The sequence below is a fragment of the Alphaproteobacteria bacterium genome (assembly GCA_041396705.1).
Taxonomy (GTDB): Bacteria; Pseudomonadota; Alphaproteobacteria; order CALKHQ01; family CALKHQ01; genus CALKHQ01.
This window is the reverse complement of the sequence record JAWKYB010000005.1, coordinates 281,410-338,112: the sequence shown is the minus strand read 5'-3', so window position 1 is coordinate 338,112 and position 56,703 is coordinate 281,410. Positions and strand designations below refer to the sequence as shown.

General features: G+C 71.3%; 50 protein-coding genes and 1 tRNA gene (2 of these 51 cut by a window edge). 20 read left to right on the top strand and 31 right to left on the bottom strand.

Annotation, left to right across the window (positions count from 1 at the left end; genetic code table 11):
• The 4 genes in view from R3F55_09475 to R3F55_09460 are tightly spaced (at most 38 nt apart) and all read left to right on the top strand, a layout consistent with a single transcriptional unit that may run on beyond the window.
• Positions 1-35 carry the final stretch of an ABC transporter permease gene (locus R3F55_09475; GenBank protein ID MEZ5667644.1) on the top strand. The gene continues 976 nt to the left of window position 1, outside the view, so only the last 35 of its 1,011 coding nucleotides appear in the window; its start codon lies off the left edge, out of view; its stop codon occupies positions 33-35.
• Position 36: 1 nt separating this feature from the next.
• Entirely contained in the window at positions 37-1,068 is a 1,032-nt protein-coding gene (locus tag R3F55_09470) for an ABC transporter ATP-binding protein (protein MEZ5667643.1), read from the top strand.
• A gap of 3 nt (positions 1,069-1,071) precedes the next feature.
• Complete coding sequence (locus tag R3F55_09465; GenBank protein ID MEZ5667642.1) at positions 1,072-2,130, top strand: ABC transporter ATP-binding protein; 1,059 nt, start codon at positions 1,072-1,074, stop codon at positions 2,128-2,130.
• Positions 2,131-2,168: 38 nt separating this feature from the next.
• Positions 2,169-2,918 (top strand): SDR family oxidoreductase, encoded by a 750-nt coding sequence (locus R3F55_09460; protein MEZ5667641.1) that lies wholly within the window; start codon positions 2,169-2,171, stop codon positions 2,916-2,918.
• A gap of 81 nt (positions 2,919-2,999) precedes the next feature.
• Here the strand turns inward: R3F55_09460 and R3F55_09455 are convergent, their stop codons facing one another.
• A complete protein-coding gene (locus R3F55_09455; GenBank protein MEZ5667640.1) occupies positions 3,000-3,992 on the bottom strand; it encodes a succinylglutamate desuccinylase/aspartoacylase family protein in 993 nt (330 codons plus the stop codon).
• Between the two features lie 164 nt (positions 3,993-4,156).
• Between R3F55_09455 and R3F55_09450 the strand changes: the two genes are divergently transcribed.
• Together R3F55_09450 and R3F55_09445 are read left to right on the top strand one after the other, a co-directional pair.
• Positions 4,157-5,803 (top strand): GMC family oxidoreductase N-terminal domain-containing protein, encoded by a 1,647-nt coding sequence (locus R3F55_09450; GenBank protein MEZ5667639.1) that lies wholly within the window; start codon positions 4,157-4,159, stop codon positions 5,801-5,803.
• 6 nt (positions 5,804-5,809) lie between these two features.
• The gene (locus tag R3F55_09445; GenBank protein ID MEZ5667638.1) at positions 5,810-7,252 is read left to right on the top strand and encodes a M81 family metallopeptidase; all 1,443 of its coding nucleotides are present in this window, start codon (positions 5,810-5,812) and stop codon (positions 7,250-7,252) included.
• Between the two features lie 117 nt (positions 7,253-7,369).
• Here R3F55_09445 and R3F55_09440 read toward each other — a convergent pair whose 3' ends face one another.
• The 4 genes from R3F55_09440 to R3F55_09425 are packed head-to-tail and all read right to left on the bottom strand — an operon-like array spanning position 7,370 to position 11,202.
• A complete protein-coding gene (locus R3F55_09440; GenBank protein ID MEZ5667637.1) occupies positions 7,370-7,615 on the bottom strand; it encodes a MoaD/ThiS family protein in 246 nt (81 codons plus the stop codon).
• Between the two features lie 4 nt (positions 7,616-7,619).
• On the bottom strand, positions 7,620-9,866 hold the full coding sequence (locus R3F55_09435; protein MEZ5667636.1) for a xanthine dehydrogenase family protein molybdopterin-binding subunit: 2,247 nt from the start codon (positions 9,864-9,866) through the stop codon (positions 7,620-7,622).
• Positions 9,863-10,342: a (2Fe-2S)-binding protein gene (locus R3F55_09430; GenBank protein ID MEZ5667635.1), complete on the bottom strand. Its 480-nt coding sequence runs from the start codon at positions 10,340-10,342 to the stop codon at positions 9,863-9,865. The genes R3F55_09435 and R3F55_09430 overlap by 4 nt, the downstream gene beginning before the upstream one ends.
• On the bottom strand, positions 10,342-11,202 hold the full coding sequence (locus tag R3F55_09425; protein MEZ5667634.1) for a xanthine dehydrogenase family protein subunit M: 861 nt from the start codon (positions 11,200-11,202) through the stop codon (positions 10,342-10,344). Before R3F55_09425 ends, R3F55_09430 begins: the two co-directional genes overlap by 1 nt.
• A gap of 795 nt (positions 11,203-11,997) precedes the next feature.
• On the opposite strand from R3F55_09425, the gene R3F55_09420 reads away from it, so the two are divergent.
• The 3 genes from R3F55_09420 to R3F55_09410 all read left to right on the top strand — a co-directional run bounded on the left by R3F55_09420 (position 11,998) and on the right by R3F55_09410 (position 15,245).
• Positions 11,998-12,528, top strand: a complete 531-nt coding sequence (locus R3F55_09420) for a hypothetical protein (protein ID MEZ5667633.1) — start codon at positions 11,998-12,000, stop codon at positions 12,526-12,528.
• 298 nt (positions 12,529-12,826) lie between these two features.
• The gene (gene aroE, locus R3F55_09415; protein ID MEZ5667632.1) at positions 12,827-13,681 is read left to right on the top strand and encodes a shikimate dehydrogenase; all 855 of its coding nucleotides are present in this window, start codon (positions 12,827-12,829) and stop codon (positions 13,679-13,681) included.
• Positions 13,682-13,850: 169 nt separating this feature from the next.
• Positions 13,851-15,245: a M24 family metallopeptidase gene (locus R3F55_09410; protein MEZ5667631.1), complete on the top strand. Its 1,395-nt coding sequence runs from the start codon at positions 13,851-13,853 to the stop codon at positions 15,243-15,245.
• Positions 15,246-15,404: 159 nt separating this feature from the next.
• Here the strand turns inward: R3F55_09410 and R3F55_09405 are convergent, their stop codons facing one another.
• The 11 genes from R3F55_09405 to R3F55_09355 all read right to left on the bottom strand — a co-directional run bounded on the left by R3F55_09405 (position 15,405) and on the right by R3F55_09355 (position 28,413).
• Positions 15,405-15,830 carry a terminase small subunit gene (locus R3F55_09405; GenBank protein ID MEZ5667630.1) on the bottom strand — a complete coding sequence of 142 codons (426 nt, stop codon included), beginning with the start codon at positions 15,828-15,830 and terminating at the stop codon, positions 15,405-15,407.
• A gap of 788 nt (positions 15,831-16,618) precedes the next feature.
• Complete coding sequence (locus tag R3F55_09400; GenBank protein MEZ5667629.1) at positions 16,619-17,374, bottom strand: thioredoxin family protein; 756 nt, start codon at positions 17,372-17,374, stop codon at positions 16,619-16,621.
• Between the two features lie 257 nt (positions 17,375-17,631).
• On the bottom strand, positions 17,632-18,339 hold the full coding sequence (locus tag R3F55_09395; protein ID MEZ5667628.1) for a hypothetical protein: 708 nt from the start codon (positions 18,337-18,339) through the stop codon (positions 17,632-17,634).
• 112 nt (positions 18,340-18,451) lie between these two features.
• Positions 18,452-21,979, bottom strand: a complete 3,528-nt coding sequence (locus R3F55_09390) for an ATP-binding protein (protein MEZ5667627.1) — start codon at positions 21,977-21,979, stop codon at positions 18,452-18,454.
• A gap of 120 nt (positions 21,980-22,099) precedes the next feature.
• Complete coding sequence (locus R3F55_09385) at positions 22,100-22,396, bottom strand: HdeA/HdeB family chaperone (protein ID MEZ5667626.1); 297 nt, start codon at positions 22,394-22,396, stop codon at positions 22,100-22,102.
• A 95-nt stretch (positions 22,397-22,491) separates the two neighbouring features.
• A complete protein-coding gene (locus R3F55_09380; GenBank protein MEZ5667625.1) occupies positions 22,492-23,244 on the bottom strand; it encodes a class I SAM-dependent methyltransferase in 753 nt (250 codons plus the stop codon).
• Positions 23,241-23,774, bottom strand: a complete 534-nt coding sequence (locus tag R3F55_09375; GenBank protein ID MEZ5667624.1) for a hypothetical protein — start codon at positions 23,772-23,774, stop codon at positions 23,241-23,243. Before R3F55_09375 ends, R3F55_09380 begins: the two co-directional genes overlap by 4 nt.
• Before the next feature lies 1 nt (position 23,775).
• Positions 23,776-25,368 carry a hypothetical protein gene (locus tag R3F55_09370; protein MEZ5667623.1) on the bottom strand — a complete coding sequence of 531 codons (1,593 nt, stop codon included), beginning with the start codon at positions 25,366-25,368 and terminating at the stop codon, positions 23,776-23,778.
• A gap of 491 nt (positions 25,369-25,859) precedes the next feature.
• A tRNA-Ala gene (locus R3F55_09365) sits at positions 25,860-25,935 on the bottom strand.
• A 142-nt stretch (positions 25,936-26,077) separates the two neighbouring features.
• Positions 26,078-26,653: a hypothetical protein gene (locus R3F55_09360; GenBank protein ID MEZ5667622.1), complete on the bottom strand. Its 576-nt coding sequence runs from the start codon at positions 26,651-26,653 to the stop codon at positions 26,078-26,080.
• A gap of 68 nt (positions 26,654-26,721) precedes the next feature.
• Positions 26,722-28,413, bottom strand: coding sequence for an adenylate/guanylate cyclase domain-containing protein (locus R3F55_09355; GenBank protein MEZ5667621.1), 1,692 nt, complete (start codon positions 28,411-28,413; stop codon positions 26,722-26,724).
• Between the two features lie 223 nt (positions 28,414-28,636).
• On the opposite strand from R3F55_09355, the gene R3F55_09350 reads away from it, so the two are divergent.
• Complete coding sequence (locus tag R3F55_09350) at positions 28,637-29,179, top strand: tetratricopeptide repeat protein (GenBank protein ID MEZ5667620.1); 543 nt, start codon at positions 28,637-28,639, stop codon at positions 29,177-29,179.
• A 30-nt stretch (positions 29,180-29,209) separates the two neighbouring features.
• Here the strand turns inward: R3F55_09350 and R3F55_09345 are convergent, their stop codons facing one another.
• The 4 genes from R3F55_09345 to R3F55_09330 all read right to left on the bottom strand — a co-directional run bounded on the left by R3F55_09345 (position 29,210) and on the right by R3F55_09330 (position 34,654).
• The gene (locus R3F55_09345) at positions 29,210-30,118 is read right to left on the bottom strand and encodes an NAD(P)-dependent oxidoreductase (GenBank protein MEZ5667619.1); all 909 of its coding nucleotides are present in this window, start codon (positions 30,116-30,118) and stop codon (positions 29,210-29,212) included.
• 92 nt (positions 30,119-30,210) lie between these two features.
• The gene (gene asnB / locus R3F55_09340; GenBank protein ID MEZ5667618.1) at positions 30,211-32,106 is read right to left on the bottom strand and encodes an asparagine synthase (glutamine-hydrolyzing); all 1,896 of its coding nucleotides are present in this window, start codon (positions 32,104-32,106) and stop codon (positions 30,211-30,213) included.
• Positions 32,094-33,218: a glycosyltransferase gene (locus R3F55_09335; protein MEZ5667617.1), complete on the bottom strand. Its 1,125-nt coding sequence runs from the start codon at positions 33,216-33,218 to the stop codon at positions 32,094-32,096. Before R3F55_09335 ends, asnB begins: the two co-directional genes overlap by 13 nt.
• A 95-nt stretch (positions 33,219-33,313) precedes the next feature.
• Positions 33,314-34,654 carry an FAD-dependent oxidoreductase gene (locus tag R3F55_09330; protein MEZ5667616.1) on the bottom strand — a complete coding sequence of 447 codons (1,341 nt, stop codon included), beginning with the start codon at positions 34,652-34,654 and terminating at the stop codon, positions 33,314-33,316.
• A 141-nt stretch (positions 34,655-34,795) separates the two neighbouring features.
• Between R3F55_09330 and R3F55_09325 the strand changes: the two genes are divergently transcribed.
• Positions 34,796-35,233: a TIGR01244 family sulfur transferase gene (locus tag R3F55_09325; GenBank protein MEZ5667615.1), complete on the top strand. Its 438-nt coding sequence runs from the start codon at positions 34,796-34,798 to the stop codon at positions 35,231-35,233.
• 7 nt (positions 35,234-35,240) lie between these two features.
• Here R3F55_09325 and R3F55_09320 read toward each other — a convergent pair whose 3' ends face one another.
• From R3F55_09320 to R3F55_09310, 3 genes are read right to left on the bottom strand one after another with little or no spacing between them, the layout of a single operon-like run.
• Positions 35,241-36,044: a hypothetical protein gene (locus R3F55_09320; GenBank protein ID MEZ5667614.1), complete on the bottom strand. Its 804-nt coding sequence runs from the start codon at positions 36,042-36,044 to the stop codon at positions 35,241-35,243.
• 7 nt (positions 36,045-36,051) lie between these two features.
• The gene (argF, locus tag R3F55_09315) at positions 36,052-36,963 is read right to left on the bottom strand and encodes an ornithine carbamoyltransferase (GenBank protein ID MEZ5667613.1); all 912 of its coding nucleotides are present in this window, start codon (positions 36,961-36,963) and stop codon (positions 36,052-36,054) included.
• Between the two features lie 14 nt (positions 36,964-36,977).
• On the bottom strand, positions 36,978-37,607 hold the full coding sequence (locus tag R3F55_09310) for a septation protein A (protein MEZ5667612.1): 630 nt from the start codon (positions 37,605-37,607) through the stop codon (positions 36,978-36,980).
• 169 nt (positions 37,608-37,776) lie between these two features.
• On the opposite strand from R3F55_09310, the gene R3F55_09305 reads away from it, so the two are divergent.
• Entirely contained in the window at positions 37,777-38,418 is a 642-nt protein-coding gene (locus R3F55_09305) for a hypothetical protein (protein MEZ5667611.1), read from the top strand.
• Between the two features lie 22 nt (positions 38,419-38,440).
• Here the strand turns inward: R3F55_09305 and R3F55_09300 are convergent, their stop codons facing one another.
• Positions 38,441-39,490 carry an NAD(P)/FAD-dependent oxidoreductase gene (locus tag R3F55_09300; GenBank protein MEZ5667610.1) on the bottom strand — a complete coding sequence of 350 codons (1,050 nt, stop codon included), beginning with the start codon at positions 39,488-39,490 and terminating at the stop codon, positions 38,441-38,443.
• A gap of 111 nt (positions 39,491-39,601) precedes the next feature.
• Between R3F55_09300 and tsaE the strand changes: the two genes are divergently transcribed.
• The 6 genes from tsaE to trxA all read left to right on the top strand — a co-directional run bounded on the left by tsaE (position 39,602) and on the right by trxA (position 48,826).
• Positions 39,602-40,081 (top strand): tRNA (adenosine(37)-N6)-threonylcarbamoyltransferase complex ATPase subunit type 1 TsaE, encoded by a 480-nt coding sequence (gene tsaE, locus R3F55_09295; protein ID MEZ5667609.1) that lies wholly within the window; start codon positions 39,602-39,604, stop codon positions 40,079-40,081.
• Positions 40,074-41,057 carry a phosphotransferase gene (locus R3F55_09290; GenBank protein MEZ5667608.1) on the top strand — a complete coding sequence of 328 codons (984 nt, stop codon included), beginning with the start codon at positions 40,074-40,076 and terminating at the stop codon, positions 41,055-41,057. The genes tsaE and R3F55_09290 overlap by 8 nt, the downstream gene beginning before the upstream one ends.
• Before the next feature lie 37 nt (positions 41,058-41,094).
• Positions 41,095-41,859 carry a nucleotidyltransferase family protein gene (locus R3F55_09285; protein ID MEZ5667607.1) on the top strand — a complete coding sequence of 255 codons (765 nt, stop codon included), beginning with the start codon at positions 41,095-41,097 and terminating at the stop codon, positions 41,857-41,859.
• A 38-nt stretch (positions 41,860-41,897) separates the two neighbouring features.
• Positions 41,898-44,909 carry a double-strand break repair protein AddB gene (addB, locus tag R3F55_09280; GenBank protein ID MEZ5667606.1) on the top strand — a complete coding sequence of 1,004 codons (3,012 nt, stop codon included), beginning with the start codon at positions 41,898-41,900 and terminating at the stop codon, positions 44,907-44,909.
• Positions 44,906-48,424, top strand: coding sequence for a double-strand break repair helicase AddA (gene addA, locus R3F55_09275; GenBank protein MEZ5667605.1), 3,519 nt, complete (start codon positions 44,906-44,908; stop codon positions 48,422-48,424). The genes addB and addA overlap by 4 nt, the downstream gene beginning before the upstream one ends.
• A gap of 81 nt (positions 48,425-48,505) precedes the next feature.
• Positions 48,506-48,826 (top strand): thioredoxin, encoded by a 321-nt coding sequence (trxA, locus tag R3F55_09270; protein MEZ5667604.1) that lies wholly within the window; start codon positions 48,506-48,508, stop codon positions 48,824-48,826.
• An 81-nt stretch (positions 48,827-48,907) separates the two neighbouring features.
• Here the strand turns inward: trxA and R3F55_09265 are convergent, their stop codons facing one another.
• The 7 genes from R3F55_09265 to R3F55_09235 are packed head-to-tail and all read right to left on the bottom strand — an operon-like array spanning position 48,908 to position 55,135.
• Positions 48,908-50,023, bottom strand: a complete 1,116-nt coding sequence (locus tag R3F55_09265; GenBank protein ID MEZ5667603.1) for a 2OG-Fe(II) oxygenase — start codon at positions 50,021-50,023, stop codon at positions 48,908-48,910.
• A gap of 34 nt (positions 50,024-50,057) precedes the next feature.
• The gene (locus tag R3F55_09260; protein MEZ5667602.1) at positions 50,058-50,255 is read right to left on the bottom strand and encodes a DUF4169 family protein; all 198 of its coding nucleotides are present in this window, start codon (positions 50,253-50,255) and stop codon (positions 50,058-50,060) included.
• 23 nt (positions 50,256-50,278) lie between these two features.
• Positions 50,279-51,598: a folylpolyglutamate synthase/dihydrofolate synthase family protein gene (locus R3F55_09255; GenBank protein MEZ5667601.1), complete on the bottom strand. Its 1,320-nt coding sequence runs from the start codon at positions 51,596-51,598 to the stop codon at positions 50,279-50,281.
• A gap of 37 nt (positions 51,599-51,635) precedes the next feature.
• Entirely contained in the window at positions 51,636-52,595 is a 960-nt protein-coding gene (accD, locus tag R3F55_09250; protein MEZ5667600.1) for an acetyl-CoA carboxylase, carboxyltransferase subunit beta, read from the bottom strand.
• On the bottom strand, positions 52,592-53,413 hold the full coding sequence (gene trpA, locus R3F55_09245; protein MEZ5667599.1) for a tryptophan synthase subunit alpha: 822 nt from the start codon (positions 53,411-53,413) through the stop codon (positions 52,592-52,594). Before trpA ends, accD begins: the two co-directional genes overlap by 4 nt.
• Positions 53,410-54,633, bottom strand: a complete 1,224-nt coding sequence (trpB, locus tag R3F55_09240; protein MEZ5667598.1) for a tryptophan synthase subunit beta — start codon at positions 54,631-54,633, stop codon at positions 53,410-53,412. Before trpB ends, trpA begins: the two co-directional genes overlap by 4 nt.
• A gap of 22 nt (positions 54,634-54,655) precedes the next feature.
• Positions 54,656-55,135, bottom strand: coding sequence for a peptidylprolyl isomerase (locus tag R3F55_09235; protein MEZ5667597.1), 480 nt, complete (start codon positions 55,133-55,135; stop codon positions 54,656-54,658).
• A gap of 283 nt (positions 55,136-55,418) precedes the next feature.
• On the opposite strand from R3F55_09235, the gene R3F55_09230 reads away from it, so the two are divergent.
• Positions 55,419-56,312: a dihydrodipicolinate synthase family protein gene (locus R3F55_09230; GenBank protein ID MEZ5667596.1), complete on the top strand. Its 894-nt coding sequence runs from the start codon at positions 55,419-55,421 to the stop codon at positions 56,310-56,312.
• Positions 56,313-56,324: 12 nt separating this feature from the next.
• Positions 56,325-56,703, top strand: the 5' portion of a protein-coding gene (locus R3F55_09225; GenBank protein MEZ5667595.1) for a GntR family transcriptional regulator. The gene runs 266 nt beyond the window's last position; 379 of the gene's 645 nt are visible here — the first part of the coding sequence; the start codon lies at positions 56,325-56,327; the stop codon falls past the right edge of the window.

The following is a 56,703-nucleotide window of genomic DNA, read 5'->3' as shown; positions in this document are numbered from 1 at the left end:
TGGTCTATTTTGCCATCGATCCGCGGACACGCTGACATGGTGCTGTCCGCCGGTACAGACGTGGAAGCGCGCGGGCCGGAGCGTGCGCCGGCGGGTGCGCCGATTCTGGCGATCGACGGGCTCTCGGTCTCGTTCCCGCGGTTCGGCCAACAGCGGCGCACGGTGCTGCGCGATATCGCGCTGCGGGTCGACCGCGGCGAGGTGGTCGCGCTGGTCGGCGAGTCCGGGTCGGGCAAGACGATGCTCGCCCGCGCTGCGATGCGCCTGGTGCCCGCGCCGGGCCGGATCGACCGGGGCGCGATCGCCTTCGACGGCCAGGACCTGACGAAGCTCGGCGAGGAGGCGTTGCGGCGGCTGCGCGGCCGCGACATGGCCATGGTGGTCTCGAACCCGCGCGGCGAGCTCGACCCGCTGCGCACGGTCGGCCGCCAGATCGGCGACGTGCTGAAACATCATCTCGGACTCGGCGAGCGCGAAACCCGGGCGCGCACGCTGGAACTGCTGCGCGACGTGCAGATTCCGGATCCGGAGCGGCGCTATCGCGCCTTTCCGCACGAGCTGTCGGGCGGGATGGCCCAGCGCGTCGTGATGGCGATCGCGCTGGCGTGCTCGCCCAAATTCATCATCTCCGACGACGCCACCTCCGGGCTCGACGTCACCGTCCAGGCCCAGGTGCTCGAATTGCTGCGGCGGCTGATCAGCGAGCGCGGCTCGTCGATGCTGTTCATCACCCGCGACATCGGCATCGCCGCCCATTTCGCCGACCGGATCGCCGTCATCTATGCCGGCCAGATCGTCGAGGTGGCGGGCCGGACCGCGTTCTTCGACGATCCCGCGCACCCCTATACCGTGCTGCTGCTAGCCGCGTTCTCGCACAACGCCAAGCTGCGGCGCTACTGGCTGCGCGAGGACGTGGCGGAGGCCGGCGTCGCCGGCCCGCCCGAGGCCGGCTGCGTGTTCCGCGACCGCTGCGTCAGGGCCCAGCCGCGCTGCGCCACCGAGCCGCCGGAACTGCGGCAACTCGGGCCCGGCCATCTGGTGCGCTGCCATTTCCCGATCGAGCGCTAGCCGATGCCGATACTGACCGTCGACAACCTGGTCCAGCACTTCCGGATCTCCGGCACCAAGGCGGTCGTGCAGGCCGTCAACGACGTGTCGTTCCAGCTCGAGAAGGGCGAGACCCTGGCCCTGGTCGGCGAATCCGGCTCCGGCAAGACGACGATCGGGCGCTGCGTGCTGGGGCTGATCAAGCCGACCGCCGGCTCGATCCGATTTCGCGATCTGGCGATGGGCGGCCAACGCACCGTGCGCTCGCCGGAGGTCCGCGGCAAGCTGCAGCTGGTGTTCCAGGAGCCGGCGGAATCCCTCGATCCGCGCCACCAGATCCACCAGCTGATCGGCGAGCCGCTGCGCGCCGCCGGGGTGAACCGCGCCGACCGGGAGCGTCGCACCCGCCAGGCGGCGGCGCGCGTGGGCATTGCCGAGACGCTGTTGACCGCCTATCCGGCCGAGATCTCCATGGGCGTTCAGCAGCGGGTCGGGATCGCGCGGGCGATCATCTCCGATCCGGAGATCATCATCCTCGACGAGCCGACCTCGGCGCTCGACCCGACCGCCCGGGCGGAGGTGATCGACCTGCTGATCGACGTGCAGCGGGAACTGGGCACGGCCTATCTGTTCATCTCGCACGATCTCTCGGCGGTGCGCCACGTCAGCCACCGCGTCGCCGTGCTCTATCTCGGCATGATCGTGGAGCAGGGCCCCGCCGCCAAGCTGTTCGCCACGCCGAGCCACCCCTATTCGGTCGGCCTGCTGTCCGCGGTGCTGCTGCCCAATCCCAGATTGCGGCGCGAGACCGACATCCGGCTTTCGGGCGAGATTCCGAGCCCGATCGACCTGCCGAAGGGCTGTTTCCTCGCCGGCCGGTGCCCGATGGTGGTCGATGGCTGCCGCGCGGCCCGTCCCCCCGCGGAGACCGTCGAGCCCGGCCACCTCGTGCACTGCATCCGGCACGAGGAGGTGGCGCGGCAGGAACGCGCGGTCGACTATTTCGAGGCTTTCCAGGTGGAGGCCGAGCGTGTCCTGAGCGCCGGCGTGCCGGCGGCTGCGATCGCAACGGACGGGCGCTGAGTGGACGGGCGCACGCACACGAGAAGGAGGAAATGACCATGGGCAAGCTGACGGGCAAGACGGCCGTCATCACCGGCGGCGGCAGCGGGATCGGCCGCGAGATCGCGCTGCTGTTCGCGCGCGAGGGCGCGTCGATCGGCCTGGTCGACGTCGCAGGCGACAAGGCGGCGGGGGTTGCCGGCGCGGCTGCGCTGCAGCCCGGCGCGAAGGCGGCATCCGCGGTCGCCGACGTCAGCGACGAGGGCGCGGTCAAGGCAGCCTTCGCGGCGGGCGCCGCGGAGATCGGCGAGACGGACATTCTGGTCAACTGCGCCGGAATCGATGCCACCTGCCTGCTGCACGAGATGTCGGTCGAGGCCTGGGACCGGATGATCGCCGTGCACATGCGCGGCACCTTCCTGTGCACCCGCGAGGTCCTGCCGGCCATGAAGCGGAAGCGGTGGGGGCGCATCATCAACTTCTCGTCCCAGCTCGCGCACAAGGGTGCACCGACCATGGTCCACTATTGCGCGGCCAAGGCCGGCATCATGGGGTTCACGCGGGCGCTGGCCTACGAGGTCGGCGCCGAGGGAATCACCGTCAATTGCATCAATCCGGGCCCGATCGACACCCCGCTGCTGCGCGCGATTCCGCAGGACTGGCTCGACGCCAAGCTCGGTGAGCTGCCGATCAAGCGCTTCGGCAAGCCGGAGGAGGTGGCGCCGGCCGCACTGCTGCTGGCGTGCGACGACGGCGCCTATTTCCTCGGCGCCTCGATGAACATGAATGGCGGCGACTACATGATCTGAAGACGGGGGGTGGACCCACCCGTCCGGCAGGGGAATCCGTGGATGCGAAGCGGCGATCTTGCAGGCGTGCCGCGGCCGGCGTCAGCCGATCGGGCTGGCGACCACCGCGACGCAGTTGCCGGCCTCCACCCGGCCGATGGCCCGGTGGCAGATCAGCAGGCCGGACTGGCCATAGACCAGCGGCTCCGGCGCCCGGCCCGGGTCGGTGAGGAAGTGGACCGCGCCAGCCGGCTGTCCGGCGCTGACGGATGTGCCCAGCCGGTCGGCGGGTACGAACACGCCGTCGTCCGCCGCATAGACGTGCGAGGCGTGGCCGCTGATCTCGTAGAGCGGGCCGTCATAGGCCGGCGAGGCCGCCGGTCCGTCGGCGACGGCGAAGTGGACGAGCAGGTTGCGCACCGCCCTGCGGCAGATCGCCAGCGCCTCCGGGTCGACGACGCCGCCGCCGCCCATCTCGCTGCCCAGCGCGATCATGCCGCGGGCGGCGGCGGTGGCGGTGGAGGTGCGCGCCTCGCCCAGGGTGTCGGCCACCACCGCGAGCGGGGCGCCGTAGGCGCGCACCGCCGCCTCGCCGCGCCGCCGCAATTCGGGATCCGGGGACCGCTCGAGGAAGGCGGACGGGATGAAGTCGAGCGAGCTGCCGCCGGAGTGCAGGTCGATGAAGACATCGGCCATCGGCATCAGCACATTGGCGACGTAGTGGCTGATCTGTCGGGTGGTGGAGCCTGATGGATCGCCCGGAAAGGTCCGGTTGATGTTGAGACCGTCCACCGGCGACGTGCGGCGGCCGGCCTTGACCGCCGGCGTGTTCATCGCCGGCAGGATGATCAGCCGCCCCTGTATCGCCGCCGGGTCGAGGTCGCGGATCAGCTCGCCCAGGACGACCGGTCCTTCATATTCGTCGCCATGGTTGCCGCCGGTGAGCAGCAGGGTCGGGCCGGATCCGTTCTTGATCACCGCGGCCGGGATCGCGACGCTGCCCCAGGCGTCATGGTGGGGCGAATGCGGCAGCCGCAGCACGCCGACCTGGCGCCCGTTGCGGTCGAAGTCGAGATCGGTTGCGATCGATGTCATGGCGGCTCAGGCTCCGCGCGGTTCGGTTGCGTCGCCTATGCGCGACGGCGGCCGGGGACGGCTGCGGCTCCGGTCGGCGGCCTGCTGCCGGCACGCTAGCCAGAGTCGGGCGGGGTGCAACGCGCCGCGTGCCCGCAGGTGGCCGGCGCCGGCGAGCGGCGGCGATGACGCGCGCCGACTTCGACTACATCGTCGTCGGCGGCGGCAGCGCCGGTTGCGTGACCGCGGGCAAGCTGGTGGGCGAGCACGGCGCGCGGGTGCTGCTGCTCGAGGCCGGCTGGCCCGACAGCCATCCGCTGCTGCGCATGCCGGCGGGCTTCGTCCGTTTCATCCGCGGCAGCCGCTACGTCACCGAGCACGTTTCCAGCCCGCAGGACCAGCTCGACGGCCGGCGGCAGATCATCATCCAGGCCAACGTGCTCGGCGGCGGCAGCAGCGTGAACGCCATGGTCTACATGCGCGGGCGGCCCGGCGACTACGACGGCTGGGACGCAGCCGTCGGCGGCGCCGGCTGGGGCTATGCCGACATGCTGCCGCACTTCATCGCCCAGGAAGGCAACCAGCGTCTCAACGACGCGTTCCACGGCATCGACGGGCCGCTGAAGGTCTCCGACCCGGCCCATGCCTGCGCGATGAGCTACATCTACCTGCGCACGATGCAGGGCCTGGGCATCCCCTTCGCCGACGACTTCAACGGCCGCGACCAGGCCGGTGTCGGCTTCATGCAATACACCATCGCCGACCGGCGCCGGTGCAGCGCCGCAACGGCATTCCTCGGGCCGGTGCGCGGCGACCCGCGGCTGACGCTGCGGACCGGGGCGCGGGTCGTGCGCCTGCGGTTTTCCGGCGACCGGGTGACCGGGGTCGATTTCGTGCGGCGGGGCAGCGGCGCGGTCGAGAGCGCGCACGCCGCGGCCGAGGTCATTCTGACGGCCGGCGCCCTGGTCACGCCGCAGCTCTTGATGCTGTCCGGCATCGGCCCGGCCGACCACCTGCGCAGCCACGGCATCGCCGTGCGTGCCGACCTGCCGGGCGTCGGTGCCAACCTGCACGACCATCACGAGGCGCCGGTGGTCGCGCTGACCAACGGGCGCTACGGCTATTTCGGCGAGGACCGCGGCTGGCGGATGCTGCGCAACGGCCTGCAGTATCTGCTGTTCAGAACCGGCCCGGTCGCCACCAACGGCGCAGAGACCTGCGCCTTCGTCAACCCCGACGACCCGTCGGCGCCGGCGACGATCAAGCTCTACTGCGTGCCCTCGGTCTATCTGGATCGCGACATCGCCGGCGTGAAGCCGGCCGACGGCGTCACGCTGACCGCCTGCCTGCTGCAGCCGCGCGGCCGCGGCCGGGTCACGCTCGCCTCCGCCGATCCGCGCGACCGGCCGGCGATCGATCCCGGTTTCCTGCGCGATCCGGCCGACCTGGCGCTGCAGGTCGCCGGCGTGCGCTTCGCGCGCCAGGTGCTGGCGGCGCGGCCGATGCGCGACGCAATCGCGCGCGAGATCGTGCCCGGACCGGGGGTGGACGGCGACGCGGCGCTCGCCGCCCATTGCCGCCGCACCGTCAAGACCAACTGGCATCCCTGCGGCACCTGCCGGATGGGCCGGCCGGACGATCCCGGTGCCGTGGTCGGCGCCGACCTCAGGGTGCGCGGCCTCGAAGGGCTGCGCGTGTTCGACGCGTCGGTGATGCCGTCGGTGCCGCATGCGAATACCAACGCGCCGACCATGGCGCTCGCCGACCGCGGGGTCGCGATCATGACCGGCACGGTTGCCCTGCGTGCGGCCGATCCGGTGCGGAACAACTGAACGACGATGCGCATCGCGGTCGCCTCGTTCATGCAGGAAAGCAATAGCTTCTCGCCGTTGCCCACCGGTCGCACCGCGTTCGAGCGCGGCTACATCCACCGGGGCGATGCGATCGTTCGGGTGCTGGCCGCGACCCGGGTCGAGTGCGCCGGCTTCCTGGCCGAGCTGGGCCGCGCCGGCGCGCAGGCGGTTCCCTTGGTCGCCGCCTACACCATGGCCGGCGGGCCGGTCGAGCGGCCGGTGTTCGAGGCGATCCTCGGCGAGATCCTCGTCGGGCTGGCGGCGGCGGCGCCGCTCGACGGCCTGCTGCTCGCGCTGCACGGCGCGATGCTGACCGAGGACGGCGACGATGCCGACGGCGAGATCCTGGCGCGCGTGCGCGCTGCACTGCCGGCAGGGACGCCGATCGGCGTCAGCCTCGACCTGCACGGGTTGATCACGCCGCGGATGCTGCAGCCGCACACGCACCTGATCGGCTACAAGACCTATCCGCATCTCGACATGGCCGAGACCGGGGCGAAGTGCGCGCGCATCCTGCTCGACACGCTGCGCGGCCGTGTGGCGCCGCGCATGGCCCTGGCCCGGCGGCCGATGATCGTGAACCCGATCGCCGCCACCACCGACGCCCCGGCGCTGCGGCAGGTCCGTGGCCTGGCCGACGCCCAGCCCGGCATGCTCGACGTCTCGATCTTCACGGTGCAGCCGTGGCTCGACGTGCCGGATCTAGGCTGCAGCGTGCTGGCCTGCGCCGACGGCGACGCGGCGCAGGCCCGGGCGGTCGCGGAGCGCGTCGCCGATGCCCTGTGGGACGCGCGCGGCGCCTTCGAACCCGCACTGACACCGTTGGACCAGGCGATCGCGGTCGGCCTTGCCGGGCCCGGGCTGACCGTGGTCAGCGATGCCGGCGACGCACCGTCCGGCGGCGCGGCCGCCGACAGCGCCGCGGTGGTGCGCGCCCTGATCGAAGCCGGCGCCGACCGCGCCGAGGCGACCACGCTGCTCACGCTCTGCGACCCGGTCGTCGCCGCGACATGCCATCGCCACGGCGTCGGCGCGCGGCTGACGGCACCGCTCGGCCACCATTTCTCGCGCAAACTCGGCACACCGGTCGCGGCGACATTCGACGTCGTCAGCCTGGCCTCGGGGCGGCACCGTACCGGCAACGGCATCATGGTGGATCCCGGCCCTTGCGCGGTCATCGCGATCGGATCGATCCGGGTGGCGGTGCGTTCCGAGCCGCTGTTCGAGTGGGACCCGTCGGTGTTCACCAGCCAGGGCCTCGATCCGGCGGCGGCCCGGCTGGTGTTCGTCAAGTCGCCGTCGCACTTCCGCGCCGCCTATGCGCCGATCGCCGCCCGCATCCTGGTGGCCGACACCCCCGGCGCCACGGTACCGAACATGCGGCGGATTCCGTTCACCAGGGTCGCAGGCCCCACGGATTCGCCATAGGGCCCGCCGGCGCCCGGCGAATGCATCGACGTCTTCGCCGGCTCGTCGCAGCGGCGCGGCATGGTGTTGGCGCGCCGTCGACCTGACAAGTCCGGCCGGTGCCTGCGCCGCAGCGAGTCACCCGCCCGACAGCGGCACCAGCAGGTGCACCTCGCTGCCGGGAGGCAGGGCCAGATAGGTCGGGCGATGGTGCAACTGGCCGTTGACCGCCACCGAGACGCCCTTGTCCAGCGTCGGCTTCAGGGCCGGATAGGCCGCGCCGAGGCGCTCGACCAGTTCGCGCACCGACGCGGCCTCCATCTCGATCGGGCCGGGGTTGCCCGCAGCCTTCTCCAGCGGCCCGCTGAGGACGACCCGGATCATCGGGTCATTCCGCCGCCGCTTGCCGCTCCAGCGCCTTCAGCACCCGCGGCGGCGAGGCCGGCAGCTCGGTGAGCCGCACGCCCGCGGCGGCGGATACCGCGTTCGCCACCGCGGCCAGCGGCGGCACGATCGAGGTCTCGCCGACACCGCGCACGCCGTAGGGATGGCCCGGATTCGGCACCTCGACGATGACGGTGTCGATCATCGGCAGATCCGAGGCGACCGGGATGCGGTAGTCGAGGAAGCCCGGATTCTGCAGCCGGCCGTCCGCGCCGTAGATATACTCCTCGTTCAGCGCCCAGCCGATGCCCTGCACCGCGCCGCCCTGGTACTGGCCCTCGACATAGCTCGGATGGATCGCCTTGCCGGCGTCCTGCACCACCGTGTAGCGCACGATGCGGGTGTAGCCGGTCTCCCTGTCGACCTCGGCGTCGACGATGTGGGTGGCGAAGCTGACGCCGGCGCCGGCGGCGGTGACCTCGTGATGGCCGGCGATCGGTCCGCCGGTCTCCGCCGCCTTCTTGGCGATCTCGGCCAGCGACAGCGGCTCGAACTCGCCGGCGTTGGAGCCGGCGGGCACGGCGTGGCCGTCCTCCCAGCGCACCGCGTCGGCCGGGATGCCCCACATCAGCGCGGCGCGGGCGCACAGCTTGGCAACGGCATCGCGCGCGGCGGCGATCGTCGCCATACCGGTCGAGAAGGTCACCCGGCTGCCCTCGGAGATGTCGTTGTAGCCGAGCGAGCTGGTGTCGGCGATGATGGTGCGGATCTTGTCGTAGGGAATCCCCAGCTCCTCCGCCGCCATCAGGCCCATCGACGCGCGCGAGCCGCCGATGTCCGGCGTGCCCACCGACAGCACGACGCTGCCGTCGGCGTTGACGTTGAGCGACACGCAGGTCTGGCCGCCGAAATTGAACCAGAAGCCCGAGGCCACGCCACGGCCCTGGTTCGGCCCGAGCGGTGCCGAATAGTGCGGATGGGCCTTGGCCTTGCGCAGCGTCTCGGCCATGCCGATCGGGCCGTAGACCGGCCCGTAGGACGACTTGGTGCCCTCGTGCGCGGCGTTCATCAGCCTGAGGTCGATCGGGTCGATGCCGAGCTTCTCGGCGATCTCCTCCAGCACGCTTTCGACCGCGAAGGCGGCCATCGGCGCGCCGGGCGCGCGGTAGGCGGCCTGGCGCGGCCGGTTGCACAGCACGTCATAGGCGATCGCCTTGACATGCGCGATGTCGTAGCAGGCGAAAGCGCACATCGCGCCCATGTCGACCAGCGAGCCGGGGAAGGCGCCGCCCTGATAGCGCAGCGTGGCCAGCGCGCCGCTGATGCGGCCGTCCTTCTTCACGCCGATCTTGACGTCGATGCTGGTCGACGAGGTCGGGCCGGAGGCGCGGAACACCTCGTCGCGCGACATCACCAGCTTCACCGGCCGGTTGGCCTTGCGCGACAGCGCCAGCGCCACCGGCTCGATGAACACGGTGGTCTTGCCGCCGAAGCCGCCGCCGATCTCCGACGCGGTGACCCGCAGCTTGGAGGTGTCCATGCCCAGCATGGCGGCGCAGGTGTCGCGCACCCAGAAGTGGCCCTGGGTGCAGCACCACAGCTCGCCCTGGCCGTCCGGCCCCATCGAGGCCAGGCAGGCATGCGGTTCGATATAGCCCTGGTGGGTCGCTGCGGTCCTGAAGCTGCGCTCGACGATCAGGTCGGCATCGGCGAACCCGGTCTCGGGGTCGCCATGGCCGAATTCGTGGCGGTGGGCGATGTTGGAGTCCTTCGCCGGCGGCGGGTCGATGCCCTCGGTGATCAGGCCGGGCCGGATGACCGGCGCGTCGGGCTTCATCGCCTCGTCGACATCGGTGACGTGCGGCAGCACCTCGTAGTCGACGTCGATCAGGGTCAGCGCCTTGCGCGCGATCGCGGCTGTCGTCGCGGCGACGGCGGCGACGGCGTGGCCGTCGTACAGCGCCTTGTCACGCGCCATGGCGTGGACCAGGCAGTCGTCCAGGTTCGGCCCGACCTTGGCGAAGTCGGCGTGGGTGACCACGGCCTTGACGCCCGGCAGGGCCAGCGCCTTGCCGGCATCGATCTTCCTGATGCGGGCATGGGCGTGCGGGCTGCGCAGGATGCGCCCGACCAGCATGCCGGGCGCGGTCTGGTCGGCGCCGAACTTGGCGCGGCCGGTGACCTTGTCGACACCGTCGGGCCGCAGCGGGCGACTGCCGACGACCTTGAACGTCTGCTTCATCTCGTTCATCGCTCAGCCCTCATCACCGCGGCCGCGTCCAGGACGGCGCGCACGATCTTGTCATAGCCGGTGCACCGGCAGAGGTTGCCGGCCAGCCCGTAGCGAACCTCGCTCTCCGACGGATCCGGATTGCGGGCGAGCAGCGCCTTGGCTGCCACCAGGAAGCCCGGCGTGCATACGCCGCATTGCAGCGCTGCGTGCTCCAGGAACTTCTCCTGCAGCGGATGCAGCCGGTCGCCGCGCGCCATGCCTTCGACGGTCTCGACCGTGCGGCCTTCGGCCTCCGCGCCGAGCACCAGGCAGGCACAGACCAGCTGGCCGTCCAGGATCACGCTGCAGGCGCCGCAATCGCCGCTGCCGCAGCCCTCCTTTGCGCCGGTCAGCGCCAGCCGGTCGCGCAGCACGTCCAGCAGCGTCTCCTCCGGCGCGCAGAGATAGGACGTCTCGTCGCCGTTGATCGTCGTATTGACCGCGATGCCTGCCATCATGCCCTCCGCGCGCGATCTTGCGCCGTCCGTGCCGCGCGCCTGGCCAGCACGCCCGCGACTTTGGTTCTGAACTCGATCGTGCCCCGCTTGTCGTCGATCGGCCGGCAGGCGGCCGAACAGGCGGCCGCAAGCCGGTCCAGTGCCGCATCGTCCAGCGAGGTGCCGACCAGCGCCGCACCGGCGTCCTCGACCAGCAGCACGCGTGCGGCCACGGCGCCGAGCGCGACCCGTGCCGCGGTGCAGGTTCCGCTGCCGTCCAGCGTCAGGTTGACCGCGACGCCCACCACGGCGATGTCCATCTCCGACCGGGGGATGAAACGCAGATAGGCGTCCGCGGACCCGGGTGGGCGTGGCGGCAGCAGGATCGCCTCGACGATCTCGCCGGGCTGCAGGGCGGTCTTGCCTGGGCCGCTCGGCACCTCGGCGACCGGCAACTCGCGCCGCCCGCCCGGACCGACGATGACGACCCTGGCATCGGCCGCCACCATTGCCGGCACGCTGTCGGCGGCGGGCGAGGCGTTGCACAGGTTGCCGCCCAGCGAGGCGCGGCCCTGGATCTGGTCGGAACCGATCAGCCCGGCCGCCTCGGTGACGCCCGGCCAGGCGGCGCACAGCGCGCCATGCTCGGTCAGCCGCGCGCCCGGAACCGCCGCGCCGATGCGAAAGCCGTCGGCGGTCTGCTGGATATCGAGCATGCCGGGCACGCGCTTGATATCGACGACCAGGCCGGGGTCGACGCGCTCGGCGCGCAGCTGCACCAGCAGGTCGGTGCCGCCTGCCAGCACGCGGCCATTGCCTGCGGCGCCGGCCAGCAGCGCCACCGCCTCGTCCATCGTTGCGGGTGCTTCGTAGCGCATGGTGTGCGTTCCCTCTCGTGCCCGGTGTCGAGGCGCCCAACGTGGGGTTCGGGTCGCCTGCCCGTGTGTTCGCCGGGGAACCATAGCCGCAGGGCGCGCTGCCGCCAATTGCCGCGACCGGTCGTGACGCCGCACCGGCGGCCAACGCCGCCGCGACGGCCCGGCCTTACGCCGGCAGCGCGCTCCGCGCCTGTACTCGGATTTCGCTTGGTGGAGCAGGGAAACGATGGCGAACCCGTCTCTGCTCGCATGCCCTGTTTGCCAGGGAAGACACAGGGGGCATCGCGCATTTCGAGGACCCATCGGCGATGATGTGCCTACATTCCGTTGCCTCTTTGCGGTCACAAGCTACCGAGTGCGTGATCTCGAACAGGGAATTTGGAAGTACAAGACAGGGAAATATCCGCGGAGAGCAGGGATCGCCAAATCGCGAATCCACCCCGGTTCCAGCATATCAAATCGTGGGCGCGCGATCGCCACTATTTGCTCTTCGCTCTCATTGGCTTGCCAGCCATTCGATGAAGCCCACAGAAGGTTCAGCAACCAACGGTGACAAACGATGGCAAGTGCAACGACCGACAGCACAACGTCGATCGTGGGATCTGTGTCCTCGAAGCTGGGGTCGCGCAGCCGTTCATCGGCTAGACCGCATGATCGGCAGCTTGCTGCGCTGGAGCCAGCCCGGACTTGGCGCGAGCGGCAGTCACCTGCACTCGATACGTGATCACGCCCGCCAATCGACTGATCGCAGGAGCGCGCCGACAGGCGGTGGTGTAGTCGACCTGCTGGACCGAGGTGCCCGTCACCGTAGTCGTCCTGCCCGATGTCGTGCGCGGCGAGTACGCCGAGAACGCCCTCCGAAAATCTTGCCTGCCCTCCGAGATCGATGCGTTCCGCTGTCCGATGGCGCCGGCCGTCAAGGGCGAGGCGAAGAAGCGGCAGGGCGAGCGCACCGTTCTGTCCGGAACATTTGTGAGAGTTTCGCGCAAGTCGCCCGACCGCTCTGCCGACAAGATCGGCGCGATTGCCGGTGTTTCCGGCCGCACGGTGGAGAAGATTGCCGCCGTGATGAACGCCGCCGATGCGGAGCCGGAGCGATTCGGCTCGCTGGTCGAGGAGATGGGCCGCATCGGAAAAGTCGACCGTGCATACCGCAAGGTTCGGCAGGCGCAAACAGAGCAGGCCGCGGTCGCCTCGTCACCCGAAAAGATGGCACTGCGCCGATCGTCGACCCACAGCGAATCGCTCATGGGATATCGCGCTGCCGCCTCGGCGATGAGCGTCCTGGCGCGGCGATTTCGACAGACACAGACGATGCCCCAGTGACGCCTGAGCGACATAGCCGGCGCCCCGATGGCGCCCAAGTCCTGAACATGGCGGATGGGAGACAAGGACCGGAGGGCACTGGCAGCAAAGCGGCTTCGGTGCAGCGGTACTGTTCCTGCACGGCGAGGTCGCGGGAGCGGCCCCACATAGCTTCGCCCTCAAAGGCAGAGCGATGCCCAGCTCCCACCGGTATGAACTCGGGGTCATGCGGGCCCATAGGGTAACCCGACGGACCGCGGAACTTGCTGGAATTGCTACGCCAACCTACCGTGCCGCCATCGCTCAATGGAGCAGCATGATGGCCCCGAACTTCCTCAGCCGGCTGACCGGCTCGTTCGCGATGCCGGCGGCGGAAAACCCGACAGTGGCAATGGTCGAGGCGGCCTATCGGCACCACGGCCTCGACTGGCGCTACATCAATTGCGAAGTCCGGCCGGAAGACCTGGGCGACGCGGTGCGCGGCGCCAGGGCAATGGGGTGGGCTGGCTTCAACTGCTCGCTCCCGCACAAGGTCGCCGTCATCGACCATCTCGACGGGCTCGGCGAATCGGCTGAGATCATGGGCGCGGTCAACACCGTGGTCCGCCGCGGCGACCGCATGATCGGCGAGAACACCGACGGCAAGGGCTTCGTCCAGGCCATGCGCGAGGTCGTCGATCCCGCCGGCAAATCGGTGGTGCTGTTCGGCGCCGGCGGGGCGGCACGCGCGGTCGGCGTCGAGCTCGCGCTCGCGGGTGTGGCGCGCGTCCAGGTGGTCAACCGCAGCGCCGAGCGCGGCGGAAGCCTAGTGGAGCTGTTGAACACACGGACGCCGACCGAGGCGGCGCTTACGGTGTGGCGGGAGCCGTTTCGCGTCTCCGAAGGTACCGATATCGTCGTCAACGCTACTTCGATCGGGCTCTATCCCGACGTTGATGCACGTCTCGACCTCGACATCGGCTCACTGACATCCGGGATGGTGGTGGCGGACGGCATCCCCAACCCGCCGCGCACACATCTGATCCGCGACGCGCAGGCGCGCGGCTGCACGGTCCTCGACGGCCTCGGCATGCTGGTCAACCAGGGCGTGATCGCGATCAAGTACTGGACCGGGCTTGACGTCGACCCCGCCGTCATGCGCCGCACGGTCGAGGAGCTGCTCTACGCGAACTGATGCCGGCCTGCGCCGTAGGCACCCGGGGCAATCGCGCCGGTCGTCGGCCTGTCGCGGCGACCGGCAGCGCGATCCGGATCGACCAGCCTCGACCAGCCTGCCCGTTTCCGAGCTGCTGGCTGCGCTGCTATCATGTCCGCCAACGACCTAAATGCACGGGGAGGAAATCATGGCGCGCGACTTCAAGCTCGGTCCTGCGCAACCACCCGCGCTGACACCGCCAGAGGCGGCGCCACCGATCCGGCGCGAAACCTATGCCGCGCGGGTGGCGGCGACAAGGTCGCGGATGGCCGCCGCGGGCCTTGAAGCACTGGTGGTCTATGGCGACCGCGAGCACGCCGGCAACATCGCCTGGCTGACCGGCTACGACCCGCGATTCGAGGAGGCGCTGGCGGTCCTGCTGCCGACCGGCGACCCTGTGCTGATGGTCGGCAACGAGGGCGTGGCCTATGCCGCGATCAGCCCGCTCGCGCTCGATGTGAAGCTGTGCCAGAGCTTCAGCCTGATCGACCAGGACCGCAGCCTGGGCATATCGCTGGCCGACGTGCTGGCGGCGGCCGGGTTGAAGCCCGGCATGACGGTGGGCCTGGCCGGCTGGAAGACGTTCGCCGCCGGCGAAGCGCCCGATCCGGCGCGGGCCAGCGAGCTGCCGGCGTTCATCGTCGAGGCGGTGCGCGACATCGTCGGCGGTGCTGACCGCACGATCAATGCGACCGCGCTGTTCATGGCCGCCGATGGCGGGCTGCGCACCCGCTGCGAGCCCGACCAGATCGCCGCCTTCGAGTTCGCCGCATGCCGCGCTTCGCAGGGCGTACTGCGTGCCGTGCGGTCGGTGCAGCCGGGCAAGTCCGAGCACGCGCTGGCGGCCGAGCTGGGCTGGGTCGGCCAGCCGCTGAACTACCATCCGGTGGTGATCTCTGGGCCGCGCACGGCTTTGGGCCTTGCCAGCCCGAGCGGACGGCGCCTGGAGCGCGGCGACCCGGTGTTCATGACCATGGGCGGCTGGGGTGCCAACAGCGTGCGTGCCGGCTATGTGGCGTCCGGGCCGGCCGATCTGCCCGCCCATGACCGCGACTGGCTGGAAGCGGTGCTGATGCCGTACTACGGCGCCGTGGTGACCTGGTACGAGGGCCTGCGCATCGGCGCGGCCGGCGGCGATATCGTCGCCGCGGTCGAGCCGGAGCTGACCGGAGGGATCGAGCGGGCGGCGCTGAACCCCGGCCACCTGATCCATATCGACGAGTGGGTCTCGTCGCCGTTCGTCCGCGGCGGCAGGATCACGCTGAAGTCCGGCATGGCGCTGCAGATGGACATCATTCCGGTCACCCGCGACGGCCATTTCGGCGCCAATGCCGAGGACGGCGTGGTGCTGGCCGATGCGGCGCTGCGCGCCGCGCTGGCCCGCGACTGTCCGGACGTCTGGCAGCGGATGCAGGCGCGCCGTGCCTTCGCCGTCGAGACCCTGGGCATCGCGCTGGCCGAGGAGGTGCTGCCGCTCAGCGACATCCTCGGCTGGGTGCCGCCCTGGCTGATGGATCCGGAGCAGGTGCTGCTGCCGGCGTAAGACAACGGTCCGGGCCAGCACTGGCGCTGTGGCATGCGAGATGGTGGCCACGAAGGGAATGCCGATCGGCAGCATTCGGACCGGCCACGGGCATCGAACAGGTGTCAGCGTTGAGTCGACGGCGTCGCGACCGACACCGTGACGCACTGTGCGTGATGGCTACCGACCGATGGCGCGAATGCGGGCGCGCTGCTCCGGCGTCAGCCGCCGCATGCGATCGACGTAGAACTGCATGCGGTCGAGGAACTGGTCGCTGACGTCCAGATCGACTTCTGTGGCCACCGCACCGTCGGCGCCACTCTCGGGCGTAGTGCCCGACAGGCCGCACAGTTTCGCCATCGCCATTGTCGCGCCCACGGCAGCGGAGGGGCGGCCCAGCTTGATCGCCAGCTCGCGCGCCTCACGCAAGTCGGCAATCAGCTTCTCGACCGTCACCTCATGCTCCCGGGCCACCACGGTCCGCCTGCGTTCGATTTCCGCAAGAACGTCCGGCTTGGTCAGGTTCTCGTGCGTGATGCTGCGTGCCGACCGCTCGCTGTAGCCGGCACGGCGCGCCGCCTCGGCGCCATTGCCGGTCTCGATCATCGCGGCGATGGACCCGGACGCGACACATGCCGCCTTCGAAGAGGTTGTGGCCTCCGATCCCGGGACAAGGTCGCCAGGGCCGCGATCCGCTTGCGCAGGCCGGCGCCGGGGGCCATCTGGCGAAACTTGCGCATGTGCGGGCCCTTGACCGGCCTGGTGGCGGCCTGTGGCGCCGCGATACCTGTTCGCTCGTGAGCCATCAGGGCTCCAAATCGATGGCGTGTGGGGCGCATCGAGACGATGACCGGAGCGCCCGTGTCCGTTCAACCGATAAACTGCCAGCACGTCTTGCAGCCTTTGCCGTCGGCGACGGTGAACTGTGAATGCATCCAGCCGTCGGCGACTCTTGCGACTAAGAATTCAGGGCGCGTTGACCCATAGGCGGTGGACATCTGGCCGCTGACCAGAAGGTCGCCGTCATAAAGGGTTCAGCCAGCCGCGAGGCCAAGCTGCTGGCTGCCTGCGCCGGTCGTCGCCTTGCCCTGCATCTTCGCAGTGCCGTTCTAGATGCGAGAAAGTTCGAACTGCAGGTCCGTTGCGGGGCGCTGCTGCGAGACAAGAGGAATCGGCAATTGGCCCAGCAAGAGAACTGCGTCGACGAGCAGCCGGTTGCCGCCGCAGTTGCGACCTGCGTCACCAACCTTTCCGGGCGTGATGTCCGCAACGCGATGGCACTGCCCCTCAGAGAGCGCATGCCTTATCACCATCGACTGCATTCCAAGTCAGCCAAACAGGAGCCCTGCGATTCACCTTATGCAAGCCGTGTGACAAACGAACGTCGATCGGACCTAGTCGAGGCTGCAATAGGGATCGCCCGGCGCGCAGAAACGCGCCTGCCGCTCTGGCGCCGACGACGGCAGGTCGCGCTGGGCGCTCAGAAATTCACCTGTCGCACCTTCGACCGCAGCGATGAATGTTGCCTCGGCTGCGCGCCCCGCAGCGAGGGCGGCATCGAGAGCCGGTTGTACCGGGCCGAGCAACCTGTCGCGTTCCGCCGCTTGCCGCCGGTCGAATTCCTGCTTGGAGATGGCGTTGCCGTTCAGCTGTGCACGAAGGCCGTCAGTGACTTCGTTGTAGGCGGTTAGCGCCCGCGACAGCTCGACCTGCGCGGGATCGTCCGAGGGCGAGGTCGGTGCCTCTCTGGCTGCTTCGGCTCGCGCCACCGCAGCCGCGAAGGCAGACTCGCCATTCGACCCATGGTCTGTTGCCAGTCCGTCAAGAAGCGCACAGACACGGGTGCGCAGGTCGGCGTATCGCGGCAGACCCGTCATCCGGTCGGAAAGCCTACCTTGTCTGAGCAGCAGCAGTGTGGGCAGGCCTTCGACGTCCCATTCGCGGACCAGCTCGCGCGACCGGTCGGCGTCGATCTCGACGACGGTCATGTGATCGCGGAACTCCGCCGCAAGTTTGGCCAGAATCGGCCGAAGCATCCGGCATGGCGCACACCAAGCTGCGCCGACCTCGACCAGCAGCGGATTCTCCGCCTCAGTCAGATATTGCTGCGCGTCGACGCCGAACAGCGTTGCGATATCGCTTGCGCTCATCAGTCCCGTCCCCCTCTGCATGTCGAAAGCGGCTCGGCTGCAACCTTTGGCAAGTCGCTACGGAACGTCGATCGCAGTATAGGCTTGCGCTTCGGTAGACCTTGCTCTTTTGGCCTTTTCGCAATCGTGACAACTCTCTCGTGACCCTGAGCAGGCGGATCCGGATTGCCGCCATGCGACCGCCGCGTGTGGCGTTGTGCGACTCAGTCCCGGTGCCCGGCGCGTCTTCGAGAAGACGCGCCGGGATGCGCCCGGTTTCAATGCCCGTACAGGGCCTCTACGTAGTACTCGTAGTTCTGCGCATTCTCCAACGCGTAGCCGGGGTGAAGTCGGCCGAGCATCAGAACTTCGTCCTCGCGGTAGCGCTCTGTGAGACCGGCCTCGCAGTTGGCCCCAAGACCCGGTGCCAAGTGAGCAACCTCATGGATGATCGTACCCATGCGCGAATCGATGCCGACATAGGCCGCCGCATCGAAGAACGACTTGCCGAGATGAAGTTCCGCGGCCTTCGCCGTACCGCAATCCTCGAGCGGGACCCAGCCGAACATCCTCGGTTCCGAAGAATGGCAGTGGACAGCGATCGGGCTGGCTTTTCCGTCCAGCCGAGCGGCGATGTGGCCGAAGCCGTCGGCGATTGTCGCCAGGGGCGTCGAGCGTCCGAAGTACATCTGCGCGGCCCTTTCCACAGTCGGCGCAGGCAGCCGGGCAAGCAGGTCCGCGCGGGCCAGAGCGAGTGCGTGATCGGCATCCGTGACAGCCGTCTGGACAGCGATCTGCTCCGCCGCCGAGCAACCATGGAATGTGATCTGGACGAGATCGTCGGCAGCGTGGGCCGGGTTCGCTTGGGCCAGAGCAACCCACAGCGCGCCCGCCGCGAGCACAAGCCTTGCAGTGACGCGCCGTTCCTGGGCCGGTTCTGCTATTGCGCATTCCGATGTATGCCCTTCCATGTGAAGCGTCTCCATGCAGCATCCGTTCGAGCATTGCCGGCAGATGCCGGCAATGCTGCTATGGGCGGCCTAGGTCGGTTTTTTCGCCGGCTTGCTTGATTGGCATGCGGGCCCTCGAAATGGCGGCTTATTGGGCTCGGCCAGATCGATCCTCGGCGACGAGATGAAGCATCCAAGGCACCACATGTCGCAACAACGCGGTCAGGCTGTGCGCCTCGGCTGCGGCTCGTAGCGCCGAGACGACCTCGTCGCGGAAATGCGGCGACGTGCGCAGCAGATGGATGAAGAAGGCATCGATCCAGGTCGGGAAATCAGCCGCGGCCAAGGTCGGAGCCGTCGCCTTCACCCGATCGGCAAGCCAACTGGGCGCGTACCGGTGCAGAAATGCATCGACGCGCGCTTCGTCATTGAATCGGATGTTCGCCAGCGTTTCGCACAACGTGTCGTGCAGGCGCAGGTCGCTGTCCTCGATTTGCTTGCGCAGTGCGTCCAGTGCCAATGCGTGATACCGGTACGCGAAGCTGAGTATGCCGCAGGCGCGGATCACCCGCGCAGCATAATCGACGTCGTCGCGTTCCAGCGCCTCGGCGAGCCTTTTCGGGAGAAATTGCGCACCGTCGCTTCGCCGATGTCGATGCAGTACGATCTCTGGCCAGGTCATGTGCGGTACCATGACATAGGTGCCGGTCTCGGTCGCGAAAGTGGCTGCGTGCTCCGAGATGATCTCGGCAGCCATCGCAAGATAGTCGTCAGCCAGGTCGACACGAGCGACCGGGAGGTCCTTCAGGACGTGGAAGCCGGCATAGAGTACCGATTGCCGGAACCAAGGACACCCCCGCTCGTGCAGGTGCCTGAGCGTGGCCAGCCCTGCGACCGGATCGCGGTCGCCAAGCAGGACGAGGGCGCGCTCGGCGGCCAACATCAAATGGATGTCGAATGGTGCGCCTCGATCCGAAAGCGCCGCGATGACGGATTCAGGACCGCGCTTGGGCTCGGACAGGCAGTCAATGACCGCAAGTGTCGCCCTGCGGGTCGCCGGTGGCCGCGCAAAGGTGACGGAGAGTTCGGCCAGATTGAGGGGCTGGTAGGCGGGCTGTCGCGCCATCACGAGCCGGAGGATCGAGGTGAGCACGCCGATAACCCGTCGCCGACCACCGAGGCGCGCGATCGGCGACCGCGCGACCGTGCCCGCAAATCTTCGCCACAGCTCCTGGAGCTGCTGCATCGCCTCGTCGTCATCGAAATGCCAGCCAAGTATGGCGAATGAGACGCCGCCGACGACTTCGAAGATGTTGGTCCGTGGCAGTCCGAAACGGTCGCTCATCTGTCTTATGAGCGCGTCGAGTATCGTCCATCCGGCGTCATGTTGGTGCTGCCACAACCGGTACAGCGGTGCGACCAAGGTAGCCCTGACCGGTCCGGAGTCGTGTGCCGCGGCGCGCAAGATGATCTTGTCCAGGCCGTGGGCGCAGGCCAAGGTCACGGCAACGCGCCAACCGTTAAGGTCAGCGGCGGTAACCGCCCGGTGCCTTGCGCCGGCGGCTCTGGCGATATCGGATGCAATCCGTTCGGCTCGGTCCTTGCGCAGGTTCGCGGCGAGCAGCCCGGACAAGACCCCGTCGCGGCGTGCGGCGTCGCCAGACCCTGCAAGCGTCACGACTTCTTCGTCGCGACCGACTGAAAGCAGCACGGCGCATAGGTTGCGATAGTCGTCGCGCAGCGCGGCCGTGCTGGCGCCGCGCCCTGCCTTGGCGGCCGCGAACTCGTCCGAAGACATCAAGGACGCAAGCTCTTCGACCGCGCCCGCTTCGCGGAGGTGGCTGGTGAAGTGGATCAGCGGATAGACGTCGTGCACGCTGCGCCATTGCCGGCAATAGGCGACAAGGCGCGACAGGCCGACACGGGTGTCGATCCAATACGCGTTGCTGCGCCGGTCCTCGGCCGTCAGCCAATCGACAAGAGACTGGTGATAGACGACGAGCTTGTTGCCGACTTGGCGGACATAGCCGGTCAGGGCATCGATCGTGTTGGCTGCGAGCACGTCGCCATTGGCGGCGGCGACCGCGGCCAGTTGCGCGAACGATAGAGGCTCGCGCGCCGCGATCAGTGTGGTCAGCACATTTCGCACCGGCCAGTAGGCCTGCTCAGTGGGCCACATTCGTGCGAACGACTGCTGGTATGCACCCGCGAGGCCCAGCGGCAGATTGCCGGCATCCCCCAATTCGTCTCCCGACCGCGCCATGTCGATGAGCTGGCGTGCGCACAGCATGTTGCCATCGCAGCGAGCCACGACGCGTTCCTCGATCTGTCGTGCCGCAATTCGCTCGTCAGCGTCCAAGCGACTGACCCGCTCTCGGACATAGCGGCGAATGTCGGCGACGTTGCGATCGTCCTCGCGGCCGATGTCTATCCGCCTGGCCTGGGCGTAAGCGCTCAGGATGCGGGGCAGCGGGCGCCCGGTAACGATCAGCTTCAGCCAGGGCGGGAATCGTTCCAGGCGTCTCGCCAGCATGTCTGCGATCGAGATTTGGCCCTCGGTCACCGCCAGCGCTTCATCGAGTCCATCGACCACGATGGCGTGCGGCTCGGCGGGCGGCGGAACATGGCTCAGCGGAGCAAGGCTCCCAAAATCCAGGGCGCTGAGCGGATCGGCGGTGATGGCGGCGGGATCGAGGAACGCCCTGGGCCTGGGTTGGTGCAGCGCTTCGTCGATCTCGTCGCGCCAGCTACCGAGCATGTCGGCGAGCGTGCGCACGAAATGCGCGGCGTCGAGACTGGCCGGCGAATCGGCCTGGCAGCAGAAATAGGCGGCAACGCGGCTGTCCGGGCCCGGCGTGCCGTCGTTGGCGGCGTCGACCAGCCGGACGGCGAAGGCGGATTTGCCCGCACCCGGGTCGCCGGTGATCAGCAAGGCACTGTCATCGCTCTCCAGCCATGCCTGCACCATGTCGAGCAGCCACTGTCGGCCGACGAAACCGCGCAGCTTTTCCTTCATGAACGGGCTGAAGTCGATGCCTTGCGGTAGCGCAAGGCGCTTTCGCCCGGCCTTGCCACGCGCGCCCTTGCGATCGGCCGTGGCCAGCGGCACGAGCCCGAGCACCGTCGTCATATCGTCGACGATTCGGACGGCATGCAACGGCAGGTCCTCGGCACCCGCTGCGCGCAGGGCGTCAGGGTCGATTTGCGCAGCGTCGTCGGCCGGCATGAACAGGCTGACCGCAACACCACGGTCGCGCAGGTCCTCGATCAGAGCGGTCGAACGGCTCAGCTTTTCGGGGATCTGGCCGACAGGTCCTACCGAAAGATCTCGGGTGACCGAGCCGGTCAGCCAGATGGCGTGCTCGGCGTCTGGTTCGGTTCGCGTCGCCAGACGACCGGCTGCATACAAACAGTGCGCCGCGACGATGCCCAGTTTCCAGCTATCGCCGACCTCGATCCGGTCGGAGACGTCCATGCGCCACGCGGGATGTCCGAAATGGCGCTCGATGATGCCGGTCGGCTCACGGACGAAGCGATGGTAGGATGGGCTGATCGGCAGATCCTGCTCCGAACCTCCCAGGCAGACGGCCGAGTGGACCGCGGGGTCCTCCTCGGTCAGGCCGAGTACCTCGCTTGGTCCCGCCGTGGTGGCAACGAATACCCGAATCCGATCCAATGTTGTGTTGTCCGCTAAGCTGTGAGCCGATCCGTTGATCGAGCTTAGCGGCAGGCGGACGGCTGCTCCAAGGTGTCGGTCCGACCCGTCGATACGGGTCGGACCGTCAAATCGCCGCCGCTAGAAACCAAAGAACTGCAGAATGCGGACGTCCGGGTTCCCGGGACAGACCTCTCGCAGCTGAAAAATGTTATCCAGCAGGGTCGCGGTGTCGACCACGAGGTCGGAGGTCTCACGGCTCAGGTAGCCGTCGATCCAGTAGGCGACGGCCACCTGGTCCTCCCCATCGGCAGCCATGAACATCGCGCAGGTGTAGGTGGCCATGTTCGTGGCCTGCGCCAGCGCAGGCTGTGCAACGGCCGATCCCAACAGCAAGGCGAATGCGAGACGGATCGTCGTGGCAGCATTGCGGGTCATGTCGGTCTCCATGCATCAGGGCGGTACTGTCGGCTGCGGGTTGCGGCCTCCGCCCCGACAAGGCTATGGACGGACCTGACGCGCTTTTCCCGGCCTCACTCCGACACAGGCAGCGCGGTGCAGACAAAGGCGTGATGCGGCACCGATCGCAGCGACGCGGGCGGAAAAACGCGCGTGAAAGGGATCGCGGCGCGGATTGCGAAGCCGCTCAGTTCCAGACGTGTGCGCCACTCGTCAGGCCGAAGATAGCAGTGCACTGCGTTCCTGCCTTCGAAATTCAGCCTGCGGTCGGCGGCCTCGATGTGTTGCCGGTCCGCGTCCGATCCCGGCGTATCCTCGAGCAGGATGAGGGTGCCGCCAGGTTGTAGTACACGCGCTGCCTCGAACAGCACGGCCTTCTGGTCCGTCGAGCTCAGATGATGCAATACGAACGCGACGAGGGCCGTGGACATGGTGCCATCGGCCACCGGCAGTGCACGCCCGTCGCCTCTGCAGAATCGTGCTCGGCCCGGCGCATTGTGTCGCAGTCGCGATGCGACCGCCGGCGCTACGCCCCAGTTCGGGTCCAGGCCCAGGCAGACGACGCTGGGCCGGTGCGCTGCGATGCGTTCGACCATGTGGCCCAATCCTGCGCCGATATCGACACAGGTTCCCTCCGGGGCCACGTGAGCGAGCAGCCCGGTCTTTTCGCAGATGTCGCACGCGCGCCGCCGGAGGATCGCATCGATCAGTGCACTGCGGGCCGCTGCCTCGACAAACCTACGCCTCGTGGTCGCGAGGCGGCCCGCGGCGGCGCCTGTCCTGTCGCCGTTCTTGCGGCTGCGCGATGGCAACGCGGCGTCGGTCACAACAGGAAGAGCTCCGTGGCGGCATCCGATATGGCTTGCGCCAGGCGGGAATCGACCCCGATGCGGAACTGCACCTGGCCGTCCGTCATCGCCGGCAAGGCATGGCGCACGGTTCCGGCATAGAGAGCCCTCGGTGGCGCAACATCCTCGCGTTCGAAGCGGATCACCACCCAACGCTGATCCGGCGCGTTGCGGACCTCCAACAGATTGAGTCTCCAGCCATTGCCGAATCGCTGCGTCAGCGGCTTGGTATCGGCGGCCGCGGCGGCCACCGGCGCGGCATACGGCGCCAAATTCCGCACCAGAGCATCGCACGTTGCCGCCAGCTTGGGATCGCGTTGCAGCGCGGCGTCGATCGCGGGATCCTGCACCGGGCGTCCCTCCGCGACATAGGCATGCAGGCGCGAAAACCCGATGTGACCTGTTCCGATCTGCCCGGTTTCGTTGAGTGCGCGCATCAGTTCGGCAGCAGTGAACAGGTGCTCGACAAACGCACGCTCGTCCGGGGACATCTCGGCGTAGGATGTCATGTCAGGCTTCTCCATAGAGCTGCTCGAACTGATCGTAGAAAACGGCGCGATCGTCCGCGAAGAGCCGCTCCAGTTCCTGATCGGCCTTCGCCTCGAGCTGACGTGTGAAACGGGCCAGCAGCGCGCGCAACTGGCGGAGCACCGGAGGCGCTGCCTGGAATGCGTCGATCACGGCAGCATCGGCCAGGTCGTCTCCTCCGAAGCCCTTGCGGGCAATCTTGCCGAAGGCCAGACTGGCCGTGGCGGCGACCTGCGCAAACCGCGATCCGAGCGCGGCAGGCTCGAACCTGAGCAGGTGCAGGAAGCGCTGTGCCGGCGAGATCTGGCGCAGTTGCACAACGTTTTCGGTGCCGGAGTCCGGCTCGGACGGCGGCAGCGCCCCACTCAGATCGAGGTCCGGCTGCAACGCGTGCAGAAGATCGATCACGGCCGGTGATTCCTTCTCTATCAGCACGTGAAGGCTGGCCCAGAGCACCCGATCGAACTGCTCGTGCAGGCGGCGGAGCTCGGCCACCCGTGTCACATAGGTCCCGTCCGGGTCCTGGCGCCAGCTGTAACCGCGGCGCAGGGCCTGGGTGATGCGCGCCTGCGCGCCGCCGAAAACATCATATCGCAGGGCTGTGCGGATAAGGCCGGGGCCGTGGCGACCGTAAAGGACCACGACGTCGAGTTGGCCAAGTTCGCGCTGGTTGCAGAACTTCACGCTGGCGAGCGGGGCGCTCGTCAGGGCGGATATCAGATCGCTTTCCTCGCCAAGCTCGGCCAACGCCGCTGCGACGGCGCCGGGGTCGACTTCACCGGCCTCTCGATCCGTGCCGATCGGCCTCGCCTGGTCGAGCTGCGCACGGTTCTGTGCGGCGGTCAGTGCGTCACGCAGGTGGATGAACCCCGTCGCGGTGCCGCGGAAGGTGCGTACTCCTTCGAGTTCGTCGGTGCCCGACTTTGCAATCCAGAACGACAGAATGGCGCCATCGTCGATGCTCGCGGCGTCGCCGCGACCGCGGGCGGCGAGGTGCTCAAGCATGGCGCTCATCTTGCGCTGGATGTGACCGGTCTCAAGCCGGCCCTGCAGATAGCCGTGCAGGGCGCGGGACAGCGTATTCGCGACGTCGGACGCATCGCGCTGCCGCAGGGTGCCCACTGCGACCGGTTGCACCGCCGCATCGAACGTCGGATACCCGATGGTGGACATCAGGAACTCGGCCAAGGCGACCAGAAGCGGCATGCGGGTGTAGTGAACGGCAAAGGGCTCACCGTCGGTGGCGATCGCGACCCGGTCGGTTCCGAGCGTTAGGCCGCTGCCCGCCAGCTGGCCCCGTTCACGAAGCCGGGACAGATAGGCGCGAAACACACCCCCAATGGCGGGCTGATCGTTCCAGAAAAACGCCTCATAGCGACCGGTGGGGCGGCGGCATGCAGCGGCAATTGCCACCAGATACGCGAGTTCGAGCATCGGCTTGCCGAACGCGCGACTGAGGACCATGCGTTCCAGAGCTTTGGCCGTTTGCGGAAGGAACCTGGGGCCTCTCAGTGATGTTGCCTCCTGGACCGCTCGCAACGCAGCGACGAGATCTACATCGAGTTCCGGCGCCACTCTCATGGTCCTGCACTCTCTCCTCCGATGGTCACCATCGCTATGGTCGGTCCAGAGAGAGTTTTCGCGGCTGTCCATCCCAACGCAAACCGTATTCGATGGCGAAGCAACGAGTAGTCCGCCGTCGGACATGACGAACGGGTATGTGTCCGCCATTCTGCACCATATTCCGAGGTCTTGGCCGCTCGGAGATCGAAACCCAAGTGCGGGCAAAGGCGGCGGACACTGTTGGTGAATTGGCTTACCGATGCCGATGGGCCTGTGAATGCGAAGCTATCGTCTCTTCGCAAATGGTGATGCGAACGCACGGGCGCACGGCATCATCAATTGTCCAGCTCTGCGCCCTTCCGACCGACATGCGCGTGGGTTGAAGAACCGCCTCGCAGGCAAAGCATAGGGGTCAGTGACCCTGAGACTCGACCGCTCGATTGCAATCTGATTGCTGGCCGAGGCGTCCGCGCACGCCCAGCTATCTAACCCATTGATTCGCTTGGTGGAGCCGAGGGGAGTCGAACCCCTGACCTCTACAATGCCATTGTAGCGCTCTCCCAACTGAGCTACGGCCCCGTGCGCGACGGACCGGCGGGCGGTCCGCTTGGAAGAGAGCCGGTGACATAGCGGGCCGGCCGGCGCATTGGCAAGCAAAAAGAAAGCGCCGCCGGCGTGCCCGGCAGGCTCCGCGCCGCGGCCCCGGCTGGGGTCGCCCGGATCAGGCGGGCGGCGGCGGGTCGGCGCTCGCTTCCAGCCAGCGCGGCTTGAACAGCAGCACGCGCACGGCCGGCGGCATGTTCGGGTTGAACAGCGCGTTGTGCCAGTAGGTAGCCTGGAAGGCGGGGTGCTCGCGGCTGGCCTCGGTCACGGCGCAGGGGATGCAGAAGCGCTGCCGGAACTGCTCGAAGACCAGCACGCAGCGGCCCTCGCGCAGCAGCGCCAGCGCGAGGGCGGACTCCGTGCCGAACAGCGCGCACAGCACGTCGGCAAAGGCACGGGCCTGCTGGTAGTAGTCGCCGCACAGATATTCCAGCGCCTTGCCGTAGCGCTCGGCCGGGTCGTGGGTGCGCGTCGCCATGTGGCGGAAGCGGGCGGTGTCGTCCTGCGGCTCGCGCTTCAGCATCAGGGTGGTGACGGCGTCGGCCAGTGCCGCCCCGTCGTCGTCGGTCACCGCCGGGCGGGCGCCGGCCGGCGGGCGGCCGCCTTCGGACCGCATGGCGTGCTGGCGGATGCGACATTGCCAGCCGACGAACATGTCGCGCAGGCGGAAGACGGCGGCATCGGGACTGGACATGGCAGCGCCGGGTGTGCCCACGGCGCACCGCGGCTGTCAAGAATCGGCCTCGGCGGCCGGAGCGGCGCTCAGACCAGCCGGACCAGATCGGTCTCCGCGTCCCTGCCGCGCAGCCGGTGGCGGCCGGCCGGCGCGCCGCGCGCGTCCGCCGGCAGCCGCGCGGCGGTCTCCGCGCTGGTCAGGGCGATGACGTCGGCGTTCGGGTCGATGGTCTTGCCCAGCTGCTCCAGCCGGGCGGCGACGTTGACCGCGTCGCCGATCACCGTATAGCTGGTCCGCGACCGCGCCCCGACATTGCCGACCATCACAGTGCCGCTGTGCAGCCCGATGCGCAGGCGCACGCCGGCGGCCCGCATCACCGGGTCGGCGCGGAAGGCGGCTGCCATCGCCCGGCAGGCCGCGGCGGCACGCGCGGCGTGGTCCGGCTGCGGCTGCGGCGCGCCCCAGAACGCCATCAGGCTGTCGCCGATGAACTTGTCGACCGTGCCGCCGCTGTCCTCGACGCAGGCGGTCAGCAGCTCGAAATGATGGTTCAGGAACGTCGCGATCTCGGCCGCCGCCATCTTCGACGCGGCGGCGGTGTAGCCGGCGATGTCGGTGAACAGCACCGTCACCTCGCGCGTGGTCGACTGGAAGGCGCCGATCGCGTCCGGCTTCAGCAGCCGCAGCACCAGGTCGCGCGGCACATCGCGGGCGAAGGCGCCGAGCCCGCCGATGGCGGCGTTGACGGCCTGGTTGGCGTCGTCGATCTCGCGCAGCCGCGACCGCGGCAGGCGCGGCGCGTCCTGTACCGCCAGCGTCTCCATCCGCTTGGCGACACCGGCCAGCCGGCGGATCGGCCGGCCGATCCGATGGCCGAGCAGGAAGGCGCCGGCCATCACCAGCACCAGCAGCAAGCCGGAGACGATCAGCGCCAGGTCGATCTCGTCGCCCGGCGCGCCCAGCGCATCGGCGCGATAGTGCACGCCGGCGATCAGCGGCGGCGTGCCGGCCGCCAGCGGGCGGAAGAACACCGCGTACATCGGGCCGTCGCGGCGGTCGAGGAAGGCGTGGTCCAGGCCGGGGATCGGCCGGCTGGCCGGCGACGGCCGCGCGATCAGCCCCGGCACCGGGTCGCCGCCGGGCGCATCCAGCGCAGTGCCGGGTGCCACCGCGGGGTCCGAATGGGCCAGGATCGCGCCCGCACCGTCGAGCAGGAAGGCGGCATAGCTCTCGTCGCCGGCGGCGGCTGCCAGTGCGGCGGACAGGCGGTCGAGGTCCAGCGGCACCGCGACGGCGCCGGCCGGTATGGGCCGCACGAACGGCAGGCCGAGCGGGCCGCCGGCCGGCATCCGCAGCGGCGCTGCCCAGCCTTCGGTCGGCGCGGCGGCCAGGCCGATGCCCGCGGTGACCGCGTCGTTACCGCGGTCGTAGGCCAGCGTCGCACCGTCGGCGCCGCGGTAGAGCGCGCCCGTCGCCACCGGCACCGCATCCAGCAGCGGGCGGGCCAGCGCGGCGAAGCGGTCGGCGTCCAGGGCATCGCCGTGGCGCCGGTCTTCCGCCACCGCCGCCGCGAGCGCGGCGGCGAGGTCGGCGGCGCGCTGCATCTCGCCCGCGACCAGCGCCAGCACGCGGTCGCGGGTCAGCCGGCCCTTGTCGGCGATCAACATGCGGGCGCTGTCGCCGGCGACCGCGCTGAGATAGGCGATGGTACCGCCGGTGGCGACGGCCAGCGCCGTGCCGATGACGACGGCGAGGACCAGGCCGATGGGCAGCCTCATCGGACGGATCCGGTCGGCCGGTGCGGCGGCGGGAGGGCCGGTGCGGCGCGGGGGTGTGCCATGGCGTCGGACTGCTGACCGGACTCTTGCGTTGCTGCGCAGTCTGGCCCAGGGCCGGCCGCGATCCAAGCCCGCTGCGCCGCGGCGGCGGGTGCGATCACCTTTGCTTGTGTGCCGCGCGGCGGCGCTTGCGTCCGCGCCGGCTTCGGCGGAGGATCGCGTCATGCGCAAGCTGGCGGCCGTCCTGCTGTCCATCGCCTTCGCCGCGCCGGCGGCCGCGGACCAGCGCGACCCGCGGCTGGACGTTCTGTTCGACGCCCTGGTCGACGCCGGTTCCGACACCGCGCCGCGGGTCGAGGCCGAGATCTGGCGGGTCTGGCTGGAATACGCGGATGCCGGCAGCGCCGGGCTGATGCAGGTCGGCGTGCTGGCGCTGCAGTCCGGCGACCTCGACACCGCGCTCAGTGCCTTCGACGTGCTGGTCGAGCGGGCGCCGGACTATGCCGAGGCGTGGAACAAGCGGGCGACCGTGCTGTATTTCCTCGGCGAGTACGAGCAGTCGCTGGTCGACGTGGCCAGGACGCTGGAGTTGGAGCCGCGCCACTTCGGCGCGCTCAGCGGCGCCGGCCTGATCTTCGACGCCCTCGGCCAGCCCGAAGCCGCGCTGAAGGCCTATCGCGAGGCGCTGGCGGTGCACCCGACGCTGGCCTATCCGCTGGTGCGCATCCACCAGCTGGAGGACGAGATCGCCGGCGACCCGCTGTGAGCCCGGGACTGTCTCCGACCGGTCGACGGCTCAGTCGTTGGCGGCCTGCGGCAGCGTGAGGCCGGCCAGCTCGGCATAAACCCGCGCGACCGACGAATCGGCGTCGCGGCCCCACCCGCGGGCGGCCGCCATCAGGAAGCCCTGCAGGCCTGCGGCCGCCATCGGCGCCGGAAAGTTGCTGGCCCGCGCGGTGTCCAGCACGATGCCCAGATCCTTGGTGAAGATGTCGACCGCGCTGCGCGGGGTCATGTCGCCCTGGACCAGCGCCGAGATCCGGTCGCCCCACATCCACGAGTTGCCGGCCGAGCCGGAGATGATCTCGTCGACCTGGCGCGGGTCGAGGCCGAGGCGGATGGCGAAGGCGATCGCCTCGCAGGCGGTGGCCAGGTTGACCCCCGCCAGCAGCTGGTTGACCGTCTTCATCGCCGAGCCGAGGCCCGGCGCCTCGCCCATCCAGAAGATGCGCTTGCCCATCGCGTCCAGCGCCGGCCGGGCGGCGTCGAAGGCGGCGCGCGGGCCGGACGACATCACGGTCAGCGCCGCGTTCTCCGCGCCGCGGGCGCCGCCGCTGATCGGTGCGTCGAGAAAGCCGAAGCCGGCGTCGGCGGCGCGCTTGCCGAGGTCGCGGGCCTGGCCGGCGGGCATGGTGGCGCAGGAGACGAACACGGCGTCGCTGTGCAGGGTCGCGGCCAGCCCATGCGGGCCGAACAGCAGGGTTTCGGTCTGCCCGCCGGTGATCACCACGCTGACGACGATGTCGGCGCCCATCGCCGCCTCGCGTGCCGACGGCGCGATCTCGCCGCCGTCGTCGGCGAACATCGCGCAGCGCGCGTCGCTGATATCGGTGCCGACGACCGGGAAACCGGCCCGCCGCAGCGACCGCGCCATGCCCATGCCCATCGACCCCAGGCCGATGACGGCGGTTCTCGGCTTGCTCATGATTTCCCTCCCGGCCGCGACGAATCGTTGGTGCCATTCTAGGCAATGGCGGGCGCGCCGGCCTGCGGCAGATCAATCCGCCGCGGCGGCGGTCAGCTGGCCAGCCGGTTGGCCGCGCTCCAGCCGTGCAGCACCATCAGCGTCCACAGCGGGCCGGCCGTGTCGCGCCGGCCGGCGGCAAGGTCGTCGAGCCAGCGCCGCGGCGTCGCGGCGTCGGCGAAGCCGAGCCGGCGCAGGAACGCCGGCTCGGTCGCCGCCAGCGCCCGGTCGCGCCACGGGCCGGCCAGCCAGCGCGCCACCGGCGCCTCGAACCCCTTCTTCGGCCGCGCGAACACCTCGGCCGGCAGGCGGTCGGCGAAGGCGCGGCGCAGCACGTACTTGCCGGCGCCGGGCCGCACCTTGTCGGCGCCGGGCAGGGCCATCGCCAGCTCGACCACCGCCGGGTCGAGGAACGGGCTGCGCACCTCCAGCCCGTGCGCCATGCCCATCCGGTCGACCTTGACCAGCATGTCGTCGGGCAGCACCAGGCCGATGTCGGCATAGAGCACGCGGTTCAGCGCATCGCACGCCGGCACCTCGCGATGCCGCGCGGCGACCAGGGCCGCGACCGGGTCGGGGCCAGCCGCGCCGAGCAGGCCGTCGACCTCCGCGGCGGGCAGCAGGCTGGCCCACGCCGCCTGGCGCTCGGCCAGCGGCTTGCCGGCGTGGGCGACGAACTTGCGCAGGCGACGCGCCTTCTCCATCAGGCCGCGCTGTTTCGATTCCGGCAGGGCGCCGACCAGCGGCTCCACCACCGCCTTGCGCAGGCCGGCCGGCAGCCGGCCATAGCGCGCCGCGTGCAGTTCGCCCTGATACTTGCGATAGCCGCCGAACACCTCGTCGGCGCCGTCGCCGCTGAGCGCCACCTTGACGTGGGCGGCCATCGCCCGCGACAGGTGGAAGGTCGGAATGGCGGAGCTGTCGGCAAACGGCTCGTCCATCGCGCCGATCACGGCGTCGAGGCCGTCGAGCGCGGCGTCGGCCGACAGCTCGAGCTCGTGGTGGGCGAGGCCGAGGTGGCGAGCCACCGCCCGTGCCGCCGGCCGCTCCTCGTAATAGGCCGGTGCGTCGGCAAAGCCGACCGTGAAGGTCTCCACCGCATGGCCCTGGTGGGCGAGCGAGGCCGCGACCAGCGCCGAATCGATGCCGCCGGACAGGAAGGCGGCGACCGGCACGTCGGCGACCAGCCGGGCGGTCACCGCCGCGTCGAAGCGCGCGCGCAACTCCGCGTCGACGCGGGCCGGGTCGGCGTCGGCGTCGGTGGCCTCGACATGGTCGGCCAGCCGGTACCAGCGGCGCACGGCGAGGCCGTCGGCGGCGACGATGGCCAGGTGGCCCGGCGGCAGCTTGCGCACGTCGTCGTAGACGGTCAGCGGCGCCGGGATGTAGCCCAGCGTCAGCAGCAGCCGCAGCGCCGCCCGGTCCAGCCGGTCGTCGCCCGGCGCCAGCGCCGCCACCGCCAGCGCGTCGGAACCGAAGCCGATGCGGCCTGGGGCGTGGCGGTAGCACAGCGGCTTCTTGCCGAAGCGGTCGCGCACCAGCGCCAGCTTGCCTTCGCCCGGCCGCCACAGCGCGAAGGCGAACATGCCGTTCAGCTTCGGCAGCAACGCCTCGCCCCAGGCGTCCCAGCCGGCCAGGATCACCTCGGTGTCGGACTGGGTGCGGAAGACATAGCCGGCGGCCTGCAGCTCGGCCCGTACCGCGCGATAGTTGTAGATCTCGCCGTTATAGGCGATCGAGCCGCCATGGCCGTGCATCGGCTGGTTGCCGTCCGGCGACAGGTCGATGATGGCGAGCCGGCTGTGCAACAGGGCGCAGCGCGCGTCGCTCCAGTGCGCCTGGGCGTCGGGCCCGCGCGGGCGGATGCGGTCCATCGCCCGCGCCATGCGGCGATCGAGGTCCGGCGCCGCGACGCCGGCGAAGTCGACCAGGCCGGCTATGCCGCACATGGCGCCGCGATCAGACCGGCATAGGCGTCGCGGAAGGCGGCGACGGCCAGCGGCAGGGCGAAGCGGTCGAGGATGCGCTGGCGCGCGGCGCCGCCGCCGCCGGCCCGCGCCGCCGCGGCCGCCGCGGCCAGCGCTTCGGCAAGCCCGGCGACATCGCCCGCCCGGGCGACGAAGCCGGTCTCGCCGACGATGTCGCGGCAGTCGCCGACGTCGGTCGCCACCGGCACCAGCCCCGCCGCCATGCCCTCGGCCAGCGCGTTCGGGAAGCCCTCGCCGAAGGCGGAGCTGAGCGCGACGATGTCGAAGGCGGGCAGCAGCTGCGCCACATCGTTCCGGGCGCCCAGCGCGGTGACATTGGCCGGCAGGGCGAGCGCATCGGTGCCGCGGCCGACCAGCACGCCGGCCAGGTCCGGCCGCTCTGCCATCGCGGCGAGGAAGGTCGCATGGTCCTTCATCGGGTCGACCCGGGCGACATGGGCGACCGCGATCGCGTCGTCGGCCAGGCCGAGCGCGGCCCGGCCCGCCGCGCGCGCGGCCGGGTCGGGCCGGAACAGCGCCGCTTCGATGCCGTTGGCGATCACCAGGAAGCGGTCGTTGCGATAGCCCAGCCCGCGGTGCACGTCCCGGCCGGCCGCCGAGTTGGCGATGATCATGTCGGGCCGTGCCGACAGCCGGGCGCAGGCCGCGATCACCCATCGCAGCTGCCGGCGATAGAGGTCGATGCGCATGTCGGAGCAGCGCACGCCCCACACCAGCTTCGGCCGCTCCGCCGCCGGCACCAGCCGGGTCGCGGCCCAGGCCATCAGGTCGGCATGGTACATCCAGCTCTGCAGGATCTGCGGGCGATGGCGGCGCACGGCACGTGCCAGCCGGCGGATCGCCCGCAGGCTTGGCCGGCCCGAGCGCATGCCCAGATCCTCGGTGGCGATGCCGTCGGCGCGCAGCCGCTCGGCGTTCTCGCCGCCCGGCAGCAGGCTGACCACGTGTGGCTGCAGGCCGGCCGCCCGGCCGGCGCGGGCCAGGTTGACCAGCATCGTCTCGGCGCCGCCGAGTCCGAGGCCGCTGATCACGTGCATCACGCGGATCGGCGCCGGCGGGTCGGCCGGAAGCACGGAATGCGGCTCGGTTGCGGGCGGCGACGGCATGTCACCGCCGATATGGCCGTCCGGCCCCGGCCATGGCAAGGCCTGCGGCGTCGGCGGGTCGGTCAGGGCAGCGCATCGCGGAGCCGGTACCAGAGATAGGCCGCGCCCAGCCAGCGCCGCCGGCCGCCCGGCAGCCGGAACACCGGCGGTGCGCCGCGCATCGGCGCCGGCACGTCGCGCTCCGGGTCGGCCTTGCCGGCGGCGAGGTCGGCCAGCAGCGGGCCGACCATCGCGCTCATCGCCACGCCGTTGCCGTGATAGCCGCCGCCGAACCACAGCGTGCGCTCGGCATCCAGCGCGCCGACGTGCAGGCAGAAGTCCGCGGCCAGGCAGGCGAGACCGCGCCAGAAATGGGTGATCTCGACCGCGTGCCAGGCCGGGAACAGGCGGCGGAACGAGCGGGTCAGCCAGTCGCGCACGCCGGCCTCGCCGGCGGCGCTGCCGTCGCGGCCGCCGCGCCCGCCGAACAGGAACCGGCCGTCCGGCAGCAGGCGGAAATAGTGCAGCAGGTGGCGCGAGTCGTAGGCCGGCATCGCCCCGGTCCACCCCTGGCGCGCGCGCTCCTCGCCGGTCAGCGGCCGGGTGACCAGGATGCTGGAGAACACCGGGATCATCCGTCCCGCCATCGCCGGCGTCGGACCGTCGTTGCCGTAGCCGTTGGTGGCGACGATCACCTGGCGGGCGCGGCAGGTGCCGCCGGGCGTCGCCAGCACGTGCGCGTCGCCGTCGCGCGCGATGCCGGTCACCGGCGTGCCGCCGTGCACCTGCGCGCCGGCGCCGCGGGCGGCGATCGACAGGGTGTAGGCCAGCTTCAGCGGATGCAGGCCGAAACCGACCGGCACGTGCAGGCCGCCGTGGAAGCGCGGTCCGTACAGACCCATCGCGCGCAGCTCGTTCTGGTCGACCATCCGCGCCGGCAGGCGGCAATGGTCGACCAGCGCGCGGCACTCGGCCTCCAGCGCGCGCAGCGCTCCGGGCCGGTGGGCCAGCGCCATTTCGCCGTCGCCGTGGATGCCGGCCGCCGCCGCGTCCGGCGCCAGCAGCTTGCGGACGCGCGCGATGCTCTCGGTCTGCATGTCGAACAGCCGCTCGGCCTCGGTACGGCCGAAGCGGGCGATCGTGGTCTGGTGGTCGAGCCCGGTGCCGCCCAGGCAGGCGAAGCCGCCATTGCGGCCGGAGGCGCCCCAGCCGGCGCCGCCGGCATCGAACACCCGCACCGACCTGCCGTGCACCGCGGCCAGCCGGCGCGCCGCCCACAGCCCGGTATAGCCGGCGCCGACGATCGCGACGTCGGCCGACACGTCGCCGGCCAGCGGGCCGTCGTCGGCGGGCGGCACGCCGGCGCTGTCGGCCCAGTAGGACCGCACCGGCCGCGACGGGTCGTAGGCGTCGGGATGATACATCAACGGTGGCGGACCTGGACCGCGGGCGACTCGGCCGCGCTTGCGCGCGCCCGGCCGCATCGCCTATCAGACTTCGCCGCCCGCCATCAGCGCAATCGCGCGGCCGGCCGCGAATGCATGCCAACCGGAAGGAGCCGAACGATGGCCGACCTGCGCCGCCTGTCAGACCGGGTCAGCGTGGCCCCGCAGCTGACCGAGGCCGACATCGACGCGCTGGCCGCGGCCGGCGTCCGCGCGGTGATCAACAACCGGCCCGACGGCGAGGCGCCCGACCAGCCCGCCGGCGCCGCGATCGAGGCCGCTGCCACGCGGCACGGCATGGTCTATCGACACCTGCCGGTGCGCGGCGGCGCGGTCGACCCGGTCACCGTGAAGGCGTTCGCCGAGGTGGTCGACGGCGCCGACGGCCCGGTCGTCGCCTTCTGCCGCTCCGGCACGCGCTCCACCATGGTCTGGGCGCTGTCGCAGGCCGGGCGCCAGCCGGCCGACGCGATCGTCGCCGCGGCCGCGGCGGCCGGCTACGACATGAACGCGCTTCGGCCCTACCTCGAGGGCATGGACCCCGGCGCGCGCGGCTGAGGCGCGGCTATTCGGCGAGGACCGCCGCCCCTTCGGCGGCGGCGTTCGCCTGCAGGATCGCCCAGGCCCAGTCCGCCATGCCGGCGCCGCCGGCCAGCCGCGGCGGCAGCACGATCCAGCCCTGGTCGTCGCCGACGGCGGTGTAGCGCCGCTGCGCCACGCACAGCGCCGTCACCGCGCAGACCAGCGCGGCGCGGTCGTCGTGGTTGTGCAGGATGCCGGGCGCGAAGGCCAGGCTGCGGCCGGGCAGCAGCGCGCCGACCAGCCGGCTCAGGCGGCAGCCGCGGTCGTCGCCGGTCAGCCGTACGAAATAGCTGTCCGAGCGGGCACGGCCGCGCTCGCGAAAGCCGGCGTCGAGCATGGTGCCGAGGAAGCTGGTCGGAAACGCCTCGGCGACGGCGCGGCCGTGGATGGCGGCGGCATGCCGGCTGTCGGCGATGGCGAAGCGGTCGAGCAGGTGGCGGGCATAGGCGCTGGCGGCGCGGTTGAGGATGCGTCCGTTCGGCGAGTTGGACTGGCCGGGCTTGCCGATGTGGCGGGCCAGCCCGCGCGTCAGCAGCCGCTCGCCCAGGCGATAGCGGCCGATCTCGGCGAGGTCGCCGCGCAGCGGGCCGTCGAGGGCGGCGGCCAGCAGCGGCCGTTCGCCGACCAGCGCGGCAAGCCGCGGCATGTAGTCGGCCGGATCGGCGGTGAAGCGGACGATGTCCGCCTCGACCGCGTGCGCGGTCCAGCCCAGCAGGCAGGCAGCCGACGAGCGCCGCGCCGTCGACCAGCCGACATCCAGACCGAGGACGAAGCCTGCCGCGCTCACGGCCGGCTCAGCCGGCGGCCAGGCACCATTTCAGGATCGCCTTCTGCGCATGCAGCCGGTTCTCGGCCTCGTCCCACACCGCCGAGCGCGGGCCGTCGATGACCTCGTCGGTCACCTCCTCGCCGCGGTGCGCCGGCAGGCAGTGCATGAAGATCGCGTCCGGCTTGGCCGCGGCCATCGCCGCGGCGTCGACCCGGTAGGGCCGCAGCAGGTTGTGGCGGTTGGCGGCGTCGCTCTGGCCCATCGAAATCCAGGTGTCGGTGACCACGCAGTCGGCGCCGGCCAGCGCCGGACCCGGCGCCTCGCCCACACTGACCCGGCCCGGCGCGCGGTCCTCGGCCCAGTCCAGCACCCGGCGGGCCGGGCGCAGCGGTTCCGGGCAGGCCAGCGCCATGTCGAAGCCCAGCACCGCCGCCGCCTCGATCCAGCTTGCTGCCACGTTGTTGCCGTCGCCCAGCCAGGCGACCTTCTGGCCGGCGATCGGGCCGCGCCATTCCTCGACCGTCATCACGTCGGCCATGATCTGGCAGGGGTGGCTGTCGTCGGTCAGCCCGTTGATCACCGGCACGGTCGCCGCGTCGCGCAGCTCCAGAATCTTCGCATGGGCGTTGGTGCGGATCATGATCGCGTCGACATAGCGCGACAACACGCGCGCCGTGTCGGCGACGGTCTCGCCGCGGCCGAGCTGGCTGGAGCCGGCGTCCAGCGCCACGACGTCGCCGCCGAGCTGCTTCATCGCCACCTCAAACGACACCCGGGTGCGGGTCGAGTTCTTCTCGAAGATCATCGCCAGCACCTTGCCGGCCAGCGGCCGCGGCCGGTCGCCGGCGCGCAGCGCCGCCTTGGTCTGCGCCGCATCGGCCAGGATCGCGCGCAGCGTCGCGGCCGGGTGGTCGGCGATGTCGATGAAATGGCGCATCGGTCCCCCGCCGGTCAGCTGCCGCCTTCGGGTGCGTCCGCCACCGGCGCCTCGCGCTTCAGCAGCGGGATCTGCGTCATCGCGAACACCAGGGTCAGCGGCATGATGCCGAACACCTTGAAGTCGACCCAGGTGTCGGTGTCGAAGCTGCGCCAGACGATCTCGTTCAGCACCGCCAGCACGACGAAGAAGCAGGCCCAGCGCAGGGTCAGCGTGCGCCAGCCGCGGTCGCTCAGCTCCATCACGCTGCCGAACAGCGGCCGCAGCAGCGGTCGGCCGAAGGCCAGCCCGCCGAACAGGATCACGGCGAACAGGGAGTTGGTGATGGTCGGCTTCAGCTTGATGAAGTCCTCGTCCTGCAGCAGCAGCGTCAGCGTGCCGAAGCCGAGCACGAACACGCCGCTGACCATCGGCATGATCGGCAGCCGCCGCTCGATCGCATAGCTGACCGCAAGCGCCACCAGCGTCACCACCATGAAGCCGGCGGTGGCCAGGAAGATCGGCTTGTCCAGCCCGTTCTCCTGCAGGAACACCAGCGTCTCGGTGCCTTCCAGGCTGTCGACGATGTCCTCGCCGCGCGCGTTCAGCAGGAAGAACGCGGCCAGCGGGCCGGCTTCGATCACGATGCGGACCAGCGGGTTCATGGCGCGCCACAATAGGCGGCGGCCCACGCTTGGCAAGCGTGTCGCGCTGTGACGGCGGTCACAGCGACTCCGCCGGTCCGGCCGGCTGCGCCCCGGCGCGGGTTGAACCGCGGACATGCGGAGGTCGACTGATGCACAGTGCAACCCTGTTTGGCGGAAGGAGCCTTCGATGGCTGTCGTCAACGTCTCGCTGCGCAACGGTCTGCGGGCCACCGCGCTGTCCCTCGCCGCACTTGTTTCCGTCGCTGCGATCAGCCCGGCCGAGGCCGGTGTCTGCACCGAGTTCACGCTGACCGAGGTGGTGGTCGCCGTGTTCGAGAACGGCCAGTGGGACCATACCGCGTTCGAGCAGACCGGCCCCGGCACCTTTGCCGTTGCCCGCGACCCGGCATGGCCGGCGACGGTCACCCTGCTGTTCCGCTGGGACGTCAACCCCGGCGCCGATCCGTCTATCCTCAACGCCGCCGCACTCGGGCCCGACGCCGTCTACATCGACTACCAGTATGTCGGCGACGGCTTCGGCGTTTCGTTCGGCGTGGTCGCCCAGATCAACGACGTGCCGATCCAGGTCGGCCAGCGCCTGGCCTACATGGAGACCGCGATCGCGGCGCCGGCGCTCGGCTGCGACGTGCTGCGCTCCGACATCGCTACGCTGGCGGTGACCCCGTGGCTGCGCATCAACCCGGACCGGATCCCGCTGCTGGCCTGCCAGGGCCCGAACTGCGACCTGGTGTTCCGCCGCCCCGGCGAAGCGGTGAGCAACCCGATCCCGCTGCAGCAGCTTCAGCCGCAGCTGCAGCTGCGCCAGTAGCCGCCGCCGTGCCGGGCGCGGCTCAGTCCGCGCCCGGCACGCCCTTGGTGGTCGAATATTCGAAGTGCAGCGCCTGGCCGGGGAACACCCGGCCGTGGATGTGGTGCGCGGCCATCGCCGCCTCGCTGAACCCGGTCAGGATCAGCTTCAGCTTGCCGGCATAGGTGGCGATGTCGCCGATGGCGTAGATGCCGTCGGCGGTGGTGGCGCAGGTTGCCGGGTCGACGCTGACGTGGTTGCGTTCCAGCGCTAGGCCCCAGTCGGCGATCGGGCCAAGGTTCATGGCCAGGCCGAAGAAGGGCAGCAGCACGTCGGCCTCCAGCCGGCGGGTCTCGCCCTCCAGTGTGGCCACGACCACGGCCGACAGCCGGCCGCTGGCCGGGTCGCCGTCCAGCCCGGCCAGCTGGTAGGGCACCACCATCTCGATCCGTCCGGCCGCGGCCAGCGCCTCCATGCGCGTGACCATGTCGGGCGCCGCGCGGAACTTCGGCCGCCGGTGCACCACCATCACCTGCGCGGCGATCTCGGCCAGCGACACCGCCCAGTCGACCGCGCTGTCGCCGCCGCCGGCGATCACGATCCGCTTGCCGCGGAAATCCTCGCGTCGCCGGACCAGATAGTGGATCGAGCGGCCCTCATAGTGCTCCAGCCCCTCCAGCGGCGGCCGGTTGGGACCGAAGGCGCCGGCGCCGGCGGCGACGACCACCGCCGCGCAGTCGAAGCGCGTGCCGCGGCCGGTCTCGACCAGGAAGCGGCCGTCGCCCATCCGGTTCACCGCGACCACCTGCTCGCCCAGGTGATAGCCGGGCGCGAACGGCGCGATCTGCTCCTGCAGCCTGGCCACCAGGTCCTGGGCCTCGATGGTGGGATAGCCGGGGATGTCGTAGATCGGCTTCTCCGGATACAGCGCGGCGCACTGGCCGCCGGCCATGTCGAGCGCGTCGACCAGTTGCGCGCGCATCTTCAGCATGCCGAGCTCGAACACCGCGAACAGGCCGACCGGCCCGGCGCCGACGATGACCACGTCGGTGCGGATCGGCGCGCCGGCTGACCCCGTCTCTGCACTGGCCATTCGAAATCCTTTCCGCGCTGCGGCAACCTGGGACGGCGCACCATGGGCGCGCCGGACGGCCCGATCAAGCCCCTGGGCGAGAGGCGGCCCGGCGGGCTATCACACCGGGCCATGAGGACCACCATCATCGCACTGGCAGACGAGGCGGCGACGGCACGCTTCGCGCGCGCGCTGGCGGCGGAGGCCGTCGCCGGCGACGTCATCGCGCTGTCGGGCGGGCTCGGCGCCGGCAAGACCGCGCTCGCCCGCGCCTTCGTCCGCGCCCGGGCCGGCGATCCGGCGCTGGTCGTGCCCAGCCCGACCTTCACTCTGGTCCAGGTCTACGAGCTTGCCGGCGGTCCGGTCTGGCACGTCGACGCCTATCGCCTGGCCGACGCGGACGAGGCGGTCGAACTGGGTCTCGACGAGGCCTTCGCCACCGCGGTCGTGCTGATCGAATGGCCGGAGCATGTCGCGGGACTGATCCCGCAATCCGCGTTGCGGCTGGCGCTGGCGGACGGGCCGGACCCGGATGCCCGGCGCCTGACCGCGACCGCGCCGCCGCTTTGGGAACAGCGGCTCGACCGCGTGTTGGCGGCCTGCGATGGCTGAGGCGCCCGCACCGGCGGTCGCCGGTTTCCTGGCCGCACGCGGACTTGCCGGCGCGACCGTCACGCCGGTGGCGGCCGACTGGTCGGTGCGGCGGTTCTACCGCGTCGAGACCGCCGACGGCGGTGCGATCCTGATGCACTGGCCCGGCGGGGCGATCGACCGGCTGGCCGCGACCACGGCGCTGTTCGACGCCCATGGCGTGCCCGTCCCGACGCTGCTGCACGCCGACCCGGCCGTCGGCCTGGTCCTGGTCGAGGATTTCGGCATGCAGACGGTGGCGCAGTCGATCGACGCCGGCGCCGAGCCGGCGCCGATGCTGGCGGCCGCCGTCGACCTGCTGGTCCACCTGCACAAGGCGTTCCCGGCGACGATGCCCGGCGACCTGCCCGCCTTCGATGCGGACACCGCGGCGGAGCGCGCGGCGCGGCTGTGCGACTTCTACCTGCCGGCCTTCGGCGCCGGCTGCGACGCGGCCGGCCGCGCCCGCTTCGTCGCGCTGTGGCGGGCGACCTGGCCGGCCGCCAACGCGGTGCCGATCACGCTGGCGCACTACGACTTCCATCCCGGCAACATGTTCTGGCGCCCGGCGGCACCCGCAGGCGCGCGGATCGCGCTGATCGACCACCAGGACGCGGTGCTGGCCCCGGTCGCCTTCGACCTGGCCTGCCTGATCCAGGACATCCGCCGCACCTACGATCCCGGCCTGCTCGCGGACCTGCGCGCGCGCTACCTGGCCGCGTTCCCGCGGCTCGACCCGGCGCGCCTGGACCAGGCACTGGCCGTGATCGGGGCGCAGCGCGCCAGCCAGATCCTCGGCGGCCTCGGCCGCGCACGGGTGGAGGGACGGATTACCGACCGCCAGCGCGCCGACGTCGGCCGGACCCTGGCCTGGCTCGCCGCCGACCTCGCCCATCCCGCCAACGCCGCGCTGAGGCCGTGGTATGAGGAGCACGGGCTGTTGGGGAACCGCGCATGACTTGCCAGAATCGCAGCCGCTGCGGCAGAGAATGGGCATGACCGCGAAACGCACGCCTCCGGCAGCGGCCGTCGGCGCCATCAGGCGCGCGATGGTGCTGTGCGCGGGCCTGGGCGAGCGCATGCGCCCGCTGACCGAGACCATGCCGAAGCCGCTGGTGCCGGTTGCCGGCCGGGCGCTGATCGACCACATCCTCGACCGGCTGGTCGAGGCCGGGGTCGAGGAAGCGGTGGTCAACACCCACTATCTGGCCGCGCGCATGCAGGCCCATCTGGCGCTGTGGCGGCGGCCGCGCATCGTCATCAGCCACGAGCCGGAGCGGCTGGAGACCGGTGGCGGCGTGCGCAACGCGCTGCCGCATCTCGGCGCCGACCCGTTCTTCGTCATCAACGGCGACGCCTTCTGGCTGAACGGGCCGCGGCCGGCGCTGGTGCGGCTGGCGGAGGCGTGGGACCCGGCGCGCATGGACGGGCTGATGTTGGTCCACCACACCGCGCGCGCGCTCGGCTACGACGACCGCGGCGACTATACGATGGAGCAGGACGGCCGCCTGGTGCCGCGGGAGGAGGGGCGCGCCAGCGCCTTCGTCTTTGCCAGCGTGATCATCGTCAAGCCGTCGCTGTTCGCCGACACGCCGCCGGGCCCGTTCTCGATGAAGCTGCTGTACAACCGGATGGCGGCGGCCGAGCGGCTGTACGGCCTCAATCACGACGGCGAGTGGTTCCACATCGGCACACCGGATGCGCTGGCGATGGCCGAGGAGTTCATGGCCGGCGACCTGCGGCGCGCGCACTATGTCTGACGGAGCCCCGACGCGGCGCCTGCGCTCCGGCGCGGCGGATGGCTGACCGGCCGCCGATCTTCTCCATCGCGCCCGACCGGCCGTTCCTCGACGTGCTGGCCGCCAGGCTGATCGAGGATGTTGGCGCCGACCCGCTGGCGCTGGCCCGCATGCGCATCCTGCTGCCGACCCGGCGCGCCTGCCGCGCGCTGCGCGAGGCGTTCCTGCGCCGCAGCGATGCGCGCGCGCTGATCCTGCCGCGCATGGCGCCGCTGGGCGCGCTCGACGAGGACGACGGCGCCTGGGAGGCCGAGTTCGGCGACGACCTTGCGGTGCCGCCGGCGATCGCGCCGGCGCATCGCATCCTGCTGTTGGCCCGGATGGTGCGGCAGCGGGCGCGTGCCGGGGGCGGCGACGCCGGCAGCGACGAGCAGGCGGTCCACCTTGCCGCCGCGCTGGCCCGGCTGATCGACCAGGTGCAGACCGAAGGGCGGCCCTGGTCGGCGCTGGACGGCCTGGTGCCCGCAACGCTGGCCGACCACTGGGCCGAGACGCTGGAATTCCTCAAGATCGTCACCGCCCATTGGCCGGCGGTGCTGGCCGAGCGCGGGCTGATCGACCCGGCCGAGCGCCGCAACCGGCTGCTGCTGGGCCAGGCGGCGCGCTGGCGCGCCGACCCGCCGGCCGATCCGGTGATCGTGGCCGGCTCGACCGGCACGGTGCCGGCCGCCGCCGCGCTGATCGCGGCGGTGGTCGGCTGTCCGCGCGGCAGCGTCGTCCTGCCCGGCCTCGACCGCGATCTTGCACTCGATGCAGATGCATGGAAGGCGGTCGACCAGACCCATCCGCAGTTCGGGATGAAGCAGCTGCTGGCGCGGCTGGGCGTGGAACCCGGCGACGTGGCGCCATGGCCGCGTACGGCGGCCGACGGCCCCGACCGTGCCGACCGCTGCCGGCTCGCCGGCCTGGCCATGCGCCCGGCCGACCTGCTGGTGGCCGCCGACGCCGACGGGCCGATGACGCCGGCCGTGGCGGAATCGGCGCTGCAGGACGTGATCCGCGTCGACTGCGCCTCGCCGCAGGAGGAGGCCACGGTGGCCGCGCTCGCCCTGCGCGAGGCGATGGAGACGCCCGGCCGCACCGCGCTGCTGGTCACGCCCGACCGCGATCTCGGCCAGCGGGTGGCGGCGATGCTCGGCCGCTGGGGGCTGGAGGTCGACGACTCCGCCGGTCAGCCGCTGGCGGCGACGCCGGTCGGCGGCTTCCTGCGTCTGCTGCTGGCGGCGGCGGAGCGGACGCTGGCGCCGGCCGCGCTGATGGCGCTGGCCAAGCACCCGCTCGCCGCCGCCGGACGCCAGCCGGCCGACTTCCGCCAGGATGCGCGGCTGGTCGAGATCGCGCTGCTGCGCGGTCCGGCGCCGGCGCCCGGCATCGACGGCCTGCGCGCGGCCGCGGCAGCAATGGCGGACGCGGCGCGAAAGGCGGCGGTGCTGGGCTGGCTCGACGACCTCGAACGCGCGCTGCAGCCACTGCTGGCCCTGGCCGCCGCCCCCGGGCCGCAGCCGTTCGGGGCTGCGCTGGCGGCGCTGGGCGCCGCGGCGGAAGGGCTGGCGGCGAGCGCCGACAGCGCCGGCGCCGACCGGCTGTGGGTGCGCGAGGACGGCGAGGCGGCGCGCGCGCTCATCGACGAGCTGATGGCGGCCGCCGATGCGGCCGAGCCGATGCGCCTGGCCGGTTTTGCCGCCGTGTTCGCCGCCTTCGCCGCGGCGGTGCCGGTGCGGCCGGCCTATGGCACCCATCCCCGCCTCGCCATCCTCGGCCCGCTGGAAGCCCGGCTGCAGCAGGCCGACCTGGTGGTGATGGCTGGGCTGAACGAAGGGGTGTGGCCGCCGGAACCGCCGATCGACCCGTGGATGAGCCGGCCGATGCGCCACGGCTTCGGGCTGCCGCAGCCGGAGCGCCGGATCGGCCTGTCGGCGCACGACTTCGCCCAGGCCTTCGCCGCGCCGCGGGTGCTGATGACCCGGGCCGCGCGCGTCGGCGGCGCGCCGACCAGCCCGGCCCGTTGGCTGCGCCGGCTCGACGCCGTGCTCGACCAGATCGCCGGCCAGCCCGGGCTGCTGCGGCCCAGCCGCGGGGCCTATCGCAACTGGGCGGCGGCACTGGACGAACCGCCCGCCGTGCAGCCCTGCGCCCGGCCGGCGCCGAGGCCGCCGCTGGCCGCGCGCCCGCGCCGCCTGTCGGTGACCCAGGTCGAGACCTGGATGCGCAATCCCTATGCGGTCTATGCCCGCCACGTGCTCGGCCTGCGCCGCCTCGACGACCTCGATGCCGAGGTCGGGCCGGCCGACTACGGCTCGTTGATCCACGACGCGCTCGACCGATTCGTCACGTCCCACGGCCCGGTGCCGGGTGCGGACGCCCGCGCGGTGCTGCTGGCCATCGGCCGCGATGGCTTCGCGCCGCTCGCCGCCCGGCACGACCTGGCCGACATCCTGGCCTACTGGTGGGCGCGGTTCGAGCGCATCGCCGATTGGTTCCTCGATCACATGGCGGCCGCGGGCCCCGGCATCGCCCGCATCCACACCGAGATCGCCGGCTCGCGCGCGTTCCTTGCGCCGGGCGGACCGTTCACCCTGACCGCCAAGGCCGACCGGCTCGACGTCGGCCGCGACGGCACCGTTACCGTGATCGACTACAAGACCGGCAAGCCGCCGTCGGCGAACATGGTGCTGGCCGGCTATGCGCCGCAGCTGCCGCTGGAAGGCGCAATCCTGCGCGACGGCGGCTTCCCGGACGTGGGCGCGCCGGCGGCGATCGCACTGCACTACTGGCAGCTCAAGGGCCGCGACCCGGTGGCCGAGGTCACTCGGGCCGGCGGCGGCAAGGCCGACCCGGCGGCGCTGATCGACGACGCCGAGACCGGCTTCGCCCGGCTGGTCGCCCGCTTCGACGATCCGGCCACCGCCTATCTGTGCAGGCCGTCGCCGGCGATGGCGCCGGACTATGACGACTATGTTCACCTGGCCCGGGTCGCCGAATGGTCGACCGCGATGGGCGAGGACGGATGACGGAGACGCGACCGCTGCCGCCGCGCCCGACGCCGGAGCAGCACCGCGCGGCGGCGCCGGGGCTGTCCGCCTTCGTCACCGCGTCGGCCGGGTCGGGCAAGACCCAGGTGCTGACCGACCGGGTGCTGCGGCTGCTGCTGGCCGGTGCGGCAGCGCAGCGCATCCTCTGCATCACCTACACCAAGGCGGCGGCGGGCGAGATGGCCAACCGCGTCGTCGAGCGGCTGGCGGAGCTCGCAACCGCCGGCGCCGAACGCCGGCACGCGATCCTGGAGCGGCTGCTGGACCGCGCGCCGGAGCCGCTGGAGAGCGCCCGCGCCCTGCGCCTGTTCGCCGACGTGCTCGATACGCCGGGCGGCCTGAAGATCATGACCATCCACGCCTTCTGCCAGTCGGTGCTGCGGCGCTTCCCGGTCGAGGCCGGGGTGGCGCCGCAGTTCGCGGTGATCGATGAGCGCGGCGCCGCCGAGCTGATGGCCGAGGCGCGCCGCCGGATGATGCGGGAGCCGGGCAGCGCGGACGTCGCCGCCGCGCTCTCGCTGATCACCGAACAGACCCACGAGACCCAGGCCGACGCGCTGCTCGGCGGGGTCATCGCCGGCGGCCGGCTTGCCGCCGCCGCCGCGGCGCATGGCGGCACCGACGGGGTGGTCGCACGCATCCGCGCCTTGTTCGGCGCCGGCCCCGACGAGACCGAGGCCGACGCACTCGCCGGCGTGGTTGCGGGCGGCGGCATGGACGAGGCCGGGCTGCGGCGCGCGGCACGGGCGCTGATCGACCACGGCACCGACACCGGCCGGGCGCGCGGGCATTTCCTCGCCGGTTTCCTCGCCGCCCGGCCGGACGAGCGGCTGGCGCTGGCCGAGCCCTATCTCGACGTCTGGCTGAAGTCCGACCGCGAGCCGCGCAAGGAAGGCGCGCAATGGACCAAGGCGGTGGCCGATGCACAGCCGGATGTCGCCGTTGTCATGCCGGCCGAGCAGACGCGGGTGCATGTCGCCTGGCAGCATCTGTGCGCGGTGCGCACCGCGCTGCAGTCCGCCGCCCTGGTCCGGGTCGCCGACCGGCTGCAGGCCGTGTTCGAGCGGCTGAAGCGCGAGCGTGCGGCGCTGGACTACGACGACCTGATCGCCCGCACCGGCGCGCTGCTGGGCGCGCCGGGCCGCGCCCCCTGGGTGCTGTACAAGCTCGACGGCGGCCTCGACCACGTACTGATCGACGAGGCGCAGGACACCAACCACCCGCAGTGGGACATCGCGCGCGACCTGACCGGGGAGTTCTTCGCCGGCGAGGGCGCGCACGATGCCGAGGCCGACGCGCGCAGCCTGTTCGCCGTCGGCGACGTCAAGCAGTCGATCTACAGCTTCCAGGGCGCCGACCCCGATGCCTTCGCCGCCGCCGCGATCCACTTCGCCGGCAAGGTGCGGGCGGCCCGGCAGGCCTGGGCCGACATCACGCTCGACCGTTCGTTCCGTTCGACCGCGGCGGTGCTGAGCGCGGTCGACGCGGTCTTCAACGGCAGCGATGCGCGCATCGGGCTCGGCCTGGCCGACGAAGCCCGGCTGCGTCATCGTGTGACCCGCGAAGGCGCGGCCGGCCTGGTCGAGCTGTGGCCGCTGGTCGAGGCGCCGGAGGCGGAGGAGACCGAGCACTGGCGTCCTCCGGTGGAGCCGGAGCCGGGCGAATCGCCGAAGGCGATGCTGGCCCGCCGCATCGCCCGCCGCATCCAGCGCATGGTCGGCCACGAGATGCTGGAGGCGCGCGGGCGGCCGGTGCGGGCCGGCGACGTTCTGGTGCTGGTCCGCCGCCGCGACGCGCTGGTCGAGGAGCTGATCCGCCAGCTGAAGGAGCTCGGCATCCCCGTTGCCGGCCGCGACCGGCTGAAGCTGACCGAGCACCTGGCGGTGATGGACCTGATGGCGCTGGGCGAGGCGATGCTGCTGCCGGAAGACGACTTGACGCTCGCCACCGTGCTGCGTTCGCCGCTGGTCGGCTACGGGGAGGACGAACTGTTCGCGCTGGCCTACGACCGCGGCGCCCGGTCGTTGTGGGCGCGGCTGGGCGAGCTGGCCCGGGCCGACCGCGCCTCGGTGCACGGCCGCGCCTTCGCCTGGCTGCACGGGCTGCGCGCGCGGGCGGACTACGTCACGCCGTTCGCCTTCTACGACCGGCTGCTCAACGACCTCGACGATCCGCGGGCGACGCCGCGTCCGCTGAGCGGGCGGGCCCGGCTGATCGCCCGGCTCGGCCGTGACGCCGCGGACCCGATCGACGAGTTCCTGGCCCTGGTGCAGGAGGAGGAGCGGCGCGAGCCGCCGTCGCTGCAGGGGCTGCTGTTCCGGCTGCGCACCAGCGACGTCGAGATCAAGCGCGAGCTGGAGCAGGGCGGGGCCGACGCGGTGCGGGTGATGACCGTGCACGGCGCCAAGGGGCTGCAGGCGCCGGTGGTGTTCCTGCCGGACACCGTCGCGGCACCGGTCGAGCGCAGCCCGCTGCGCTGGCACGCGGTCGACGGCGGCGTGCCGGTGCCGCTGTGGCTGCGCGGGCGCGACCGCGACGACCCTGTCGCCCGGCAGGCGCGGCAGGCCGGCGATGCACGGATGCGCGAGGAGTATCACCGCCTGCTCTACGTGGCGATGACGCGGGCCGAGGACCGGCTCTATGTCGCCGGCGCGGCGGGCAAGCGCACGGCGGCCGACGGTTGCTGGTACCGGCTGATCGAGGCCGGGCTCGCCGACGCGCTGCAGCCGGCCGACGACGGCGAGCTCGGACCGGTGCGCCGGCTGTCCTGCCCGCAGACGGCGGCGGTGGAGCCGGAGCGGCCGCAGGCCGCGGCGCCGGTGCCGGAGCCGCTGCCGGACTGGGCCCGCCGGCCGGCGCCGCCGGAGCCGCACCCGCCGCGGCCGCTGGCGCCGTCGCGCCCGGCCGAGGCCGACGCGCCGGTGCGTTCGCCGCTCGACGTGGCGGAGGCGACCGGCGCCTGGGGCCGCGGCTGGGGCATCGCCGCCCACCGGCTGCTGCAGCGCCTGCCCGAGCTGGCGGCGGAGGTGCGCGCGACGGCCGCCGCGCGCTACCTGGCCGCCAACCGGCCCGACTGGTCCGACGACGCACGCGCCGCGCTGGCGGCCGAGGTGCTGGCGATCCTCGACGACCCGGCCTTCGCCCCGCTGTTCGGCCCCGGCAGCCTGGCCGAGGCGCCGATCGTCGCCGTGCTGCCGGGCGGTGTCGTCGTCGCCGGCCAGGTCGACCGGCTGCTGGTCGGTCCGGACCGGGTGCTGGTGGTCGACTTCAAGACCAACCGCCGCCCGCCGGCCGGCGTCGGCGCCGTGCCGGCGGTCTATCGGCAGCAGATGGCCGCGTATCGCGCGGCGCTGGCGCAGATGTTCCCGGACCGGCCGGTCGACTGCGCGCTGTTGTGGACCGACGGCCCCCTGCTGATGCCGTTGCCCGCGGATATCCTGGGCTTTCCGGGTGCGGCGGGAGGGTCGCTTGACCCCGCCCCCGGCCGTTCCTAGAGTCACACGCTGCCCGACCTCGCCCCCCGCAACAAGACCGGGCGCAGAGGGCGGACCGGATCAACCTCGGGAGCCTGACAGATGGCCACCAAGCCCGTCACCGACGCCTCGTTCGAGGCCGACGTCCTGAACAGCCAGACCCCCGTTCTGCTCGATTTCTGGGCCGAATGGTGCGGCCCGTGCAAGGCGATCGCACCCGCGCTGGAAGCGCTGGCAACCGACAAGGGCGACGCCCTGATCGTCGCCAAGATCAACATCGACGAGAACCCGGAGACGCCGACCAAGTTCGGCGTGCGCGGCATTCCGACGCTGATGCTGTTCAAGGGCGGCCAGCTTGCCGCCACCAAGGTCGGCAACATGGCCAAGGGCGATCTCTACGCCTGGGTCGAAGGCGCGCTGTAGCCGCGCTCCGCTGCATCAAGAATAGTTGGGCCCGCCGGCTTCGCCGCGCGGGCCCTTTTTCATGCCGGCCGCAGACGCCGGCTACCGCCCGGTCGCGATGCGCTGGCGCATCTCCTCCTTGATCTTCACCCCGGCCTCGTCGAACAGGAAGGCCAGCATGGTGAAGCGCTCGCCTCGGGTCACGTTCATCGCCTCGTGCAGCAGGCTGCAGGAGAAGATCACCGCGTCGCCGGTACCCGGCTTGTACATGGTGTTGCCGTACTCCGGGAACCGCAGGCAACCGCCCTCGTAGTCGTCGGAATTCAGGTTCAGCGTCATCGCGAAGCGGCGGTGCAGGGTCTGCGGCGCGGTGTTGTCGCGATGCGGCCGGAAATAGCCGCCGACCTTGCCGTCGTAGCGGACGATCTTGAACTCCTCGAAGCGGGTGATGTTGAAGGCGAAGGCGCGGCGCACCTCGGGCAGCACCCGGCGACGGAAGATGTCGACGATCTCCTGGTGCAGGGCCGGGTCGGTGATGTGGTGGTCGCGCCGGCGCTTGACCGCGTGGTTGGGCGCGGCGACCGCCTTGCCGTCGACCACGCGGAAGGTGCCGCTCTCCTCGTTGCCCTTGGTGTGGTAGATGCGGATCAGCCTGGCACAATAGTCCGGCGCGAACACGCGCGGGATGATCAGGATCGGCGCGCACATCGGCACGAAGCGCGGCTCCGGCACCGGCAGCTGGCGGTCCAGCGCCTCCAGCCCGCGCGCCACCGGGTCGCCGTCCGCCTCGTCGAACACGGCCAGCACGCGCTGGTTCGGGTCGACCAGCACGGCCTGCATGAACCGCCGGTCCGGCGGCAGGCCCATGGCGGCGCTGCCGCGGCCATCGGCGTCGGACAGGACCAGCAGCCGCTCGTCGATGCCGGCGCCGAGCCGGGCCACCGCCGCGCCATCCGCCCGCGTGATCGCAAACAGGTGGGCGCCCTGGTCGAGCCGCACCGGCGCCGCCGCGGCCAGTGCCCGCAGCGCGACGACGGCGGCCGGGTCGGTCTCGTCGCGGAACCACAGGAACAGCCCGGGCCCGCCCTTCATCCGGTCGTTGGTCGAGGCGACCTTGCCGTCCTGGGCGGGCAGGAACAGATTGGGTGCGCGGTCGCCCTGCGACAGCGGCGGGGCGACGGCGATCGACTGCGGCGGCGTGATCGGAATCGAGCTCATGGCCGCACCAGACTGGGCCCGGCGTCGGCGGCGATCAATCCCGCCGCGGCGTTTCGTCGTCGTCCAGGCGCGCGCCGTCGAGACCGCGGTCGCGGCGCTCTTGATCCATCCGGTCGCATGCCTTCTGCGCGCCGGTCCGTCCGAAGCGGGCGCGGTTCGCCGCCGCGTCGCGTTCCTTCTCGGCCCGGGCCTTGCGCTTGCGCGCCTGGCGCAGGTTGACGATGTCTGCCACCTCCGCCCCTCCGTCCGCCGCTACTAGCCGTTGTCGCGCAGGACCCGGCCAGCCAGGTAGAGCGACCCGCAGATCAGGATGCGCCCGGCCGGCCCGCCGTCGGCCAGGATGGCGCGGATCGCGTCGGCGACCGACGGCGCCGTTTCCGCCCTCAGCCCTATATCCGCCGCCGCCGCCGCTGCGTCCGCCGCCGACATGCTCGCCGGCTCGCCCGGGATGGCGACGGCGGCCAGCCGCGCCGCCCGGTCGGCGAAGTGGCGCAGGAAGGCGCGCGGGTCCTTGGTCTCCAGCATGCCGAACACCAGCGCCAGCGGGCGGTCGCGCCAGCCCTCGGCGTGGGCGGCGATCACCCGTCCGGCGTCCTCGTTGTGGCCGCCGTCGAGCCACAGCTCCCAGCCGGCGGGCAGCATCGCGACCAGCGGCCCGGTGCGCAGCCGCTGCAGCCGGGCGGGCCAGCGCGCCTGACGCAGGCCGGCCGCCATTGCCGCTTCGTCCGGGCGCAGCGCCTCCGGCAGCAGTCGGGCGACCGCCAGCGCAACGCCGGCGTTGTCGATCTGGTGGCGGCCGGGCAGCACCGGCGCCGGCAGGTCGAAGCGCGCCGCGCCCATGGCGAAGCGCAGGCCGTCATCCTGCGGTTCGACGCGCCATTCGCGGCCGTGGCGGTACAGCGGCGCGCCGACCTTGGCCGCATAGGCCTCGACCTCGGCCAGCGCCTCCGGCCGCTGCGGCGCGACCACCGAGGGCGTGCCCGGCTTCTGGATCGCCGCCTTCTCGGCCGCGATCGCTGCCAGCGTGTCGCCGAGGAACTGCATGTGGTCCATCGAGATCGAGGTGATGGCGGTGGCGAGCGGCCGCGCGAACACGTTGGTCGCGTCGCAGCGGCCGCCGAGCCCGGTCTCCAGCACCAGAACGTCGGCCGGGGTGCGGGCGAAGGCGAGGAAGGCGGCGGCCGTGGTGATCTCGAAAAACGTGATCGGCAGCCCGCCGTTGGCGGTCTCGCATTCCTGCAGCAAATCGAGGAGCGCGGTGTCGTCGATGGCAGCGCCGTCCAGCGCGATCCGCTCGTGGAAGCGCACCAGGTGCGGCGAGGTATAGGCGTGGACCCGCCGACCGGCCGCGCGCAGCATCGCCAGCAGATAGGCGCCGACCGAGCCCTTGCCGTTGGTGCCGGCGATGTGGATCACCGGCGGCGCCGCCAGCTGCGGATCGCCGAGCGCGGCCAGCAGCCGCTGCAGCCGGCCGAGGCTGAGGTCGATGACCTTCGGGTGCAGCTGGGTCAGCCGGCGCAGGATCGGATCGACCGCATCGGCGTCGGCACCGCCGGCCGTCGGTGCCGGCGGCACGGCCACGGCGAGGGATTCGTTCACGGGAGAGCCGGCCCTATTCGGCGGCGTCGGCCTCGGGCGCGGGCACGGTCTCGGTCACCTCGAGGTCGATCACCGGCGGCCGTTCGCCCGCCTCGGCGTGGACCGGTACGATGGCGGCGGCCGGTTTGCGGTTCATCAGCAGGTCGACCAGCCGGCCCAGCGTGCCGCGCAGCTCGTGCCGCGACACCACCATGTCGATCATGCCGTGCTCCAGCAGGTACTCGGCGCGCTGGAAGCCGTTGGGCAGGGTCTGGCGGATGGTCTCCTCGATCACCCGCGGCCCGGCGAAGCCGATGATTGCGCCAGGCTCGGCGATGGCGACGTCGCCCAGCATGGCGAAGGACGCGGAAACGCCGCCCAGCGTCGGGTCGGTCATCACCACGATGTAGGGCAGGCCGGCGTCCTTGACCTCCTCGACCGCGATCACGGTGCGCGGCATCTGCATCAGCGACAGGATGCTCTCCTGCATGCGCGCGCCGCCCGATGCGGTGATGGCGATCAGCGGCGCCTGCTGCAGTACCGCCAGCCGGGCCGCGGCCAGCAGCCCCTCGCCGACGGCCACGCCCATCGACCCGCCCATGAAATCGAAGCTCAGCGCCGCGACCACCACGCGGTTGCCGGCGATGCGGCCGTGGGCGACGATCACCGCATCCTGCTCGCCGGTCTTCGACTGGTTCTCGCGCAGCCGGTCGGAATAGCGCTTCTGGTCGCGGAAGCGCAGCGGGTCCGTCTCCACCTTCGGCAGCTCGATGCGCTGGTACTCGCCGTCGTCGAACAGCAGCTCCAGCCGGCGCTTGACGCCGAGCCGCATGTGGTGGCTGCAGTGCGGGCAGACGTGGTCGGCCTCCTGCAGCTCGCGGTGGAAGATCATCTGCTCGCAGGCCGGGCACTTGTGCCACAGATTGTCCGGCTGGTCGGGCCGGCCGACCAGGGCCTGGATCTTGGGTCGAACGAAATCGGTCAGCCAGCTCACGTCCGTGCCTCCCTCACCGCCCGAGACAGGTCCCGCACCAGGGCGAGCAGCCTGTCGGCCCGTGCCGCGGCGGCGCCCTCCTCGCCGAGCAGGGCGACCAGCGCCGAGCCGACCACCGCCGCGTCGGCGTTGCGCGCGACCTCGGCCGCCTGCTCCGGCGTCTTGATGCCGAAGCCGACCGCGACCGGCAGGGCGGTGTGACGCTTCAGCCGCGCCACCGCCGCTCCTGTCGCTTCCGCCGTCGCCGACTTGGTGCCGGTGATTCCCGCGACCGCGACATAGTAGACGAAACCGGAGGTGTTGCGCAGCACGGTCGGCAGCCGCGCGTCGTCGGTGGTCGGCGTCGCCAGCCGGATGAAGTTCAGCCCGGCCGCGATCGTCGGCTCGCACAGCTCTTCGTCCTCTTCCGGCGGCAGGTCGACGATGATCAGCCCGTCGACGCCGGCGGCCTTGGCATCGGCCAGGAACGGTGCGACCCGGTATTTGTGGATCGGGTTGTAGTAGCCCATCAGCACGATCGGGGTGTCGTCGTCGCGCTCGCGGAAGCGGCGCACCATCTCCAGGATCCTGTGCAGGGTGGTGCCGGCCTTCAGCGCCCGCTGGTTGCCGACCTGGATCACCGGGCCGTCGGCCATCGGGTCGGTGAACGGCATGCCGAGCTCGATCACGTCGGCGCCGGCGGCCGGCAGCTCGGAAAGGATGCGCGCCGAGGTTTCCAGGTCGGGATCGCCGGCGGTGACGAAGGTGACCAGGCCGGCGCGCCCTTCCGCCGCCAGCGCCGCGAAGCGCCGGTCGATGCGGGTGCTCGCAGCGCTCAAAGCGTCACTCCCAGCCGCTCCGCGACCGAGAACACGTCCTTGTCGCCGCGTCCGCACATGTTCATCAGGATGATATGGCCATCGTCGACCTCGGCGGCCAGCTTGCGCACATAGGCCAGCGCATGGGCCGGCTCCAGCGCCGGGATGATCCCTTCCTGCCGGCTGCAAAGCTGGAAGGCGTCCAGCGCCTCCTGGTCGGTGGCCGAGACGTAGGTGACGCGCCCGCTTTCCTTCAGCCAGCTGTGCTCCGGGCCGATGCCGGGATAGTCGAGGCCGGCGGAGATCGAGTGCGCCTCCTTGATCTGGCCGTCGTCGTCCTGCAGCAGGTAGGTGCGGTTGCCGTGCAGCACACCCGGCTCGCCGCCGGTCAGCGAGGCGGCGTGCTGGCCGGTCTCGATGCCGAGGCCGGCGGCCTCGACCCCGTAGATCTTCACGTCGCGGTCGTCGAGGAACGGGTGGAACAGGCCCATGGCGTTGGAGCCGCCGCCGATGCAGGCGACCAGCGAATCCGGCAGCCGGCCCTCGGCCTCAAGCATCTGTTCCTTCGCCTCGGTGCCGATCACCGACTGGAAGTCGCGCACCATCGCCGGATAGGGGTGCGGCCCGGCGACGGTGCCGATGATGTAGTAGGTGTCGTCGACATTGGCGACCCAGTCGCGCAGCGCCTCGTTCATCGCGTCCTTCAGGGTCGACGAGCCGGAGGTGACCGGCCGCACCTCGGCGCCGAGCAGCTTCATGCGGAACACGTTCGGCGCCTGGCGGGCCACGTCGACCGCGCCCATGTAGACGACGCAGGGCAGGTCGAACAGCGCACACACTGTGGCCACCGCCACCCCGTGCTGGCCGGCGCCGGTCTCCGCGATGATCCGCGGCTTCTGCATGCGCCGGGCCAGCAGCGCCTGGCCCAGGCAGTGGTTGATCTTGTGGCTGCCGGTGTGGTTGAGCTCGTCGCGCTTGAAGTAGAGCTTCGGCCCCTTGCCGTTGCGCGACAGGTAAGCGCTCAGCCGGCGGGCGTGATACAGCGGGCTCGGCCGGCCGATATAGTGCTTGGCGTAATAGTCGAACTCGTCCTGGAACGACGGGTCGGCCTTCGCCGCGTTGTAGGCCTGCTCCACCTGCAGGATCAGCGGCATCAGCGTCTCGGCGACATAGCGGCCGCCGAAGATGCCGAAATGCCCGCGCTCGTCGGGCCCGGTGCGGTAGCTGTTGAACTCGTTCATTGCGTCGGCGCGGCGGGGCGCATCATTCGTCGGTTTCTGTGTCGGTGCCGGTGTCGGCATCGCCGTCGACGTCGGCGGCGACCGCCATGCGCAGGATCCGGTCGGGCTCGGCCGGCGGCTCGCCCTTCTCCAGCGCGTCGATGAACTCCATCCCGCTCTCGATCCGGCCGAACACGGTGTACTGGCCGTTCAGCCACGGCGCCGGCTCGAAGCAGATGAAGAACTGGCTGTTGGCGCTGTTCGGGTCGGCGGTGCGCGCCGCGCCCAGGGTGCCGCGCTCGAACGGCGCGTCGGTGAACTCGGCCGGCAGGTCGGGCAGGTCCGAACCGCCGCGGCCGGTGCCGGTCGGGTCGCCGGTCTGGGCCATGAAGCCGTCGATCACCCGGTGGAACACGATGCCGTCGTAGAAGCCGGCGCGCGCCAGCGTCTTCATCCGCTCGACATGCTGCGGCGCAAGGTCGGGCAGCAGTTCGATGACCACGCGGCCGTCGTCCAGGTCCATGTAGATGGTGTTTTCCAAGTCCAGGGCCTCCGCTTTTCCGCCGGCGAAGGCGGCCGCAGCCAACCCAAATACCAGCAAGTTCCGTGCGATCACGATGATTGAGAACTCTTGTGGTGGCAAATCGGCCGGCACCATAGGGCAAGGCCCCGTGCGAGGGAAGGCCCGTGCGGACGCGGCAACGGTTGCGCACGATTGGGCTGGCAACCGCGCCCGGAGTTGACGCAGATTGTCGGCGGAATCGTGACGGCGCGGTCAGGTGCGGACCGGCGCGTTGGGAGTTGATATGTCGATCCTCGAGCAGCCAGGATGGGCCTGCGTCGCGCTGGCGACGCCGGTGGTCGAGCGCCCCGACGGCGCCCTTTCGGTGGACATTCCGCGCCTGGTCGACCGCGCGCGCTATGTGCTCGCCGCCGGCTGCAACGGGGTGGTGCCGTTCGGTACCACCGGCGAAGGCCCTGCCTTTTCGGTGCAGCAGCGCTGCCTGGCGGTCGAGGGGCTGCTGGCGGCCGGCATCGGCGCCGACCGGATCATCGTCGGCTGCGGTGCCACCGCGCTGGCCGACGTCATCGCGCTGGCGCGGCATGCCTGCGGGGTCGGCTGCGCCGTGCTGGCGCCGCCGCCGTTCTTCCTGCGCGCCGGCGGCGCCGACGGGATCTTCGACGCCTATCGCCGCGTCGTTGCCGGCGTCGGCTCCTCGGCGCTGCGCCTGCTGATCTACAACATCCCGTCGGTGTCCGGCTTCCCGGTGCCGGTGGCCACCGTGCAGGCGCTGGCGCGGGCCCATCCGGGCATCGTGGTCGGCGTCAAGGACAGCGGTCTGGTCTGGGACGAGGTGGCGCCGATGGTGCGCGGCGGCGACGGCCTGCGCATCGCGGTGGGGCTGGAGAGCTTCATCCCGCGGGCGATGGCGCTGGGCGGGGTCGGCACGATCTGCGGCCTCGGCAACATCGTGCCGCAGACGGTCGCGGCCACGGTCGCCGGCAACGCCGCCGCCGGCGAGGCGCTGGCGCGACTGGCCGCCGCGTTCGACGGCCGCCCGTTCCTGCCGACGCTGAAGGCGGTGATGGCGGCGCTGTCGGACGAGGCGGAGTGGGCCCAGCCGATGCCGCCGCTCGATCCGGTCGCCGCGGCGGCGGTCGACGACATCGTCGGTCTGGTCCGCGGCATGGCGGCCTGACCCGGCGCCGCCATGGCACCCAGGCTCAGCGACCGCGCTTACAACGCCGTCCGCGGCATGCTTTCGGACGGCACCCTGAGGGCGGGCCAGTTCGTCTCGCAGCGCGAGCTGTGCGACCTGACCGACATGCCGATCGCGCCGACGCGCGAGGCGATCCAGAAGCTGGCGTCGGAATTCCTGGTAACGGTGATCCCGCAGCGCGGCATCCGCATCGCCGAGGCGACGCCGAAGGCGATCCGCAATGCCTTCGGCCTGCGCCTGATGATCGAGAGCGCGGCGGTGCGCCGGTTCTGCGAGACCTGCACGGCCGACGAGGCCGAAGCGCTGATCGCCCGCCACCAGGCGGTGCGCGATTCGATCGGCAAGACAGTGACGCCGGCCGAGGTGGCCG

Excerpts from the sequence above, each read along its gene's own strand:
- R3F55_09470 (MEZ5667643.1), top strand. The coding sequence starts at position 37 with ATGGTGCTGTCCGCCGGTACAGACGTGGAAGCGCGCGGGCCGGAGCGT.
- R3F55_09465 (MEZ5667642.1), top strand. The coding sequence starts at position 1,072 with ATGCCGATACTGACCGTCGACAACCTGGTCCAGCACTTCCGGATCTCC.
- R3F55_09460 (MEZ5667641.1), top strand. The coding sequence starts at position 2,169 with ATGGGCAAGCTGACGGGCAAGACGGCCGTCATCACCGGCGGCGGCAGC.
- R3F55_09455 (MEZ5667640.1), bottom strand. The coding sequence starts at position 3,992 with ATGACATCGATCGCAACCGATCTCGACTTCGACCGCAACGGGCGCCAG.
- R3F55_09450 (MEZ5667639.1), top strand. The coding sequence starts at position 4,157 with ATGACGCGCGCCGACTTCGACTACATCGTCGTCGGCGGCGGCAGCGCC.
- R3F55_09445 (MEZ5667638.1), top strand. The coding sequence starts at position 5,810 with ATGCGCATCGCGGTCGCCTCGTTCATGCAGGAAAGCAATAGCTTCTCG.
- R3F55_09440 (MEZ5667637.1), bottom strand. The coding sequence starts at position 7,615 with ATGATCCGGGTCGTCCTCAGCGGGCCGCTGGAGAAGGCTGCGGGCAAC.
- R3F55_09435 (MEZ5667636.1), bottom strand. The coding sequence starts at position 9,866 with ATGAACGAGATGAAGCAGACGTTCAAGGTCGTCGGCAGTCGCCCGCTG.
- R3F55_09430 (MEZ5667635.1), bottom strand. The coding sequence starts at position 10,342 with ATGGCAGGCATCGCGGTCAATACGACGATCAACGGCGACGAGACGTCC.
- R3F55_09425 (MEZ5667634.1), bottom strand. The coding sequence starts at position 11,202 with ATGCGCTACGAAGCACCCGCAACGATGGACGAGGCGGTGGCGCTGCTG.
- aroE (MEZ5667632.1), top strand. The coding sequence starts at position 12,827 with ATGGCCCCGAACTTCCTCAGCCGGCTGACCGGCTCGTTCGCGATGCCG.
- R3F55_09410 (MEZ5667631.1), top strand. The coding sequence starts at position 13,851 with ATGGCGCGCGACTTCAAGCTCGGTCCTGCGCAACCACCCGCGCTGACA.
- R3F55_09405 (MEZ5667630.1), bottom strand. The coding sequence starts at position 15,830 with ATGATCGAGACCGGCAATGGCGCCGAGGCGGCGCGCCGTGCCGGCTAC.
- R3F55_09400 (MEZ5667629.1), bottom strand. The coding sequence starts at position 17,374 with ATGAGCGCAAGCGATATCGCAACGCTGTTCGGCGTCGACGCGCAGCAA.
- R3F55_09395 (MEZ5667628.1), bottom strand. The coding sequence starts at position 18,339 with ATGGAGACGCTTCACATGGAAGGGCATACATCGGAATGCGCAATAGCA.
- R3F55_09385 (MEZ5667626.1), bottom strand. The coding sequence starts at position 22,396 with ATGACCCGCAATGCTGCCACGACGATCCGTCTCGCATTCGCCTTGCTG.
- R3F55_09375 (MEZ5667624.1), bottom strand. The coding sequence starts at position 23,774 with ATGACATCCTACGCCGAGATGTCCCCGGACGAGCGTGCGTTTGTCGAG.
- R3F55_09360 (MEZ5667622.1), bottom strand. The coding sequence starts at position 26,653 with ATGTCCAGTCCCGATGCCGCCGTCTTCCGCCTGCGCGACATGTTCGTC.
- R3F55_09355 (MEZ5667621.1), bottom strand. The coding sequence starts at position 28,413 with ATGAGGCTGCCCATCGGCCTGGTCCTCGCCGTCGTCATCGGCACGGCG.
- R3F55_09350 (MEZ5667620.1), top strand. The coding sequence starts at position 28,637 with ATGCGCAAGCTGGCGGCCGTCCTGCTGTCCATCGCCTTCGCCGCGCCG.
- R3F55_09345 (MEZ5667619.1), bottom strand. The coding sequence starts at position 30,118 with ATGAGCAAGCCGAGAACCGCCGTCATCGGCCTGGGGTCGATGGGCATG.
- asnB (MEZ5667618.1), bottom strand. The coding sequence starts at position 32,106 with ATGTGCGGCATAGCCGGCCTGGTCGACTTCGCCGGCGTCGCGGCGCCG.
- R3F55_09330 (MEZ5667616.1), bottom strand. The coding sequence starts at position 34,654 with ATGTATCATCCCGACGCCTACGACCCGTCGCGGCCGGTGCGGTCCTAC.
- R3F55_09325 (MEZ5667615.1), top strand. The coding sequence starts at position 34,796 with ATGGCCGACCTGCGCCGCCTGTCAGACCGGGTCAGCGTGGCCCCGCAG.
- argF (MEZ5667613.1), bottom strand. The coding sequence starts at position 36,963 with ATGCGCCATTTCATCGACATCGCCGACCACCCGGCCGCGACGCTGCGC.
- R3F55_09310 (MEZ5667612.1), bottom strand. The coding sequence starts at position 37,607 with ATGAACCCGCTGGTCCGCATCGTGATCGAAGCCGGCCCGCTGGCCGCG.
- R3F55_09305 (MEZ5667611.1), top strand. The coding sequence starts at position 37,777 with ATGGCTGTCGTCAACGTCTCGCTGCGCAACGGTCTGCGGGCCACCGCG.
- R3F55_09300 (MEZ5667610.1), bottom strand. The coding sequence starts at position 39,490 with ATGGCCAGTGCAGAGACGGGGTCAGCCGGCGCGCCGATCCGCACCGAC.
- tsaE (MEZ5667609.1), top strand. The coding sequence starts at position 39,602 with ATGAGGACCACCATCATCGCACTGGCAGACGAGGCGGCGACGGCACGC.
- R3F55_09290 (MEZ5667608.1), top strand. The coding sequence starts at position 40,074 with ATGGCTGAGGCGCCCGCACCGGCGGTCGCCGGTTTCCTGGCCGCACGC.
- R3F55_09285 (MEZ5667607.1), top strand. The coding sequence starts at position 41,095 with ATGACCGCGAAACGCACGCCTCCGGCAGCGGCCGTCGGCGCCATCAGG.
- addB (MEZ5667606.1), top strand. The coding sequence starts at position 41,898 with ATGGCTGACCGGCCGCCGATCTTCTCCATCGCGCCCGACCGGCCGTTC.
- addA (MEZ5667605.1), top strand. The coding sequence starts at position 44,906 with ATGACGGAGACGCGACCGCTGCCGCCGCGCCCGACGCCGGAGCAGCAC.
- trxA (MEZ5667604.1), top strand. The coding sequence starts at position 48,506 with ATGGCCACCAAGCCCGTCACCGACGCCTCGTTCGAGGCCGACGTCCTG.
- R3F55_09265 (MEZ5667603.1), bottom strand. The coding sequence starts at position 50,023 with ATGAGCTCGATTCCGATCACGCCGCCGCAGTCGATCGCCGTCGCCCCG.
- trpB (MEZ5667598.1), bottom strand. The coding sequence starts at position 54,633 with ATGAACGAGTTCAACAGCTACCGCACCGGGCCCGACGAGCGCGGGCAT.
- R3F55_09235 (MEZ5667597.1), bottom strand. The coding sequence starts at position 55,135 with ATGGACCTGGACGACGGCCGCGTGGTCATCGAACTGCTGCCCGACCTT.
- R3F55_09230 (MEZ5667596.1), top strand. The coding sequence starts at position 55,419 with ATGTCGATCCTCGAGCAGCCAGGATGGGCCTGCGTCGCGCTGGCGACG.